This is a genomic window from Ruegeria sp. F12 (assembly GCF_056533885.1).
Genome location: NZ_JBQFOV010000005.1, coordinates 1 through 57,671 on the forward strand (window position 1 = coordinate 1; position 57,671 = coordinate 57,671).

The 57,671-nt window shown below is 56.3% G+C and carries 49 protein-coding genes, 1 tRNA gene and 1 pseudogene (1 of these 51 running past the window's edge); 25 read left to right on the forward strand and 26 right to left on the reverse strand.

Annotation, left to right across the window (positions count from 1 at the left end):
- The 3 genes and pseudogenes from ACR0CA_RS08390 to ACR0CA_RS08400 all read left to right on the forward strand — a co-directional run.
- Positions 1-107 (forward strand): annotated as a pseudogene (locus ACR0CA_RS08390) (2-hydroxyhepta-2,4-diene-1,7-dioate isomerase); the annotation flags it as partial.
- Positions 104-1,393: an L-fuconate dehydratase gene (locus ACR0CA_RS08395; protein WP_480898278.1), complete on the forward strand. Its 1,290-nt coding sequence runs from the start codon at positions 104-106 to the stop codon at positions 1,391-1,393. The pseudogene ACR0CA_RS08390 and the gene ACR0CA_RS08395, both read left to right, overlap by 4 nt.
- A gap of 246 nt (positions 1,394-1,639) precedes the next feature.
- Positions 1,640-1,909: a hypothetical protein gene (locus ACR0CA_RS08400; RefSeq protein WP_480898281.1), complete on the forward strand. Its 270-nt coding sequence runs from the start codon at positions 1,640-1,642 to the stop codon at positions 1,907-1,909.
- A 351-nt stretch (positions 1,910-2,260) separates the two neighbouring features.
- On the opposite strand, the gene ACR0CA_RS08405 is transcribed toward ACR0CA_RS08400, so the two are convergent.
- Positions 2,261-3,643 carry a sensor histidine kinase gene (locus ACR0CA_RS08405; protein WP_331252153.1) on the reverse strand — a complete coding sequence of 461 codons (1,383 nt, stop codon included), beginning with the start codon at positions 3,641-3,643 and terminating at the stop codon, positions 2,261-2,263.
- Positions 3,640-4,308 carry a response regulator transcription factor gene (locus ACR0CA_RS08410; RefSeq protein ID WP_170775675.1) on the reverse strand — a complete coding sequence of 223 codons (669 nt, stop codon included), beginning with the start codon at positions 4,306-4,308 and terminating at the stop codon, positions 3,640-3,642. The genes ACR0CA_RS08405 and ACR0CA_RS08410 overlap by 4 nt, the downstream gene beginning before the upstream one ends.
- Before the next feature lie 139 nt (positions 4,309-4,447).
- On the opposite strand from ACR0CA_RS08410, the gene ACR0CA_RS08415 reads away from it, so the two are divergent.
- The 5 genes from ACR0CA_RS08415 (at position 4,448) to ACR0CA_RS08435 (ending at position 10,088) form a co-directional block, all read left to right on the forward strand.
- Positions 4,448-5,536 (forward strand): tricarboxylate transporter, encoded by a 1,089-nt coding sequence (locus tag ACR0CA_RS08415; protein ID WP_480898284.1) that lies wholly within the window; start codon positions 4,448-4,450, stop codon positions 5,534-5,536.
- A 79-nt stretch (positions 5,537-5,615) separates the two neighbouring features.
- Positions 5,616-7,646 carry a tripartite tricarboxylate transporter permease gene (locus ACR0CA_RS08420; protein ID WP_480878380.1) on the forward strand — a complete coding sequence of 677 codons (2,031 nt, stop codon included), beginning with the start codon at positions 5,616-5,618 and terminating at the stop codon, positions 7,644-7,646.
- 88 nt (positions 7,647-7,734) lie between these two features.
- A complete protein-coding gene (locus tag ACR0CA_RS08425; RefSeq protein ID WP_480898286.1) occupies positions 7,735-8,823 on the forward strand; it encodes a 4-oxalomesaconate tautomerase in 1,089 nt (362 codons plus the stop codon).
- A gap of 51 nt (positions 8,824-8,874) precedes the next feature.
- Positions 8,875-9,093, forward strand: coding sequence for a hypothetical protein (locus tag ACR0CA_RS08430; RefSeq protein WP_170775669.1), 219 nt, complete (start codon positions 8,875-8,877; stop codon positions 9,091-9,093).
- 14 nt (positions 9,094-9,107) lie between these two features.
- Positions 9,108-10,088, forward strand: a complete 981-nt coding sequence (locus tag ACR0CA_RS08435) for a D-2-hydroxyacid dehydrogenase family protein (RefSeq protein ID WP_480898290.1) — start codon at positions 9,108-9,110, stop codon at positions 10,086-10,088.
- Here ACR0CA_RS08435 and ACR0CA_RS08440 read toward each other — a convergent pair.
- Complete coding sequence (locus tag ACR0CA_RS08440; RefSeq protein ID WP_480898291.1) at positions 10,057-11,076, reverse strand: AbrB family transcriptional regulator; 1,020 nt, start codon at positions 11,074-11,076, stop codon at positions 10,057-10,059. The two genes, ACR0CA_RS08435 and ACR0CA_RS08440, sit on opposite strands and share 32 nt — an antisense overlap.
- Before the next feature lie 123 nt (positions 11,077-11,199).
- Between ACR0CA_RS08440 and ACR0CA_RS08445 the strand changes: the two genes are divergently transcribed.
- The 3 genes from ACR0CA_RS08445 to tcuB are packed head-to-tail and all read left to right on the forward strand — an operon-like array spanning position 11,200 to position 14,355.
- A complete protein-coding gene (locus ACR0CA_RS08445) occupies positions 11,200-11,880 on the forward strand; it encodes a GntR family transcriptional regulator (RefSeq protein ID WP_170356258.1) in 681 nt (226 codons plus the stop codon).
- A gap of 11 nt (positions 11,881-11,891) precedes the next feature.
- Positions 11,892-13,286: an FAD-dependent tricarballylate dehydrogenase TcuA gene (gene tcuA / locus ACR0CA_RS08450; RefSeq protein ID WP_480898294.1), complete on the forward strand. Its 1,395-nt coding sequence runs from the start codon at positions 11,892-11,894 to the stop codon at positions 13,284-13,286.
- Entirely contained in the window at positions 13,276-14,355 is a 1,080-nt protein-coding gene (tcuB, locus tag ACR0CA_RS08455) for a tricarballylate utilization 4Fe-4S protein TcuB (RefSeq protein WP_480898297.1), read from the forward strand. Before tcuA ends, tcuB begins: the two co-directional genes overlap by 11 nt.
- Positions 14,356-14,425: 70 nt before the next feature.
- Here tcuB and ACR0CA_RS08460 read toward each other — a convergent pair whose 3' ends face one another.
- The 5 genes from ACR0CA_RS08460 to gntH form a co-directional block, all read right to left on the reverse strand.
- Entirely contained in the window at positions 14,426-14,683 is a 258-nt protein-coding gene (locus tag ACR0CA_RS08460; RefSeq protein ID WP_480898299.1) for a hypothetical protein, read from the reverse strand.
- Between the two features lie 27 nt (positions 14,684-14,710).
- Positions 14,711-14,836: a hypothetical protein gene (locus tag ACR0CA_RS08465; RefSeq protein WP_269149831.1), complete on the reverse strand. Its 126-nt coding sequence runs from the start codon at positions 14,834-14,836 to the stop codon at positions 14,711-14,713.
- 517 nt (positions 14,837-15,353) lie between these two features.
- The gene (locus ACR0CA_RS08470) at positions 15,354-16,580 is read right to left on the reverse strand and encodes a HupE/UreJ family protein (RefSeq protein ID WP_480898302.1); all 1,227 of its coding nucleotides are present in this window, start codon (positions 16,578-16,580) and stop codon (positions 15,354-15,356) included.
- A gap of 37 nt (positions 16,581-16,617) precedes the next feature.
- Complete coding sequence (locus ACR0CA_RS08475; protein ID WP_480898304.1) at positions 16,618-18,519, reverse strand: hypothetical protein; 1,902 nt, start codon at positions 18,517-18,519, stop codon at positions 16,618-16,620.
- Positions 18,520-19,211: 692 nt separating this feature from the next.
- On the reverse strand, positions 19,212-20,543 hold the full coding sequence (gene gntH / locus ACR0CA_RS08480) for a guanitoxin biosynthesis MBL fold metallo-hydrolase GntH (protein ID WP_170791716.1): 1,332 nt from the start codon (positions 20,541-20,543) through the stop codon (positions 19,212-19,214).
- Positions 20,544-20,708: 165 nt separating this feature from the next.
- On the opposite strand from gntH, the gene ACR0CA_RS08485 reads away from it, so the two are divergent.
- Positions 20,709-22,043 (forward strand): tetratricopeptide repeat protein, encoded by a 1,335-nt coding sequence (locus ACR0CA_RS08485; RefSeq protein WP_480898307.1) that lies wholly within the window; start codon positions 20,709-20,711, stop codon positions 22,041-22,043.
- Positions 22,044-22,769: 726 nt separating this feature from the next.
- On the opposite strand, the gene ACR0CA_RS08490 is transcribed toward ACR0CA_RS08485, so the two are convergent.
- Positions 22,770-22,988, reverse strand: coding sequence for a hypothetical protein (locus ACR0CA_RS08490; protein ID WP_480898309.1), 219 nt, complete (start codon positions 22,986-22,988; stop codon positions 22,770-22,772).
- Positions 22,989-23,245: 257 nt separating this feature from the next.
- On the opposite strand from ACR0CA_RS08490, the gene ACR0CA_RS08495 reads away from it, so the two are divergent.
- From ACR0CA_RS08495 to ACR0CA_RS08510, 4 genes are read left to right on the forward strand one after another with little or no spacing between them, the layout of a single operon-like run.
- Entirely contained in the window at positions 23,246-25,345 is a 2,100-nt protein-coding gene (locus tag ACR0CA_RS08495) for a hydantoinase/oxoprolinase family protein (RefSeq protein WP_480898313.1), read from the forward strand.
- A complete protein-coding gene (locus tag ACR0CA_RS08500) occupies positions 25,342-26,994 on the forward strand; it encodes a hydantoinase B/oxoprolinase family protein (protein WP_480898316.1) in 1,653 nt (550 codons plus the stop codon). The genes ACR0CA_RS08495 and ACR0CA_RS08500 overlap by 4 nt, the downstream gene beginning before the upstream one ends.
- Positions 26,991-28,058: a pyridoxal phosphate-dependent aminotransferase gene (locus ACR0CA_RS08505; RefSeq protein ID WP_480898317.1), complete on the forward strand. Its 1,068-nt coding sequence runs from the start codon at positions 26,991-26,993 to the stop codon at positions 28,056-28,058. The genes ACR0CA_RS08500 and ACR0CA_RS08505 overlap by 4 nt, the downstream gene beginning before the upstream one ends.
- Positions 28,055-28,795: a maleate cis-trans isomerase family protein gene (locus ACR0CA_RS08510; protein ID WP_170775625.1), complete on the forward strand. Its 741-nt coding sequence runs from the start codon at positions 28,055-28,057 to the stop codon at positions 28,793-28,795. Before ACR0CA_RS08505 ends, ACR0CA_RS08510 begins: the two co-directional genes overlap by 4 nt.
- Positions 28,796-28,946: 151 nt before the next feature.
- Here ACR0CA_RS08510 and ACR0CA_RS08515 read toward each other — a convergent pair whose 3' ends face one another.
- Positions 28,947-29,336 (reverse strand): hypothetical protein, encoded by a 390-nt coding sequence (locus ACR0CA_RS08515; RefSeq protein WP_480878407.1) that lies wholly within the window; start codon positions 29,334-29,336, stop codon positions 28,947-28,949.
- Positions 29,337-29,468: 132 nt separating this feature from the next.
- Here ACR0CA_RS08515 and ACR0CA_RS08520 point away from each other — a divergent pair, with 132 nt between their 5' ends.
- Together ACR0CA_RS08520 and ACR0CA_RS08525 are read left to right on the forward strand one after the other, a co-directional pair.
- Complete coding sequence (locus ACR0CA_RS08520) at positions 29,469-30,356, forward strand: transferrin-binding protein-like solute binding protein (protein WP_170787421.1); 888 nt, start codon at positions 29,469-29,471, stop codon at positions 30,354-30,356.
- Positions 30,357-30,500: 144 nt separating this feature from the next.
- Positions 30,501-31,733 carry a tetratricopeptide repeat protein gene (locus ACR0CA_RS08525; RefSeq protein ID WP_480898320.1) on the forward strand — a complete coding sequence of 411 codons (1,233 nt, stop codon included), beginning with the start codon at positions 30,501-30,503 and terminating at the stop codon, positions 31,731-31,733.
- Between the two features lie 413 nt (positions 31,734-32,146).
- On the opposite strand, the gene ACR0CA_RS08530 is transcribed toward ACR0CA_RS08525, so the two are convergent.
- The 8 genes from ACR0CA_RS08530 to ACR0CA_RS08565 all read right to left on the reverse strand — a co-directional run bounded on the left by ACR0CA_RS08530 (position 32,147) and on the right by ACR0CA_RS08565 (position 38,764).
- Complete coding sequence (locus tag ACR0CA_RS08530; RefSeq protein ID WP_480898322.1) at positions 32,147-33,451, reverse strand: DUF6538 domain-containing protein; 1,305 nt, start codon at positions 33,449-33,451, stop codon at positions 32,147-32,149.
- Between the two features lie 37 nt (positions 33,452-33,488).
- Positions 33,489-33,680, reverse strand: a complete 192-nt coding sequence (locus ACR0CA_RS08535) for a hypothetical protein (protein ID WP_480898324.1) — start codon at positions 33,678-33,680, stop codon at positions 33,489-33,491.
- Complete coding sequence (locus ACR0CA_RS08540; protein WP_170787429.1) at positions 33,673-33,840, reverse strand: hypothetical protein; 168 nt, start codon at positions 33,838-33,840, stop codon at positions 33,673-33,675. The genes ACR0CA_RS08535 and ACR0CA_RS08540 overlap by 8 nt, the downstream gene beginning before the upstream one ends.
- Before the next feature lie 323 nt (positions 33,841-34,163).
- Positions 34,164-35,015 (reverse strand): hypothetical protein, encoded by an 852-nt coding sequence (locus tag ACR0CA_RS08545; RefSeq protein WP_480898327.1) that lies wholly within the window; start codon positions 35,013-35,015, stop codon positions 34,164-34,166.
- On the reverse strand, positions 35,012-35,791 hold the full coding sequence (locus ACR0CA_RS08550; protein WP_480898329.1) for a hypothetical protein: 780 nt from the start codon (positions 35,789-35,791) through the stop codon (positions 35,012-35,014). The genes ACR0CA_RS08545 and ACR0CA_RS08550 overlap by 4 nt, the downstream gene beginning before the upstream one ends.
- Positions 35,792-36,414: 623 nt before the next feature.
- On the reverse strand, positions 36,415-36,603 hold the full coding sequence (locus ACR0CA_RS08555) for a hypothetical protein (RefSeq protein WP_480898331.1): 189 nt from the start codon (positions 36,601-36,603) through the stop codon (positions 36,415-36,417).
- 1 nt (position 36,604) lies between these two features.
- Positions 36,605-38,458, reverse strand: coding sequence for an adenylate/guanylate cyclase domain-containing protein (locus tag ACR0CA_RS08560; RefSeq protein ID WP_480898333.1), 1,854 nt, complete (start codon positions 38,456-38,458; stop codon positions 36,605-36,607).
- Positions 38,459-38,689: 231 nt separating this feature from the next.
- Positions 38,690-38,764 (reverse strand) — tRNA-Gln (locus ACR0CA_RS08565).
- Between the two features lie 303 nt (positions 38,765-39,067).
- Between ACR0CA_RS08565 and ACR0CA_RS08570 the strand changes: the two genes are divergently transcribed.
- Positions 39,068-39,976: a haloalkane dehalogenase gene (locus ACR0CA_RS08570; RefSeq protein ID WP_480549115.1), complete on the forward strand. Its 909-nt coding sequence runs from the start codon at positions 39,068-39,070 to the stop codon at positions 39,974-39,976.
- A 2-nt stretch (positions 39,977-39,978) separates the two neighbouring features.
- Here the strand turns inward: ACR0CA_RS08570 and ACR0CA_RS08575 are convergent, their stop codons facing one another.
- On the reverse strand, positions 39,979-40,458 hold the full coding sequence (locus ACR0CA_RS08575) for an SH3 domain-containing protein (protein ID WP_237215965.1): 480 nt from the start codon (positions 40,456-40,458) through the stop codon (positions 39,979-39,981).
- A 179-nt stretch (positions 40,459-40,637) separates the two neighbouring features.
- Between ACR0CA_RS08575 and ACR0CA_RS08580 the strand changes: the two genes are divergently transcribed.
- The 4 genes from ACR0CA_RS08580 (at position 40,638) to ACR0CA_RS08595 (ending at position 47,532) form a co-directional block, all read left to right on the forward strand.
- Positions 40,638-41,624 (forward strand): 2-hydroxyacid dehydrogenase, encoded by a 987-nt coding sequence (locus tag ACR0CA_RS08580; protein WP_170787414.1) that lies wholly within the window; start codon positions 40,638-40,640, stop codon positions 41,622-41,624.
- Positions 41,625-41,669: 45 nt separating this feature from the next.
- Positions 41,670-43,463 carry a gamma-glutamyltransferase gene (gene ggt, locus ACR0CA_RS08585; protein ID WP_480898337.1) on the forward strand — a complete coding sequence of 598 codons (1,794 nt, stop codon included), beginning with the start codon at positions 41,670-41,672 and terminating at the stop codon, positions 43,461-43,463.
- Positions 43,464-43,489: 26 nt separating this feature from the next.
- On the forward strand, positions 43,490-44,887 hold the full coding sequence (locus ACR0CA_RS08590; protein ID WP_480898339.1) for an FAD-binding oxidoreductase: 1,398 nt from the start codon (positions 43,490-43,492) through the stop codon (positions 44,885-44,887).
- 137 nt (positions 44,888-45,024) lie between these two features.
- A complete protein-coding gene (locus ACR0CA_RS08595; protein WP_480898343.1) occupies positions 45,025-47,532 on the forward strand; it encodes a GcvT family protein in 2,508 nt (835 codons plus the stop codon).
- A gap of 351 nt (positions 47,533-47,883) precedes the next feature.
- Here the strand turns inward: ACR0CA_RS08595 and ACR0CA_RS08600 are convergent, their stop codons facing one another.
- Positions 47,884-48,537 (reverse strand): DUF938 domain-containing protein, encoded by a 654-nt coding sequence (locus tag ACR0CA_RS08600; protein ID WP_480898346.1) that lies wholly within the window; start codon positions 48,535-48,537, stop codon positions 47,884-47,886.
- Complete coding sequence (locus ACR0CA_RS08605; RefSeq protein ID WP_480898348.1) at positions 48,534-49,607, reverse strand: NAD(P)/FAD-dependent oxidoreductase; 1,074 nt, start codon at positions 49,605-49,607, stop codon at positions 48,534-48,536. Before ACR0CA_RS08605 ends, ACR0CA_RS08600 begins: the two co-directional genes overlap by 4 nt.
- A gap of 142 nt (positions 49,608-49,749) precedes the next feature.
- Here ACR0CA_RS08605 and ACR0CA_RS08610 point away from each other — a divergent pair, with 142 nt between their 5' ends.
- Positions 49,750-50,118: a hypothetical protein gene (locus tag ACR0CA_RS08610; protein ID WP_170769817.1), complete on the forward strand. Its 369-nt coding sequence runs from the start codon at positions 49,750-49,752 to the stop codon at positions 50,116-50,118.
- A gap of 3 nt (positions 50,119-50,121) precedes the next feature.
- A complete protein-coding gene (locus tag ACR0CA_RS08615; RefSeq protein ID WP_480857140.1) occupies positions 50,122-51,354 on the forward strand; it encodes an HlyD family secretion protein in 1,233 nt (410 codons plus the stop codon).
- Positions 51,355-51,381: 27 nt separating this feature from the next.
- On the opposite strand, the gene ACR0CA_RS08620 is transcribed toward ACR0CA_RS08615, so the two are convergent.
- The 5 genes from ACR0CA_RS08620 to ACR0CA_RS08640 all read right to left on the reverse strand — a co-directional run.
- A complete protein-coding gene (locus tag ACR0CA_RS08620; RefSeq protein ID WP_480898353.1) occupies positions 51,382-53,136 on the reverse strand; it encodes an adenylate/guanylate cyclase domain-containing protein in 1,755 nt (584 codons plus the stop codon).
- A gap of 117 nt (positions 53,137-53,253) precedes the next feature.
- The gene (locus tag ACR0CA_RS08625; protein WP_170768968.1) at positions 53,254-54,327 is read right to left on the reverse strand and encodes a BMP family ABC transporter substrate-binding protein; all 1,074 of its coding nucleotides are present in this window, start codon (positions 54,325-54,327) and stop codon (positions 53,254-53,256) included.
- A gap of 32 nt (positions 54,328-54,359) precedes the next feature.
- A complete protein-coding gene (locus ACR0CA_RS08630) occupies positions 54,360-55,280 on the reverse strand; it encodes an ABC transporter permease (RefSeq protein ID WP_170768969.1) in 921 nt (306 codons plus the stop codon).
- Between the two features lies 1 nt (position 55,281).
- Positions 55,282-56,364 (reverse strand): ABC transporter permease, encoded by a 1,083-nt coding sequence (locus ACR0CA_RS08635; RefSeq protein WP_170768970.1) that lies wholly within the window; start codon positions 56,362-56,364, stop codon positions 55,282-55,284.
- Positions 56,365-56,426: 62 nt separating this feature from the next.
- Positions 56,427-57,671, reverse strand: the 3' portion of a protein-coding gene (locus ACR0CA_RS08640) for an ABC transporter ATP-binding protein (protein ID WP_170768971.1). The gene runs 273 nt beyond the window's last position; only the last 1,245 of its 1,518 coding nucleotides appear in the window; the start codon falls outside the window, past its right edge — the gene reads right to left on this strand; its stop codon occupies positions 56,427-56,429.

Below are 57,671 nucleotides of genomic sequence, written 5' to 3' on the forward strand. Positions count from 1 at the left end.
TTGGGATGGGACAGAACCCGCAAACCTATCTGAAGCCCGGCGACAAGATGGAGTTGGGGATCGAAGGACTGGGCGTGCAACGGCAGGATGTAAAGGCCAGCGCATGACCAGCATCACCGGCATTCGAACCGAAGACTTGCGCTTTCCGACCTCGGACAGTCTGGACGGATCGGATGCGATGAACCCCGATCCCGACTATTCCGCCGCGTATGTGGTGCTGGAAACCGATGGTGCGCATGAGGGCCACGGCCTCACGTTCACCATTGGGCGCGGCAATGAGATCTGCGTGGCCGCGATCAAAGCGCTTGGCGCTTTGGTCAAGGGTTTGGAACTAGAATGGATCACCGAAGATATGGGCCGCTTCTGGCGTTATATCACCGGAGACAGCCAGTTGCGCTGGATCGGGCCGGACAAGGGTGCGATCCATCTGGCTACGGGCGCGGTGGTGAATGCGGCGTGGGATTTGTGGGCGAAAGAGGCGGGGAAACCCGTCTGGCAATTGGTGGGTGACATGTCCCCCGAAGATATCGTGCGCCTGATCGACTTTCGCTATCTGACCGATGCGATCACCCCGGACGAAGCGCTGGCCATGCTGCGCGCCGCCGCGCCGGGCAAAGACGACCGCATCACCAAGCTGAAAGCCGAAGGCTACCCGTGTTACACAACCTCGGCCGGGTGGCTGGGCTATCCCGACGACAAGCTGCGCCGCCTGTGTCAGGAGGCCAAGGACGCAGGCTTTACCCACACCAAATTCAAGGTGGGCCGCGACCTTGACGATGACATCCGTCGTCTGACCATCGCCCGCGAGGTTCTAGGCGAAGACATAAACATCATGATCGACGCCAATCAGGTATGGGAAGTGGATCAGGCCATCGACTGGGTCAAGGCCCTGTCCTTTGCAAGCCCGTACTTCATCGAAGAACCCACCAGCCCCGATGACGTGTTTGGCCACAAGGAAATCCGCGAAGGGGTTGCGCCGGTCAAAGTGGCGACGGGTGAGATGTGCCAGAACCGGATCATGTTCAAACAATTCATCAAAGAAGGCGCGATCGACATCGTTCAGATCGACAGCTGTCGGATGGGAGGATTGAACGAGGTTCTGGCCGTCATGCTGATGGCCGCGAAATACAACTTGCCCGTCTGGCCCCATGCCGGGGGCGTGGGTCTGTGCGAATATGTCCAACATATGTCGATGATCGATTACATCGCGATCTCGGGCGAGAAAGACAGCAAGCGGATCGAATATGTCGATCACCTGCACGAGCACTTCGTCGATCCCTGTGTGGTGAGAAACGGGGCCTATATGGCGCCGGAAAAGCCAGGGTTCTCGATCGAAATAAAACCCGAAACCATCGAAGATTTCCGTTTTTCAGCGGAACTGGCGGCGGGATAAATGCAAAGGTCTGAACAAGTTCGGTAGACCGGCGAAGGTCTTCAAGCAACCCGAAGGAATTGCTCCTAAGGATGAAATTTATAAAAAACCGCCTTTGGGATCGCCCGTGTTCTTGCACTCGGAGAAAAGGCTGGTCTGGTAAAGAAGACTCTGCGTTTTGGCCGTGTCCACGGGGCTTCAACACCATATCTTACAGCGGCTGTGCGTGTCGCCGAGCTTTTGTAAGAAAAGACCATCGACCGTTTCATGTTGAAGGTCTGCCCGCCCTCGCAATTGAGCGAAGAGGCTGCGCTGAATGAGGCGCTGTCGCTGGGTCAGGTTGACACGCCATTTGCCGGAGCTGCGTTCCTGGGTCAGTCTTTAGGCCCGGTTAGCATCTCGGGTTACCTGTCTACTCTGCGGCCTTATGGTCGCTGGAAAGCCCATGTGAACTTGGATCTGTTCAATAAGATGGCGGCTGAATACAAAAACATATCGGGCGATTCCGTATCAACGATCTCTGAGGACGCACCCTAAACACCCGCAACCACTGTGGCATAAACCGGGGCATTTCTCGGAAGGTTCAACCCCAAGAGCCGAGTGTCATTCCATGTTCCGATGAACTGGTTGGGGTGGTAGGATTCCTTGCCGACCAATGATTAGACTCAGCTTTTCAGCTAAGCCCGAGAAATTGGGGCGAATTCGGGGCTCTATAACCGCTAGAGAGGTGGTTAACGGGCGCGACCTAGACCGCTAGATCAACAGCCCACTGGTGCTGAAACGACCGCTGACGCGTCGTTCCAGAGGGCTGACGTGGGTCGCTGATGCTGGCGGGTTGGGGGCGCGTTTGGGCAAGTGTAGCGAAGGACTGGTTAGAGCCCGACGCGGTCAATCGAAAGAACGGTCCAGGACTATGGGGAGCTCAAGCGTAATGCTCGCTCCTCTTTCGACTAGGTTGATTTCGACCATTCCTCCGTGGCGCCGCGCCACTGCAGAGACGATTGACAACCCCAACCCGCTGCCCTCGGAGTACTCCAACTGAGAAAACCGATTGAATGCCGCTTCGCTTTGGTCTGGTGAAAGGCCAGCACCATCGTCGGTCACAGTTAGGTTGACGCATTTGCCGTCACACCGCAGCACAACTGAGATTTGGCTCAACTTTGGGCCACCATGTTTGACCGCGTTATCCAGGAGGTTCTTTAGAGCCTCAATCAGAAAGACACGGTCGCCGAACACCGTGACCGCCGTCTCAGGCATCGTGACATCAAACTCGATGCCCTTTGCAAGGATATTAACTCCCATCTCAGCGCAGGCTTCTTCCACGACCGAGCGAAAGTCAATTTCAACCATTTGATTTTCGTGCGTCGGCTGCCTGAGCCTTTCAAGCGATAACAGCTGTTCCGCCACCGTCGCTGAGTTTTTTGCAGCCGCAACAAGCTCGGAGATGCGTTTTTCTCGGTCGCCATCCGTTTTCGCGTCCTGCAGCGCTTCGGCCATCGACTGCACGGCGGCCGCTGGGTTCCGCAGCTGATGTGCAGCTTCGGAAATAAACACTTGATGGGCGTTGATACTGTTTTCCACCTGTCCAAAAAGCCGGTTCAAGGTTTTGACAACTCCTTGAACTTCGACTGGGACAGCGCGCTTGATCTCACTGAGGTCATCTGGTGAACGCAGGTCTATTGCGTCCTGCAAATCCAACAACGGCCTAAGGCCACGAGCGACGCCGAACCACACCACAATAGCGAGGGTGGCCAGCAGAACGCCCATCAGAATTCCTGCGCGGATAGACAATTCATTCGCAAACGCATTGCGATCCGCCATGCGTTGCCAAACTGTAACTGTCGCATCTCCGATTAGATTGTCTATGGTCACGCGTTCCGTCATCTTAAGAACGCGCACTGGTTCTTGGCGGTAGAGCGCTTCGAAAAACTGCGGTTTGTACACCTCTTGAGCAGATGGGTTTGTGGCGGCCGGAGGGTACGCATAGCCAGTCACATAGATGCCGCCGGGGCCTGTTACGTGGTAAAAGATCTCTCCGCCCGACGCGTCGCGGATCATGCTGCGCGTCGTTGGTGACAGCGCATCACCCCCCGAAATCGCAACATCTCGCGATATGGCTAGGCCAGCAGATAACAGGCTGTCGTCGAACAATTCCTGCGCCGTATTCTGTGCAATCATAAAGCGCCAAAGACCAAGCAAGGCTGCAATTAGTACCAAAGGGGTTAGGATAAGAATGAAAAGTCTTAACCTGAGCGAGCCGTGATTGATCACTTCTGCACCTCAAGCAGATATCCCAGACCTCGGGCTGTCTTTATTCTAATACCGAGATCCTGAAGACGTTTTCTCAGCCGAGATACATGAGGTTCAACGGCCGAGGCCTCGACATCGGCACCCACGCCATAGACATAATCTGTAAGTTGGCTTTTGGGCACAATTCTGCCCCTACGCTCTAACAGGCATTCAAGCACAGCTATTTCCCGCCGCGGGATATCCATAACATTGCCCTGCACACTTACCTGACGTGCAGCGCGGTCGAATTCCAGGCCGCCGATGCTCTCTTTTGCTCCGTAGTCGAGGTCTTTGCGTCGAGAAAGCGCCCGGATGCGTGCTTCCAACTCGTCCATTTCGAATGGCTTAACCAGATAATCATCTGCACCCATATCCAACCCGGAAACCCGGTCGCTTGTTTCGGCACGTGCCGTCAGCAAGATCACCGGTACGCTGTCACCACGATTACGAAGAGATTTCAGGATCTCTAGCCCTGACTGTCCGGGCAAATTGATATCCAGAACAACTAAGTCGGCGCCCTCTTGCGCAAGATACAAGTCAGCCTCGTCGCCATCCGAAAGCACTTCTGCCGCATGACCGCGGTCACGCAGACGATAGGCAATAGCGTTGGCGAGGGTCTCGTTGTCTTCGACGATGACGATCCGCATCAGGGCTCCTGCAAGTTTCGCGCAAGGTTGGCGCTCCATGATTGCCAGATGGGAGGGGGAATCAACCCCACAGTTCTATTTGCGATCACGGTGGCGCAGAGGGCGCTAGCGTGGTTGTCTGGTCAACAGGGAGGAACCAATGACCATTTCCAACTTCACTCGTCGCGCCGTCGTTGGGCTGATCGCCGCCACCGGTATCGCCGCACCTGCTGCTGCCGAGGTCGACTTCTCGGGTAAGACAGTTGAATGGGTCATCCCGTTCTCGGAAACGGGCGGGTCTGCCAAATGGGCCAACTTCTTTGCGCCGCTTCTGTCGGAAGCTCTACCGGGTCAACCGACAGTTGTCGTGAAATTCATGCCGGGCGCTGGTTCGACCAAAGGCGCAAACTGGTTTCAGGAGCAGAGCCATGACGACGGGACGCTGCTGTTTGGCACCTCTGGTTCAACTCAATTCCCATATCTGCTGAGCGATCCTCGCGTGCGCTACGAGTACAACGATTGGATCCCGGTTATGGCGTCAGGAACCGGTGGTGTTGCCTATCTGAACGCCGAAGACGGAGCAAAGTTTGATGGCTCTGCGAACGCGCTGAAAGACACAAACTTTATTTACGGTTCGCAGGGCGCGACACGCCTTGATCTTGTACCGCTGCTGGCGTGGCAAATGCTGGGCATGAATGTTGAGCCTGTTTTTGGCATCAAAGGCCGTGGCGATGGTCGCCTGATGTTCGAGCGAGGTGAAGCCAACATCGATTATCAGACCTCGTCCGGCTATCTGGGTGGATCGGCACCTCTGGTTGAATCCGGTCAGGCTGTGCCGATGATGACTTGGGGTGCTCTGGATGCGGACGGCAACATCGTGCGCGACCCGACCTTCCCGGACATCCCGACATTCAAAGAAGTATGCGAAGCGACCGATGGCTGTGAAACCAGCGGTGAGGCATGGGATGCGTGGAAAGCGTTCTTTGTGGCCGGTTTCCCGGTTCAGAAGCTGGCCTTCCTGCCGGGTGACACGCCTCAGGAAGTGGTCGACGCCTACACCGCAGCGTTCCAAGCTGTGACCGAGCGAGGCGACTTTGCCGACATCTCCTCGAAGCGCGTGGGCAAATATCCTGTGTTTGTTGGTGACGGCTCCAAGTCGGCGCTGCAAACTGCGACAAACGTCGAAGACAACGCCAAGGCCTATGTCCTGAACTGGCTCAAAGAAGCCTATGGTGTCGAGCTGAACTAAGCCCAAACACCACTGCGCGTGCCCCAATGTCGGGCGCGCGCTTTTCCAAACACAAGACAATTTATGAAAGGCGGCCGCTATGGAGGTTTTCGCCACCGCTCTTCCTGCGCTCAGTGATGCGTGGGGACTGATCCTGCAACCAATTGTTCTGGGGTACCTTGTTCTCGGTGTCGTTATGGGACTGGCAGTAGGTGTTTTCCCGGGGCTTGGCGGTATTGCTGGTCTGTCCCTATTGCTTCCTTTCATGTTCGGCATGGACCCTATTCTTGGGTTGGCGCTGATGATCGGGATGGTCGCCGTTGTTCCGACCTCTGACACCTTTGCCTCGGTTCTTATGGGCATCCCCGGCAGTTCCGCCTCACAGGCGACAGTGTTGGACGGTTTCCCGATGGCGAAAAAGGGCGAGGCCGCGCGGGCATTGTCAGCGGCCTTTGCGTCATCGCTGTTTGGCGGTTTGGTCGGCGCAACATTTCTGACCATGTTTATCCTGATCGCGCGGCCCATCGTTCTGGCATTCGGTCTGCCCGAGATGCTGATGATCACCATTCTTGGCTTGTCGATGGTCGCTATCCTCGCCGGGCGTGTTCCGCTGAAGGGTGTCGCCGCCGCAGGGTTGGGCCTGATGGTCGGTACGATTGGTGAGGCGGACGCAGGCGGTTCGCTGCGTATGGCGACGTATGACATTCCTTACCTGACCGATGGTCTGAAGTTGGTCATCGTTGGCTTGGGTATCTTTGCGGTGCCTGAAATCGTCTCGCTGCTACGACAAGACCGATCCATTGCCAAGGGCGCTTCGCTAGGGGCCGGTTGGCTGGATGGCGTCAAAGACTGGGCCGCGAACATTTGGCTGTCGGTCCGCTGTTCGATCATTGGCGTGGTCGTTGGTGTTATTCCCGGCCTCGGAGGCTCGGTTGTTGACTGGATCGCTTATGGCCATTCGGTTCAATCGACAAAAGACAAAAGCAACTTCGGAAAGGGCGAAGTGCGAGGCGTCATCGGGCCGGAAAGCTCGAACAACGCCAAGGAGGGCGGGGGGCTGGTTCCAACGCTGCTGTTTGGTATCCCTGGCTCGGGTTCAATGGCGATCTTTATCGGCGCTGTCGCACTGTTGGGATCTGGCGATATCGAGGTCGGGCCTAGCATGCTCAAGGATAATCTCGACATCACTTATTCGATTGTCTGGTTGCTGGCTCTTGCCAACGTGGTGGGCACCATCCTGTGTATCGCGGCTTCGGGCGGGATCGCCAAACTGACAACAATTCGCTTCACTTATCTTGCGCCGTTTCTGTTCATGCTGATCAGCTTCGCGGCATTCCAGTCCGGTCAGAATTTCGAAGACCTGCTGGCTCTGTTCGTCATCGGTCTGATCGGCATTTTCCTGCGCCGTTTCGACTGGTCGCGCCCGGCCTTTCTGATTGGGTTCGTGTTGTCCAACCCGGTTGAGAAGTTCACCAACCAGGCGTTCCAGATAGCCTCTTTCCGCTTCCGCAAAAGCTTTGGTGAGGGGATGGAGTATGTCTTCAGCCCGATCGTTATCGTACTGATCGTGGTCACCGTGGTTTCGGTTATTCTGGGCATTCGTCAAGCCAAGATGATCATGGCCGAAGGTGAGGTCAAATCCGGCAGCAAGCGCGCGCCGCTGATCTTCCTGCTGGTGATCATGGCTTACCTGATCGTGGCGTTGATCAATGCCAACATGATCCCTGACTACAACATGACCGACAAGATCATCCCGCTGGTGATCGGCAGCGTGTCGCTGTTTTGCTGCGTCATCCTGTTGATCCAAATGATGCGGCGTCCCGAGGGCGATGCGATCTTTGCTGACAAAGAACTCGCCGGTGAGGATGCGAGCGCGCCGCATGGACTTTGGTCGACCCTCGCATGGTTTGCAGGTCTGATCGCGGCCACATGGGTTGTAGGATTCATCCTCGCCCTGATCGGGTTTCTGATCGCATTCTTCCGCATTCGCGCCGGGTCCAGCTGGCAGATGACGCTGCTCCTGACGGCCTGCGGCATTGGTTTCATGTGCTTCATGGCCGGTGCTCTGAACCGCGATTTCCCGCCGGGTCTACTACAAGACATGGTGAACCTGCCATGGCCGCTCAAGTAGGCACTCCACGGCTGCCCGGCCTGCCAATTTGGCGGGCCAGGCGGGGCTGAAATCAGAAATTTTAACGGTTTGTAAAGGAGGGTTCGCAATGACCCAGACAGCAATCCCATATGTTTTCATGCGCGGTGGCACGTCCCGAGGGCCATATTTTCGGCGCTCTGATCTGCCCGAAAATTTGGACACTTTGGCCGATGTTCTTGTCGCTGCCCTCGGGGCTGGACAAGCACTCAATATCGATGGGATCGGTGGTGGAAACGCAGTGACGACCAAAGTGGCGATGTTATCCGTCAGCGAAGACGACTGGGCGGATATCGACTATTTCTTCGCGCAGGTTTCTGTTGATGAGAAGCTGGTTGATTTTAAACCTACTTGCGGAAACATCCTCTCAGGAGTCGGTCCAGCTGCGATCGAAATGGGTTTGTTTCAGCCCACCGGCGACGTGACCGAGATTCGCATTCGCGCAGTTAATACAGGCGCCCGTGTCGTTGCCAAAGTGCAAACCCCGGGCGGTGAGTTGGTCTACGAGGGCGATGCGGAAATCGCCGGAGTTCCCGGTCATTCTGCACCGGTACAACTGAGTTTCATGGGCGTTGTGGGTTCGGCAACAGGTGCATTTCTGCCCACTGGAAATTTGCGCGACACAGTGCAGGGGATCGAGCTGACGTGCATGGATGTCGCTATGCCGATGGTGATAGCCCGGGCGGCCGATTTCGGACTGACAGGATATGAAAGCGCCGAAGAGCTGGATGCCAACCGTGCTTTCTTTGATCGGATGGAGGCCGTGCGGATCGAAGCCGGGGAACGGATGGGTATGGGGGACGTATCGAAATCGGTTACTCCGAAATTCGGCCTGATGGCACCCGCCAGAGAAGGTGGAACCCTTGCGGTTCGGTATTTCATGCCATGGAAAACTCATCCGACAATGGCCGTTACGGGCGCGCAATGCGTGGCATCTTGCGCTTTGACGCCCGGAACCGTCGCCGACGGGTTGCTTGATCGCCCGGATTCAAGCCCGGCAGAAGTTGTGTTGGAGCATGCCTCAGGCAAGATCGACGTTCTGGTGGACTTCTCGAATGACGGGGAGTTCAACGTAATTTCTGCCGGTTTGGTGAGGACTGCGCGTAAATTGGCGGATGGGCATGTTTATGTTCCGGAATCCGCGTGGAACGGTAGTTGAAGTGGGAATCTCTAATTGGTATACAATAGTATACATAATGAGGATATCACGATGGACGACTATTCGGAATGCCTTGATATCGCGCGTCAGGAACTCAGGCTGGCGCAGTCGGCTTTGCGAAAGGATATCGCGGAATACCCAACGCCAATTGCCGGGTGTGATGAGCAATTCAACCATCTGCTGGATCAACGCGAACGCGTTCGCAATGCGCTTGAAGCACTCGACAAACTTAATTTTGTGCCGACGCCAAGAAAACTGAGCACCGAGTAGGCTATAGGAAGTCGATGAAAGTTCATATTCTGGATGATTGGTTTGACACACTGCAGGGCCTTCCTTGCTTCGGAAAACTGTCCGACCATAATGTGAAAGTCTGGAAAGATCATGTTGAAGATACCAGCGAGTTGGCCACACGCTTGCAGGAGGCTGAGGCGCTGGTTTTGTTTCGCGAGCGCACCAAGATAACCCGCGATCTGATTGAAAATCTTCCAAACCTGAAAGTGATCAGCCAGCGCAGCGTGTATCCGCACGTCGATGTGCAGGCATGCTCGGATCACGGAGTGCTGCTGTGTTCGAACATGCATGGCGGGACGCCCTCATATGCCGCAGCCGAACTGACATGGGCACTAATCATGGCCGGGATGCGCGACTTGCCTGCGCAGATGGCATCAGTCAAAGCGGGGCATTGGCAGGCCGGGGTTGGCAAGACCCTGAGAGGGCGGCAGTTGGGGCTGTATGGATATGGTCGTATCGCCCGCGCTGTTGCTGGCTATGCCGAGGCATTCGGGATGAATGTTGTCTGGTGGTCTTCGGATGAAGGCCGGGCACGCGCGCTGGCCGACGGCGTGCAGATTGCCACAAGCCGCGAAGCGTTCTTTGCCAACAGCGATGTTGTCTCAGTCCACGTCCGCCTGAAGCCCGACACGAACGGTATCATCACAGCATCAGATTTTTTGCAGATGCAACCGGGCGCGATGTTTGTGAACACCTCCCGGGCCGGGCTGATCGCTCCGGGTGCTTTGTTGGATGCGCTGAACGCCGGTCGCCCGGGGAAGGCCGCAATCGATGTCTTCGATACCGAGCCGCTCACCGACCCGAATGACCCTTTGCTATCGCACCCGAACCTGATTGCGACGCCGCATATAGGTTTTGTGACTGAGGACGAATTCGACCTGCAATTCGCAGATATTTTCGATCAGGTGAACGCCTATGCTGAAGGTGCCCCTATTCACATGATCAACCCCGAGGTTTGGACCAGCGCAGGATAAGATTGGCCGCTATGGGCGCGCCGATGATAACCAGCACGATCCTTGTCAGATGGTGGGTGATCACAAAGCCCAGATCCGCACCCGAAACGATGGCCAGCACTGTCATCTCGGCCTGTCCGCCGGGGGCAAAGGCCAAGAAGGCCTCGACCGGTTGACCGAAGCCCAGCGTGGTGACAACGCCAGTGAAAGCGGCTGCGAGGATCGCAAGGACGATGACATAGGCGACGCCCGCTGCAACCACCCGGCGGAGTTCGACCCAAGTGACGCCCACGAACTTCACGCCTATCCCACAGCCAATAAAGAATTGCGCTGCAAGGATGGCCTCGCGCGGTGGTCGGGTATGAATGAAATCCCCCAGTGATAGGGCTGCTGTCAGGATCATTGGGCCGAGAATAGATGCCCCGAACAGGCCGATCCGCTCACCGCCTTTCCAGCCTATAACTGCCGCCAGTACCATCAGTGCCAACTCATGCATCGGCAGGTCGCGCGCGGGCTCTCCGATTGGGTTGGTGAGCTGGGCATCGTAGAACACTGTCAGCAACAGGGGGGCCAGCGTTACAATGATCAGCACGCGCGTTCCGTGGATCAGGGAAAGTGTTCGCGGGTTGGCGCCTGCTTCGGCGCCAAAGATGATCATGTCCTGCAATCCGCCTGGCATGGCAGCGTAAAACGCGGTCGTGGAGTCAAACCCCCAGAACTTGCGAAAGAAAGGCACTCCGACCAACGCGATCAGCAGGATGAATAACGGGACCAGTGCGATAGACGCTACCATCTTTGGCAATTCAACAAACAGCGCAGGGGTTATCGAAGCCCCAACTGCAACGCCGAGTATGGTGCGCGCTGCAACCGAGACCTGACCAAAACCTTCCATTGGGGCATGCGCCAGGGCGGCTATGAGACACGCGCTCATTGGGCCGAACAGAAAGGGCAGCGGCAGATTCAACGCCCAAAATACTCCGGTGCCCAGTAGTGCAAGGGCCAGTGTCACGGCCCGCTTTGTCAGGAGAGAAGGTGTTTTGTTTTGGGTGGGCAAAGCGCGGTTTCCGACAATATTGACTCGGTGTGTATCCAAATGTATACAACTGGACGCAAGAAGACAAGTGAGCGTTCGATGACCATTCAAGACGACCCTTTACAGCCTGGTCCGCAAGGCAATTCAGCGTATCAACGCCTGCTGGATGAGATTCGCGAGGGCACACTGCTACCTGGCGAACGCTTGCGTGAGATTGAGCTGTCAGAACGATTAGGGGTCAGCCGCACACCGGTGCGGGAGGCTATCCGTCAGTTGGAGGCCGACGGGCTAGTCACTCATGTGCCCCGGCAGGGCGCAACCGTACGCAGCCTCGATTACGCCGAAGTAATGGAACTCTATGAGATGCGCGCGGTGCTCGAGGGAACTGCGGCCCGTTTAGCAGCGCGTGCTGCGTCGGATGTCGAATTGGACGAGTTGGGCGTTTTGAACGATCGCTTGGCCGAGGCAGGCACCGGCTCGGAGGCGGCTCGGATCAACCGGATTTTTCACGCCACACTTTTGGATGCGGCAAAGAATCGGTTTCTTGCCAAGTCTATGTTGTCTTTGCAAAAAGCGCTGTTGATCCTTGGGCCATCGCAATTGCTGGACGGTGATCGGGCCGAGACAGCAGTGGCAGAGCATAAGCGCGTCATGGCTGCCTTAAAGGCCCGCGATGGTGCAGCGGCTGAAACAGAAATGCGCGCGCATATTCAGGCCGCACAACGGATGCGTATTCGGGCGTTGCAAGAACGCGACCGGACAACCGACGAAAATCAATAGGTAGACAGGATATGGCCACCCAAAAGGAAGCTTATGATATCGCTGTGATCGGCGGTGGGAATGCTGCCCTTTGCGCGGCGATGACTGCTGCCGAGGCAGGCGCCCGTGTTCTGATCCTCGAAACGGCACCAAAACCCTATCGTGGGGGGAACTCACGCCATACGCGCAATTTTCGTTGTATGCATGGTGCTCCTCTGGGCCCTCTAATCGAAGAATATAGTGAAGATGAGTATCTTGAAGATCTGCTCAAGGTCACTGGCGGCAAAACCGACGAACATCTTGCTCGCCTCGCGATCCGAACCTCCGAGGAATGCCTGCCGTGGATGGAAGAACACGGCGTGCGGTTCCAACCCTCTCTGTCCGGGACATTGTCGCTGGCGCGGACCAACGCGTTTTTTATGGGGGGCGGGAAGTCTCTGGTGAACGCCTACTACCGCACAGCGGCAGCTTTGGGCGTGGATGTTCTTTACGAAGCTGCCGTGACGCATCTTGAGCTGAACGGCGACCAGATTGAATGGGTCGACTACACCTATGAAGGCCAATCTCATCGCATCACGCCCAAGGCAGTCATCGTTGCCTCGGGCGGGTTTCAGGGCGACACGGATTGGCTCACCCGTGCATGGGGCGAGCCAGCAAAGAACTTCCTGATCCGGGGGACGCCCTATAACCGGGGGGTTGTGCTGGCTGATCTGTTGGATCAAGGCGTCGAGAGCGTCGGCGATCCAACCCAATGCCACGCCGTCGCCATTGACGGGCGGGCGCCGAAGTTCGACGGCGGCATCGTCACCCGTTTAGACTGCGTGCCGTTTTCAATCGTCGTGAACAAGAATGCCGAGCGGTTCTATGACGAGGGCGAAGACGTCTGGCCCAAACGCTATGCGATTTGGGGGCGTCTGGTTGCCGCGCAACCGGATCAGGTAGGCTATGTGATCATCGATGCGAAGTCGCTGAACCTGTTCATGCCCTCGGTGTTCCCTCCGCTAAAGGCGGACACCTTGGAAGAGCTGGCTGGAATGATGGATCTGCCCGCCGACAAGCTGAAGGCGACCGTTGCTGAATTCAACGATGCATGCCGCGACACCAGTGGATTTCACCCAACTGAGTTGGACGGGGTCACAACCTCGGGTCTGACGCCACCCAAGACCAACTGGGCTCGTCCGATCATCGAGCCTCCATTTTATGGCTACTCGCTGCGCACCGGTGTGACCTTCACCTATCTGGGCCTGAAGGTCGACGATACGGCTCAGTGTTCGACTCCCAGCGGCAAGATCAAAAACCTATGGGCCGCGGGCGAGACGATGGCGGGTTCGATCCTGGGGCAGGGGTATCTGGCCGGCTTCGGCATGACCATCGGAACCGTTTTTGGACGTATCGCAGGACGTGAGGCTGCAGCCTATGCAAACTGATCTTATTCAAGAAGCCCGCCGTCAGGCAGAGATCTGCAACGCCTGTCGCTACTGCGAGGGTTATTGTTCGGTCTTCCCGTCGCTGCACGCGGAACGCGCGTTCTCGGATGGGGACATCACGCAACTGGCCAACCTGTGCCACAACTGCAGGGGGTGCTACTACGCCTGTCAGTACACAGCTCCGCACGAGTTTGACCTGAACCTGCCGAAAGCTCTGGCCGAAGTGCGGCGGGACAGCTGGGAAAGCTTCGCTTGGCCGCAGCCTCTGGCGCGCCGGTTTCACACACACGGCGGGGCCATAGCCTTGGCGCTTGTGATCGGATTTGCCCTGTTGTTCTGGGCAATTCGTGCCATCGGATCAAGCGGAGGAGAGGGGTTCTATACCGTCCTGTCCCACAATGCGATGGTCGCAATCTTTGCGCCCGCATTCCTTTTGCCACTCTTTAGCTTGGCTATCAGCCTGAGGCGCTATTGGACGGAGGTTGGTGGCAAACCTATCCAAATGTCTGATCTGATAGCTGCGTTCAAACGCGCCGGCAAGATGCAGGACTTGACCGCAGGCCACGGCGAGGGTTGCAATTTCGAGGACGAAGACCGGTTCAGTCAGGCCCGACGCCACATTCACCAAGCCATCATGTACGGCTTCCTGCTGTGCTTTGCGTCGACCTCGGTGGCAACGATTATGCACTACGGGTTAGGGTTGCACGCGCCCTACGGGTTTTGGTCGTTGCCAAAACTGTTCGGGATTTCGGGCGGTGTGTTGCTGACAGTGGGTTGTGGAGCGATGGCTCTGCTTAAGCAAAAGTCGGATCGCGAGCTTGGCGACCCGTCTGCATGGGGTGGGGACGTCGGTTTTATCCTGTTACTCGGTTTTGTCAGCCTCAGCGGGCTGGTCCTCTACGCCCTTGGTTCGACTACTCTGATGCCCGCGCTGCTTGCCATCCACCTTGGATCGGTTCTGACATTCTTCCTGCTGACGCCCTACACTAAGATGGCTCATGGCTTCTATCGGCTCGCGGCTTTGGTCAGAGACGCGCAGCGGAAGAGAGAGTTGTCAGGTGTTTGCTAGTAAATTTCTAGCGCTAAAGGAGAAAAAGAAGTCGCAATTGAAGCGCATTTCGATGCGATCGCAGGTTGGCTCAACCCGTTTGGGCGATCAATTCTCTGATGGTGCTCATGACGTCGGCAACGTGATCTATGTCCAGTGCTGCGGCATGCGGGTTTACGAAAGCGCCACTGTCATTGTCGAAATAGGCCCCTGATGGGTCAGCAAACCGCGCGCCCAGGGCGGCCTCGATCAGGATATCCGCACCGATGTTCATGTCATTCCCGGCAACGCCAAAGCCTTCTTGCACCATTTTCGAGGCCAAAAGTGATCCGGGATTTACCGCGACCATCACAGGCGCATCAGCTTGGGATTTGGCTCATTCCCGGGTCCAGATGGTGATCGCCAGCTTGCTCTGAGAATAGACTTCCATGTCCGCCAGCGGCACATTGCCCTGCATGACCCTGATGTTCACCGGGGCTTGTGCGGCAGATGAGAGGTTCACGACACGCCTGTTTGCCGGAATAATCGGCTGCAGCAAATCGGTCAGCAGGTACGGTGCAAGAGTGTTTACGACAAAGCGGATGTGCAGTTCGACTTGATCGAGGGAAGCTATGATCTGGCACTCAGGAAGCCTCCATGGGAAGCATAAGCTAAATTAGGGCTGGGGGAATTTAGATATCCTAACGCCAAGGTCGAAGACAGGCGCTAAGCAGTCACGCCTTGTGCAGTCGCGAAAGTCTAATGTGTCCCGCAACTTGATCTTTGGCCTCCAAATTTCTCAGCACCGCCCACGAACGGCGGATATCTTCGTCGCGTTGCAGTACCGAAGACAGCGCACTTGCAGCGATTTTCGTGCTGCGAACGCGCTCAGCGAGAAATTGGCAAGTCGGCTGGGGGCTCAGGGCGATCGTTCGTCGAAACTTCGTGAGCGGCCACTTTGCGAACGAAGTTGACGTTCAACAAATCTAAGTGAAGGTCCGCATACTGTTCAAAGCCGCACAACATACTCATACTAGTGGTCAGAGAAAAAACTCTGCCCGTTGCACTACCCAAACCATTGCGACCAGACTTGCGCACGCAGCAACAACAGTGCGAGAACCAACCCAGATACGCCCTGGTTGTTTGCGCAGCAACAAAACCAACGGCCAGACCAATAAAACGATTATGATTTGTCCAACCTCTACTCCAACGTTGAAAGCTAGCAAGCTGTGCCAAACGTTTGGTGCATCGACACGTAGAATTTGGTGCAACATGAAGGAGAAGCCGAACCCGTGCAGCAAACCAATCCCGGACGTGATGGCAAAGGCCTTCAGGTCGCCATGTCCTTTCTCAGGTGGCCAAACCGCCATTGCAGCTGCGTAGATTATCGAAAGCGCTATTGCCAATTCGACGGTTGGGATGAACCATGCTCCGCTCGGCGCGAAACCAAAAAAACCCAAAATCAGTGTCACCGTGTGGCCCAAGGTAAAGCCTGTGACGCGGGCAAGAAGGCTGTGCAAGTTTAGCGCACCGATGATCATGCAAAGCACAAACAGAACATGATCGGGACCTTCCAAAATGTGCCGAATTCCCTCAGCAAAAAAGGTCGAAACGGCTGCGGTCGCCGATCCGGAAATTTCGACCGGGGTATGCATCAAACCCCGCGCACGATATGTTCGAACATCCTGCCCGTTATAGTCGAGGATCAGGTTCGCCGTGTCATCTTGTCCAGGAAGCCCCGGATATGACGTATAGGACAAACTGTATGCTCCTACCTCTCCCGTAACAAAGCGCAGGTGCACGTCAACCATCACCTCGCCAACATAAATCTCCTCATTGATTGGAAAAACGTCCCTAGGCGCAAGTGCCGAGCGTGCCTCATTGAGCGTAGCAAATCCAGGTTCCTGCCCCAAAGGATGGAGTCTTATCGAGACGATTTCGGGGGTTTGTCGATGACCGTCGATAGACAGCACAAGGCCGTTTTCAGCAATACGAGCCAAGCCGGTTGGATCTTTGTGCAACGCGGCCTGATCCAAGTAGTGCATGAGCACGCCATCTTCGATCTGATTGTATGTGTATGGAGCTGGTTTGGGCAAACCGTCCGGGCCCTCGGTACCGACGAGTTCCGCAACCAAATAAGGCATCGGAAGGCGTAAATAGACATCAAGGCCATCTTCCGAGTGGGACACATGGTGAATGCGAACATTCTGGTTTAGATTGAAATGCGCTTCTGCTCTGCCCGCGCACAAAAGGATCGTTGCAGACAAGAACGTGGCAAAAAACAACCTTACCACAACCACAGTATTACCCTCCTGTCTTGGCGTTGATAATCGTCAGGTCATCAAGCATCCAATGGTCGCCATGCCGCGAAACGTCGAGCAAGCCACGATAAGAAACCGCTTGCCTATGCAGGTGCCCCCAATGACCTCCGCTTACGCGAGCTGTCCAACTGGCCAGGGCCTGATGCCGATTTCTTTCTTCGCCGGGCGTGAAACTCTCGACATTCAGGTCTGAAATCGCTTCGACGCGAGCCATGGCGCCAGAGGGTAACGTAACTGACAAACCACGACGCATTTCTGCTTGAACCTTGACGCGATTAGTTGCTTCGACATATGGCTCCATCGCCGCTAAGGCACTATCATCCCGCGTCTCAAGCATCGTGGTTCCGATATTGGCCACCAGCCCTTCCACGATTTGACGCGATGCGATTTCATCCGACTCAGGCGCTGACGACGGGTTGTTCAGCGAGTATGTGACAATCGCGGCGGCACCGAATGCCCCGGTTAGGCCAAGCAAGATCAGACGCTGGACGTTTGTGCGCTGCAACGAGAAATAGGCGCATATCAAACACAGAAAACCTAAGCCGAACGCAAGCGAGGGCACCTGTGTTGCAGCCGCGACTTTGACGACGACTGGGCTTGTCTTTGGGTTGGTCCAAGTTGTCAGGTAATTGTTCCAACTTACAACGGGATCGGATGCATAAATCTGCGAGGGGACCGCCCCTGCCGGATCTGAAAGGGTGATCGGAATAACATCCAAACCAACTGGGAAAAGCTCCCATGCCAGATCAACTCGGTTCGGCAAAGTCGAAACCGGATAGGAAAGGACGACGCCCAGTAACATCGTCTTTCGGTTTGCCTCGGCTTGATCCGGAAGAACACGCAAACCTTCGGCACCAACTTTGATACGCGAGACCTGCACCGTTTCCGGTTTCATCGGCTTGCCATCGACGGCGAGAGGGTTTCTCGTCTCAAAAAAGTCCGAGACGTCAGACTTGATCTTGATGACATCATCTCTGGTCAGTCGGTCAGCATCTCCAAAGCCCAAGTCCACCCAAGTCTCAAGGTCTTTCAAACGCAATATGACCTCGTGCTGGACGACACGCGGTTCCATGGCAAGAAAAGACATCATCGGGGATTTGTGGTGGCGAGTGAGGTTTGGATTCTCAAACTTGCTGAACCAAGGGTCTTCCCAATCTGGCAGCATCGTCTCAGCCTGAGAAAGGTAACGATAGTCTGTCACTGGAACGCCCATATGCTCGGCCACGACGCCAAGTGAAGCCAAGGGAATCCCGTCTGGACTTAGGGGGGGAATGAACGTGATCTGTTCCGGCTTGCCATTGAACGGAAACTCCATGTCCACGTAGACGACATTTTCGCTACGCGGTCGCGGTCGATACAGAGCGCTCGCTGCCGTTTGCCGAGAAATTCTGGGGCGCACATCAATCGTATTCGTTGTGTTGGACAGTTCCACATCGTCTGCCCAAACCTGAATGTTCTGACCTGTACGCTCAGCCAGCGACGTACCCGAACCATCATCTGGAATGACGAATATGGGATAGTCGTTCAAATCGACCTCAAGGAGAACCCGCACATGATCAGGCTGCACCGAAAGCTCAACAAAGTTCGGCGCGGTTTCTCCGCCGTAGGGAGACACGAGATCCGCAATCGATTGGCTTGCGCCAAACGCGATACTCGCAAGCGACGAGCCCACCCAAACCCATGTTTTGCTGCGTTCGCCAATCTTAGAAATGAAACGCGACGGCAGCATAGATACCATTCTGGTCCACATCATAGGCAAACTCCCCATCCGAACGGTCGGTGGAAAAGTCGATTCCATAGAACTGATAGCCAAACCGCAGAGACGTGTTTTCCCAGCCTTTCCAGTCAAACCCAGCCACAACCAGGTATTGCAGGTCATCGCCATTCACACCGAAACCACTCAGTTCAGCCCGGCTGGCGAAATTCCATTTGTCGTTGATTTCCGAGATATATCGAAGTGCGATCATTGGTTCGAGCCATTCTTCTGTCCCACCCAACGTCATACCTGGGCCGGGGCCTGCAAAGTCGATTTCCTGTTTGATCCGGTTCCACTGAACACCAATTGCGGCATCCGCTGCATAGCGTTGGCCCGAGGCATTTACTCCGTTCGCAAACCGGTAAGCGCCCTGCACGTTGGCAAAGGTCTGCCGGACATCAACATCAACGTCCACCCTGCCACCGGGTAGAGTTCCATCTCCGCCAAGCTTTACGTAGTAAACTTCTGAAATGATCCCGAAGTCGCCGTTCCAGCCCTCGTAACGTACTGAAGCTGCGCCTTGCAACACATCCAGCACCTCGCTCAGGTTCAAGTCGAAATCGACGCTGGTTCCATCTATAGTTGATGTGCCCGTCGTGCTGAGCGGAAGAAACAAATAGGGCGTGATTGAGTGTCGCCAACCGCCGTCATCATCTTCAGAACGTGCAAGTGACTGGGCGTTTGCTGCGTTGGATATAGCGACAAGCGACCATCCAACGCAGACCAAATAGCGAGTAATCAATGAGGTATGTTGCATAGAGATTTCCGATCAGAATTAAAAGAACCGGCGCGTTATTAAGACGCGCCGGTCAAATTTGACTTTATTCATCGCCCGGATACAAGAACTCTTGGCCTAACGCTTCCGAAGCTTCTTCGTAGATGGGTCGCAAAACGTCGTCTACGTCGTCAAAACCACCCTTTGTGAACTCTGAGAACTCCATTACTTCTGGAGAAAGTCCAACCTTTTCCGCATAAGCGGTCTTGTCAGCAGGGTTTGGCGGCTCAGCTGGTGCAGCGAGAGGCGGTGCCCAAGTGTGCTCTTCCGTTGCTGCCATCCGAACCGTAATCGCGTCTTTCGTGACATTCCAAACCATGAAGTCATCTGCCAGACTTAGCGGACCATCATAAGTGCTGCGTATGCGCTCGAATACATTGTTAGAAGTGTCGAAGTCATTGAAGAAATGATAGGCGACCGCCATTCGTGGTTCGATATCGCTCATGACTTTTCCGAAGGCTTCGGGCGCCGTATGTACTTGAGTTCCAACCAATAAAGCGGACTCGGGTGTGAAACCCATCTTTGCTACAAGGTCGGGAACCGCTACGAAGCATTCATGGATGGCGAGGTCTGCGTTCTTAGCGTACTCCTTGAACCACTTGTTCGGATAAGTGTCTGAGCTAAAAACAAATTTTAAACCATTCCATTCCAGTGCGTAGCTGATTGCACCATCAATTGAATGGATGGCTGGAAAAGTACGAATTTGGACGCCATTTTCTTCGTAAATTACCTCGTTCTCTAACCTGTAATCGAACTCATTAACCTCCATTGAATAACCGCGGAAATCAGTGACTCCTGCACGGCCTGCTAGGTCCCATGTGAGCATCTTTTGCATATGATCTAGTGCATAAGCAGTGCCAAGTTCTTCTGATGGTCCACTTGGGCCCCAAACCCGTAGCGGAATATTCCGCCCCATCAATGCGCCACCGATGAACAGGTCATGCAACGCGCCGAAATGGTCGGTATGAAGATGGCCGATGAAGACCTTGTCCAAATAATTATACGGGATTTGCAGGGAAGAAATTCGCTCGGCCGATCCCGAGCCAATATCGAACAAGAACTTGTCTCCGTTGCCCAATTCCACAAGGAAACACGCAGCAGCCTGAGCAGCCCGCGTAGTAGGCATTCCGGTTCCACACGCGATGACCCGCATCTCGTCTTCAGCGAGATCTTCGGTATTGGGGTAGTACACATCGCGAGGGCGATCACGCACCATCGTAGGAGAAACTTCTTCTGTTTCCTGCGCGTATACAGCCGAAGGCGCAATTAACTCCATGACTGCTTCAGTGACAGCTTGTGGAGAAACAGCCCAAGCGCCAATTATCGCTCCACATACGAAGTGCTTGCCGAGACTTCTGTAGTTCATACGTTTGGCCATGTGTCATCCTCCAGTCGCTTAGTAGATTGGCAAGCTGGGAATGCGGAGTTTCGCGCTCCGGCTCGCTGTTTTGGTTAAAAGTTTAGGGTTTAGGGGACTTTCACGTAAGTGACTCACGGTGAATAACGGGGTGACTCACATGCCAATAAATGCAAAAATACGAATGTGGTACGGCAATCTGACAACATCTCGGACGGCGAGAAGCGCGCTGCCCTCGGCAGGTTGATTGCTGACGCTCATCTGGATGGATCCGATAGGCTTCAGGCGTTCCTGACGTACATCGTCGAAGAAGATCTCGCTGGTCGGGGAGATCAAATTCGCAGCAAGACTATCGCCCAAGATGTTTATGACCGCGATACCTCAGAGGGGACCGACCCGGAAAATATCGTTCGCGTCGATGCACGTCGACTTCGTCAGTTCTTGGAACTGCATTACGAGGGTATCGGTAGGGATGATCCGGTAAGACTGTGTGTAGACAGCGGCGGATATAGGCCGCGGTTCGAAACTGTCTCAGAAACCAGTTCAGTATCAATCTCAACAAAAACCAAACGCATTGGACTACCCTTAGGGGCGTTCGCCATAGGGGCCGTCGTTGGCGCGTTGGTCGCAGTTGGTCTTGCCCAAGATGGACAGGAAACTGCTTTTGCTGAAGTGAGTGGTTCATCAGAAACTGACACGGACGCATACTTGCAGCGCGCGGCAATTTACGAGAAATCCCTAGCCGCGTTACAAGCATTCAATTTGGCGCAACAAGCGCGGACAATGATATTTCCGATCTTCGACCGACAGCGGCAGCTACTTGTTCTGTCTGTGTTTGAGGGCGTGATCGAGATCGACCCAGAATATTTCGCTGGATATGCCGGTGCAGCGCAGGCACTCGCGTCACTTGCGGTGATAACTCCGCCATCCGATGCCAAGACCGAATACGCTGAAGCCGCTATGAAGCTGGCGAACCAGGCGGTAAGCCTTGCCCCAGATCAAGCCTGGAGCCAGTCTGCTAAAAGCTGGGCTAGTTTTGCCAATCGCGATTATGAGGCTGCGCTGCAACTCAGTAGACGCGCATCAAAACTTGATCCGAATGATGGAGCAGTCCTCGACTTTCTTGGCGCGGTGGCCATGTTTTCAGGCGAATTCGAAGAAGCTATTGAAACAGCAGACAGGCTATCTCTGCTGGATTCCAGCAACCAAAGATTTGCAAATCGAAACATTTCCGGCGCGACGTATTTTCATCTGGGTGAATATCAAACAACCGTAGAGCGCTTTGAAGAGGCAAAGCAACTTGGCGATCCACTCAGCGCTCCTTCACTAGCTTATGTAACGGCAGCGTTGTCAGCTTTGGGGCAAGACTATGCGGCTAAAGCCAAACTGGCTGAACTTGAGCGCGCATGGCCGGAAGCGCCGATAGATGCGATGCTCAAAAGTATCCACAAAGATGTCGAGAACGCAGAGGCCGTGCTACGCGAGTTACGAAAACAAGGCTGGGTTAGCCCAATGCGATAGAATCGCGCACAACAGCGGGGCGGAATACGAAGGTCGAAACATTCTCCGCTGGCGCAGGTCCTCCGGTCAAAATTTCAAAAACCAGCGCGAAGTTGAGATCGATAGTGGGAAGCAAGGTAAGCGACGTCTTCTCAGATTGCGTAAAATTTGCTTTCTTGCGCAATGCCGTCGCCAGTGCGGACTGCAGAAACCGGTATCTTTGGGCTCTCAACAGCCATTCGCTGCACTAGGAATGAAAGATCGCTCCGCCTTAGCCTTTAAACAGCACCCCCGCCAGTACCAGCGACCACCCGTCAGAGCCCGGAACGACTAGTCGGTGACCGAGCCAGAGCCTGTGAACGGGTCTCTAGTGGTCTCGAAAGGTGTCCTACAACCCCAGCCAGTTCAATCATACATGGAACGGCGGCATGCCACAGGGGCTCAACTCTCCGAGAAATGCCCGTTTATGCCTCGGCTGTTCTGGCACCCTCTGACCTCTCGTCTTTCATGAATTTTTTAGCAGGGGTCCTATGGGGGCGGGGAATAGGTATATGTAGTGAACAGAAACCAGAGAATAGAGAAGCCCGAGTATCCTCGTTTCTGATCCACAATATATAGAGGGAGGAGGAGGTTGTAGGGGAGATTGAGGACCCATAGCACTCGCAGCCAACCGGCGTTCACTGCTGGTTAAATCACGTGGCGGTGAATTCATGATTGGGTCTTCAATTGATCAAGGCCTGAAGTCATTCACCGTTCAGCCACGAGACCGTCGACAATCAAAAGTTTGCGACAGAATCGAAGCTGAATTCCGAAGCGAAAAAGCTGGTCAATGATGACGGCGGTGCGCTTGTCCCGATGATTGCCAACCACATCATGAGTGTCAGCAACACTCTGACGCAGGGCAGTATCGCCGCAAATAGGGAAATGGATGTTGCCAAAGCGCACGAGCGTTGTTGGTTTGCCCAATAGCGTATTTCCCGTCCGACGGTCTGACACCGGTAGATTTCTTGGCCTGCAGCGATGATTCTTGTCGCTTGCAGGCCTTTTTGTCGCGAACGCGCTTGTCTCTTGTCGAAAGCTGGGCAAGCTCGAAAAATGAACCGGAATCGTACTACAAAACGTCTGGACCGCCGTGCCACCGGCTGTAACCTTGTTCCGCAACGGATGTGATCACCCGAAAGGGCGCTCTATCTGCACGAACTCAGGCGAATTTGGAATACCACGTGACCGCTCAACGCTTGCGCTTAGCCATTGATACTGGTGGCACATTTACGGATACGGTGCTTGTATCCGGCGACGAGACCATTGTTGCCTCGACCAAGACTTTGACCACCCACCAAAACCCCGCAGATGGGGCGATGGAAGGCGCGCAGCGCGTCATTACCCAGTCCGGGCGCGCGTTGAGCGATGTGACAGGCTTCATCCACGGCACAACGCTGGCAACCAATGCGTTGATTGAACGACGCGGCGCGGTTGTGGCGACAGTGACGACTGAAGGCTTCCGGGACATCCTGGAGATCGCGTACGAGCGGCGCTATTCGCAGTATGACATCAACTTGGAAAAGCCCGATTTGCTAGTACCACGTGAACGGGCGCTGACCGTTCGGGAACGTATGGCGGCAGACGGCAGCGTCCTGATCCCTCTCGAAGACGACGCGATTGATGCGCTGATGGCTGATCTATACGTCAGCGGTGCCGAGGCGGTCGCGATCTGCCTGATGCATGCCTATGCCAATCCCGAGCACGAGCGCCGTCTGCGTGACATTCTGGCCGAAAGACGCCCGGACCTGACGGTCTCAATCTCGTCCGAAGTAAGTCCCGAGGCGCGCGAGTTCGACCGACTCTGCACCACTGTTGCCAATGCCTATATTCAGCCGCTGATGGAAAGCTATATTAACCGGTTCGTCACCCGGTTCGAAGCCGAGGGCGTGACATGCCCGATCCTGATGATGACCGCCGGAGGGGGCATGTGCACCGAGCGGACCGCCACCCGATTCCCGATCCGGCTGGTGGAAAGCGGCCCTGCAGGGGGTGCTATCCTTGCCGCGCGCATCGCGGCGCGGGCCGGGATTGGCGATGTGCTGTCCTTTGACATGGGCGGCACGACCGCCAAGCTGTGCCTGATCGACAATGCCCGGCCCCAGACCTCGCGCCAGTTCGAGATTGCGCGGGCGGAACGTTTCATCAAGGGATCAGGCATGCCGGTGCGCGTCCCGGTGGTCGAGTTGATCGAGATCGGCGCGGGCGGCGGATCCATCGCCGGTGTCGACCGTCTGGGCCGTCTGACTGTCGGTCCGAAATCCGCCGGATCGGAACCCGGCCCGGTCGCCTTTGGCCGGGGCGGCACTGAGCCGACCGTGACTGACAGCGACATTGCGTTAGGCTATATCGCGCCAGATACATTCGCCGAAGGGCAAATCCAGCTTGATCCGGATGCCTCCAAGGCTGCCCTGACCCGAGTGATCGGTGAAAGATTGGAGTTGGATGCCGTAGGCTCGGCAGATGGGGTCAGTCGCATCGTAGACGAAAGCATGGCTAGCGCCGGGCGCATGCATGCGGTGGAATCGGGCAAGGATCTGGGCCCGCGTACTATGATCGCATTCGGTGGCAACGGTCCGCTGCATGCCAGTCGCGTTGCACGCTCTGCCGGTGTGTCGCGCATCGTGATCCCGCCTAACCCGGGCGTTGGGTCCGCAGTTGGTTTCCTGTTCGCACCTGTGTCGTTTGAGATCGTCCGCTCACGCTACTCCCTGCTCAACAGCATGGATATAGATGGCGTGAACGACCTTTTCGAAACAATGATTGCCGAGGCAAAGGAGGTCGTGGCCCAGGGTGCCAGCGGTACGGCGACCGAAACCCGGCGGACCGCCTTCATGCGCTATAGTGGTCAGGGGCACGAGATAGAAATCACGCTCCCAGACCGTGCATTGGGGGCGGATGACATCATCCGCCTAACCGCCGCGTTCGAGGATGAATATCGCAAACAATTCTCGCGCCCTGTGCCGGGAATGGCGATCGAGATTCTCAACTGGGCCGTTCGGGTCGCAACCCCAAACAGCGATGTGCCTCCGATGCCGGAAACACCTGATCGCCGTGCCTTTAACGTGGCCGAATGGCGACTCATTACCTGCGATGTTGACGGTGTTTTGAAAGACGCAGCCTTTGTTGCGCGCGCGGATCTGAAACCTGGTGATTTCGTTCCCGGCCCCGCACTGATCTATGAACCGCAAACCACCACGCTGGTCTCGGCTGATTTCTCGGCGCATGTAGACGCAATTGGGAATCTTGTCCTGATCCATGACCAGACAGGAGGCGCTTTATGACTGCCGATCTTTCTCCGGCCCACCTGCAAGTGATGTGGAACCGACTGCTGGCGGTGGTCGAAGAACAGGGGCAGACCCTGATCCGAGCGGCGTTTTCGCCAATCGTACGCGAGTGCGGCGACATTTCTGCCGGGATTTTCGACGAGCAGGGCCGGATGCTGGCGCAGGCCGTCACCGGCACACCGGGACATATCAACACCATGGCTGCGGCGGTTATGCATCTGCGCGAGCATTTCCCAGAGCAGACCATGAGACCCGGCGACATATACATGACCAATGATCCCTGGCTTGCCTCGGGGCATCTGAACGACTTTCTGCTGATGATGCCGGCGTTCAAGAACGGCAAGGTCGTGGGCTATACCTCGTGCACCTCGCATCTGGTCGATCTGGGTGGTCTTGGAATGGGGCCCGAAGGGTCGGATATCTATGACGAGGGGCTTCTGATCCCCCCTTGCAAACTGGTCGAAGAAGGCACCCCAAACGCCCTGCTGCTAAATATCATTCGCGCCAACAGCCGCGAGCCGATTGCAAACGAAGGCGACATCTATGCGCTGATCGCTTGTTGCGAGACCGGCGTGACCCGGCTGGTCGAGATGATGGACGAGTTTGGCATCGACGATCTGGACCGCTTGGGCAGCTATATCATCGACACGTCGCGCCATGGCACGCTTGAGGCAATCGCCGAGGTGCCGGAAGGCGTCTATAAGAACGTCCTGAAGATGGACGGCTACGAAAATGAGCTGGTGATGCAAGCGACTCTCACCGTCAGCAAGTCGGGCATGCATGTGGATTTCACCGGCACTTCGGGCTGTTCGCGCAAAGGTATAAACGTGCCGCTCAACTATGCCACCGCCTATACCGTATTCGCGCTGCGCTGCATCGTTGGGCCGGATATCCCCAACAATGCCGGGTCGCTGGAACCGTTTACCGTGGACGGCCCAAAGGGTTGCATTCTAAACGCCCAACGTCCGGTTCCAGTGGCGATGCGGCACACGCTGGGTCAGGTCACCCCCGATCTTGTGCTGGGTTGTCTGCATCAGGCCTTGCCCGACGCGGTCCCGGCTGAGGGTGCAAGCTGCATGTTTGACCTGCCCATGCGTCACGCTCCCGAAGTTGCCCGCGACGGTGGCCGCGAGTTTGCGATTGAGCCGGTTCATAATGGCGGCACCGGCGCGCGGCCTCATGCGGATGGGCTGTCAGCCACCGCCTACCCCTCGGGGGTGTTTGGCAGTCAAGTCGAGATTACCGAGAGTGTAGCACCGGTGACCATCTGGCGACGTGAACTGCGCCCCGATTCTGGCGGCGCGGGCAAGTATCGCGGCGGCCTCGGGCAGCGGATCGAGATGACCTCGTCCAATGACGCGCCGTTCATCGTATTCCTATCGGTTGAACGGCTGAAGTTTCCCGCCCTTGGCCGCATGGGCGGGCAGCCCGGCGCGCCAGGACGCATCCGTTTCCGCGACGGCGACAACGACCTCCCGGGCAAGGGAGAGCTACGCGTCGAAGGCGGCGATTACCTGATCTTCGACACCCCCGGCGGTGGCGGGTTCGGCGCCCCTGCTGACCGTGACCCCGACGCGCTGGCGCTGGACCTCAAACGCGGTCTGGTCACCGCTGAGGGTGCCAAAGCCTATGGAGGTGACGCATGATCCGCCCGGTTCCCCATGTGGATGCGATGGCGGCCTATGCGCTGGCTGATCTGGGTGGCGCGGGCGTCATCTCACTGGCCCAGAACGAAAGCGCCTTTGCCGCAAGCCCTAACGCAATCGCAGCTGGGCAAGCGGCAATGACCGATCTGCCGCTATATCCCGACCCGGAATGGCCCGATCTGCGTGCTGCAATTGCAGATGTGCACGGGCTGGACCCGGCACGGATACTGTGCGGCGCAGGCTCGATGGAGTTAATCGGTTGCCTGATCCGGGCCTATGCAGGCCTCGGTGACCAGGTACTGGGCACAGATTTCGGATACGCGTTTGTGTCCACGGCAGCGGCGCAGGTGCAGGCTGATTACGTCAAGGCCCGCGAGCTCGACTTGACCGTCTCCGTCGACGGCATCCTGGCCACGGTGATGCCCGAGACCCGGATCGTCTTTATTTGCAACCCCGGCAACCCGACCGGCACTTTGATCCCCAATTCCGAGGTTCTGCGACTGCGGGACAGATTGCCTAAAGATATTCTGCTGGTCGTGGATCAGGCCTATGCCGAGTTTTCCGATGATGCCCATGACCCCACCGAAATATTCGCCCTGACAAACCGGGGCGATACCGTGGTCATGCGTACATTCTCCAAGGCCTACGGAATGGCAGGCGCGCGTGTTGGATGGGGCTACTTCCCAACCGAAGTCTCGGGTGTGATGCGCAAGCTTCTGAATCCCAACAACATCTCGATTGCCTCACAGACCGCCGCCGCCGCCGCCATGCGGGATCAGGCGCATATGCAAAATGTGGTCAAACGGACCGCCGAAATCCGCGACAAGTTTACTGAAGACTGCCGCGCAATGGGCCTGAACGTCCCGGAAAGTAATACCAACTTTGTTCTGCTGCACTTTGCCTCGGATGAAGAGGCGCAACGTGCGGATGCGGCCCTGCGGGCCGAAAATCTGATGATGCGCGGCATGGGTGGCTATGGCCTCAACGACTGCCTACGCGCCACGATCTGTGAGGTATCGGTCATGGATCGCTGCCTGAAGGTGCTGAAAGGGGTGTTGTCATGAGCTACGAAACCCGCCGGCGGGCCAAAATCGGCGTCTTGGTGCCTTTCACCAACACCAATCTGGAACCGGATATGGAGTTGATGCGGTCGCCGGATACTACCATCCATTTTCAACGCATAGGCGGCTATGACGTGGATCAGATCCCCGGCACGGAACAAATGGCTGGGCTGGGTGCTTCGGATATCAGCCATGATCTGCGAATGATCTCAGGCGTGCGCCCCGATGTTGTGCTTTATGGCTGCACCTCGGCAACTTTGACCCATGGACCATCCTTTGACGCCGACTTGGCACGCGAAATCAAAGAGGTATCGGGTGCCTTGTCCTTCACGGCGGCAGGGGCGCTTGTGGCCGCGATTCAGGCGCTTGGTGTGACCAAGATCGGTTTCTCTTCGCCCTATCTGGGCGAGATCAACTTGCAGGCAGTGGAGTTTCTAGCGCAAAACCAGATCGCAACCGTCAAATGTGCCGATGTAGGTCGCGAGCTGGGCAACTATGGGCAAGGCGAGCTGACCCCGGACGAAGTGTTCGATCTGGCCTGTCAGGCCGATCACCCCGATGCGCGTGCAATCGTTCTCAGCTGCACCGACATGCGATCAGTCGAAGCTGTTGAACGCATCGAGGTTGCGCTGGATAAACCAGTAGTCACCTCAAATCAGGCGATGATATTTTCGGTGATGCGTGCGTTGAAACTGCCGCGTCGAGGCAACGAGCCGGGCCGGTTGTTTGATCTGCTGTAGGTTGGCGTGGACACAGAGTTACGCGCGCTAGGTAGAGGCGCCACATTGGCTCTGTTACAAGCCTTCGGGGGCATTTCGAGGGTGAGTACAGGGCGTTTCTGACTGCGGTATAAGCACAACCCCATGATAGGTGAACCGACACAACACAGAGTTATTTGTACTTAACAACTGTACCTTCGCCGATGCGACCTCCCCAACTCATTGCACGTACTTTGACTTGAGATATGACTACGTTGACAACTGCATCCCCGCCCAACTCAGCCGCGCTCTGTCGCAGCCGAGCCTCAACTTGCGTGACGGTCGGATCTTCATTGAACACTGTAGTTTTATTTACTGCCACTTTTATTTCTTGGATCACGGTATATTCCTGAGAGGCCGTTTTGCCGCTAAACAACTCTATCTGGTCCGCTGTTCTAGTCGCACCCGCTGCCGCCGTGATTCCAGAGTTGTTGATCCCATCTTCTTCCCACGTGCTTGAGCAAGCGCCAAGCAACGCAGCTAAACTCAACGCTGCAATCAACTTCAAAGTAATTGTCTTCATTTGCTTTCCCCCCACCAAGTTCTTTTCTCATCGTACCGTGAGATGCAGCTACCCCCCTTGATCCATGTCAACGATACATTCGAATAAAAATATATACTGAGGTACTTTCGGAGTTTCTTTTGGGAGGAAGAGATGGCTGATCTATTCATATTTCGCACTATTTCTGGAGCATTGGCTTGCACGGCCTTGACGGCTTGTTTGGGCAGCGAAAGCATTGACTCAGGGGCAACCGTTAAGCCGTTTAACGGTTTTTCAAACATTCCCGATAATGGAACGACTGACATAGACGGTCAGGCTGTTACGGCGAACTACGTTGCCGACCCCACTACTGGGGAAGTGGTAATAACTAACCCATCTGGACCGTCACAAAGCACCACCCGCGTAGTCACCAGAAACGGAACGCCAGTTGCATTGACAGCTAGCGCACCTGGATCGTCCGTTTCATTTGATACGAGAAACGGCGACACCAGGATCGATGCTCCATTTGTTACAGGCTATGTAACAGCTGATGGTCAAGATTCCGCGACGTTTATCAATCCCGGACAAGCTGGTTATGAATACCAGACCTATGGTGCATGGGTGACAGGGGCCGGCACAGGCGCAGGAACCGTTGGTGCAGGAAGTTATGGGCTTAAAACAGAAGCTACTGACGTTCCTGTTGGAGTCAGCGCAACATATCAGGGCGTCGGATTGGGAGTGGCTCGTCGTGCAGATGGCCAGCCATACCAAACAGTATCCACGGTCACAGTATCCACGGATTTCAACACTGCAAGCATCGATAGTGCGAACACGGCAGCTGTAAATCTCAACACAGCCGCAACGAGCAGTGCACCGGAACTGGATTTTAGCGGTTCAGGCACGGTTAGCGGCTCAGGGTTCACGGCAACTGTGACGGGAACGGGTACATCTGGCTCTGCACAAGGGCAGTTTTATGGTCCGTCTGCCAACGAAGTTGGAGGCACGTATTCAACTTCCGGTCCGGGTGGAGTCTGGCATATGGGAGCGTTCGGCGGAAATTGAGCAAAGAGCTGAATTGCGGCCAACGCAATACTACTCCGTTGCGAATAGTCATTAGGCATATGTGACACTTCACGCACCGTTCCCAAAAGGCGTGCACAGAGTCATTCAGATCGCAGAAGAAAACAATAATCCAGTGGGGTCGCGATGACTTTTTTGCGGTTGATCGTAGTCTTTTTTCTAACCTTTTGCGTGGTCCCCAGTGGAGCGAATGCATCAACCACCGATCCGGCCGCCACCGATGCCAGGTTCAAATCGGGGCTCGCCGCCACTAGCCGCGGTGACTACAGTACAGCAATTGCAATATACCTTAGCATTCTTGCGGAAGATCCTAACCTTACACGTGTGCGCTTGGAGTTGGCGCTGGCTTATTTCCTAAGCGAACAATGGAACCGTTCGCGGTCCGAGTTTTTTAAGGTGCTGTCGGGTGATATTCCGGAGCCTGTTCGACAAAAAGTTCTAACTTTTATTGCAGAAATTGATGCGCGGCGAGGGTTTGAGTTGGATTTTGAGTTTGGGTTAAAAAAATTGGGTTCTACGCGAAACTACGACACAGACCAGATTGAATTAGACTTCTTCGGGATACCTATACCAGCAACTTTAGATCGCTCCAGCAAGACTACATATGGTGTCGGATATTCTGTATCAGCGTTGTGGCGCAAAAGTCTGAACAGGCTTTCAACAAAAGATCGTCGGGTAATTGGCTTCGCAGAGGTGTTCTCATTTGGAGATATTTCAGATGAGAAATCGTTTCGCGACGTGACTTTGGGTGCGCGAGGCGGAGCCCGCTTGGTTTTTCCACGTACAACAGTTGTTTTTAGCCCAGTAGTCTCGACACGCTTCATTGCCGATGAACACTTTGAGGACAGGTTGGGTTTAGAGACTGCGTTCGAGACCAGAAACTCGCAAGCCGTTTCGGTGTTTGGTTCGATTTCAGGGTTTAAATTGAACAATAAATTCGATGATACCTTCAGTGGGCACACAGTGAATGCGAGATTTGGTGCACGGCGTTCATTCTTGGGGCGAAACACTGTTGGAATTGCAATCTTTGCTGAAACCAAATCAACCGATCGCGACATTGATACTTATGACATCGCAGGTCTGGAGGCTTTTGGCTCGATTGACGCTGGTGCTGGATTTGTCATTGAACCCCAGGTCTATTTTGCGGTCAAATCGTTCTCTGAGACCAACCCACTTTTCTTCGGCAATCCTGACGAAGATCAGTATGGCCTGCGTCTCAGAATTGAAAAGCGTGACACAATATTAGGGAACGGGCTGATCCCGTACGTTGAGGGCAATTATAATCGGGTGAAAAGTGGAATTGACGCATTTAGTTATCATGAAACTACGATTGAAGTAGGGCTGACCAACGAATTCTAGTGAGGGGGATTTGCTGAGCTAAGTCAAAAAATTTTGGGTTTCTTGGAAGGTTCTGCAAGCAGAGACCATACCGAACACCCAATTTAGCCCCCTAAGCGCCTACTTAACTAATTTTTATTTCAGCATTTTTTTCCGGCATCAAACTTGGTTGTTCCGCCAGCCCCGAAATATGCTCCGTTAGGCAAAGAGAAAAAAAGCCGAGATCCCGCCGGCAACCCGCAAAGGGCCGCCGAGGGATAATTTTTAGGGTGGTCTTCGGTTGACGACATAGTCAGCCAACCACTGCCAGTACGCTTCAGCGTCACGGAACCCCTGGGCTCTGGCCGCTAGGTCCTCAGCTGCCCTACGAGTGCAACCGCCATCGTATTCAGCGATAGCTGCCCGTTCCTCGAACGCATCAATGTCCGGGAACCTCATACCGGGAGCCGTATCTGATCGACGATCGACCGACGTTGCTCGTCACTGATGCCAGCCGAGTAAATGCCGTAAGTGATCCCGTTCTCCGACCGCGCCGATTGATGACCGACCAGAGAGGCCGTGAAATGTTCGGGAACACCTGTTCGCTCGCACTGAGTGATGAACCACTTGCGAGTCGAGTGAAACACCAGTCCCGACCGTTCCAGGTTCAGCCTTCGTCTCAGTCGAGCAAACCCCTTGGTGACATGCGCCACGGTCAGGTCAGGAAACAGAGGACCAGACGAGGGTAATTGCCGGAATGTCTCATCCAGCACCGGGTGAACCGGAACCAGTCTCTCCGCCGCATCTGTCTTCAGCAGTCTCAGTTCATTGGGCTGGACATGAACGAAGCAACCGAGATTGCCCTTGGCCACGAGGTCTTCCCGGAGCAGCCCAACCGCTTCCCCCGCTCGCATTCCTGATAACAGACAGGTCAGCAGAACTGAATGCAGGTCACGGTCTTTGGCTCCCAGCAACCGCGCAACTTCATCGTCAGTCGGAACGGCATAGGGTTGAGGACGTACCTTCCGGTCGAAGAGAACTGTTCGGAAGGGGTTAACCTCCAGATGCCCCTCATAGACCACCCAGTCGAGGAAGTGATTGACCTGCGACCAGATCCGCCGCTGGGTTCTGGCTGTTATGGTCACCGACCCACGAGACGAGAACGCAACCAGTTGGTCCAGGGTCAGACCACGGGTCCGTTCAGACTTGCCGATCATTGGGGACAGTTGGGCTATTGCTGACAGGAAGTCGCGTCCGTCTTCTCTAACCAGACTGCAAACAGAACGATCGCCAAAGCGACTAGTGAACAACCCGACAGAGTATCGGACCGATTTGAACCCGCTGGGTCGTAGCTCGTTACTGCGCTTGTTCAGATAAGCCCGGCTCAGGTCACCAACCGGCACTTTCACCGGTGCTGATAGTCTGGCGAAGCTGGACCGCTCCAGATTACATCCAGAGTCCTCCAGAGTGGCCCGGAGACGGACGAGAGACGACTCTGGTTGATCGACCCATTCAGGAACGTCAGCGGTGTTCTCTGGGGCAGACGGGGTCTCCTCTGCTTGGGACCGAACCTGTTCCACAAGTGTCTCGAACCGCGCATTAACTTCAGCGGCTCGGACGCGGGCAGTGTTGCGGTCACTGGTCTTGAGGCTCTGCTTCAGCGCCTGAGTGCCCAGCGCGAGAGCCACGTCAACGGGATAGTTGCGTCTGAACAACCACGTATGGCCCTTTAGATAGGCATAGCGAATGTGAGCAGACATAGGTCTCCTCCTTTTCTGTTTTGAGTTTGGGATTGGGTCAGTTGGTTGAGACGAGCCTGACGATCATCTCGAGGGCCGGTTCACCGTAGGTTCCTGCCAGAGGGCCGGTGACAGCAAAGCCGGTCACGCAGTCTTCGAACACCTCTTCCACGCGGAAGAGATGTTCAGCGACGTCATCAAAGGCGCGGACGAGTACGACATCACCGGGGTTCAGTTCCAGATCAGTCATCGTTGGACTTCCACGTCCAGAGGACCGCCAGCAGAACCAGTGCCGAGACAGCGGGGTGGGACCGAGAGACCACCCAGAGCATCGTCGTCAGAACGGCCTTGGGCGGTGGCTGCAAAGGAAAACCCCCGACGAGAACGCCGAGGGCAGACAGGTACTTCATGGATCAAACTCCTGCAGTTGCTTCTTTATTTAGATGCAGGGGTTCTCTCGGTTTCTGGGGAGCGGACGTTCAGGGTTGCTGCGCGAATGTCTGGCTTGCGGACAAAGCCGCCTGATGTGGTTGCCGCGAGCCTAGCGGTCGCTCACTAACAAGATCGCGAAAATACATCGCGTTGATGTAGCGCGATATCGCGCCACTTGTCATGACTCGCTTTTGAACAAGGGCAGTTTCGTTGTTGCTCGAACCATGCAACACTAAATACGCCCCAGATTGCCTTCGTCGACCGAGACCAATTGGCGCTTCGCGTTAAACTACCTTCAGTGTTATTGAAGCTGGAACTCCCATTCGGAACATTCGAGCTGTTTCCAACTTGATTTTGCCCCATTCGCTTCTTCGGATCTAAGTACTTGAGGCAGCTCTGTAGCAAAGTCATTTAGTGTAGACTGAAATGCTGAGGCTAGGGAGCGACCGTTGTTCTCCGCCAATTTGAATAGGTTGCCGGCTAAGCTTCTGTATTCAAGAAGAATACACTGCGGTTGCAAAACACCTGCGGGTTCAGCGATCATTTTCGCCCGACCAAGAAAATCCAAGTTTCCCGAACCAGCCCCGGTGTCGGCCGGCACAAGATGAAAAGTTGTTCGGATACGGAGATTTGAGGCCCTTGCACCTTGCGGACAGTCTCCTCTGCTAGAACGTGATGAGAAACAGGGTGACACTCCATCAAAAAGCGCAGTTTGCAGTGAATTCGACAACATCGCTTCGAAAGCACTCTCAAACCTCTCAGGTCGATATGCCTGGTTTATTGTGTAAGCCGCGCTCAAGATTTCCTCGCGTGATCGAGATGTGCCCGTTGATGCGCCATAGATCCCGCCCGCGGTGGCGAAAACAGGAACCAGAACGACACCAAGAACAACTCCAAACGGGTCGTGTGAAGAAAGCCCTCCTTCTAATGCGCCAGCAGCTCCTGCGCCTATTCCGGAAGCAGCCCCTTCGCCGCGCGTGTAGGTTGCAGAGTCGACACCACGGTCGCCGTCAATCTGCACAAAAAGGTTAACCGTTGAACGATTGGCCATGTTGGAAAGTAAAATTTCCGGAGTCGGCGCTCCGCATGCCAACAACAATGAGAACGAAACGATGCAAAAGGCTATTTGGAGTGTGCCTATTTTTCGTTTCATTTTGGGTCTCGTAGTATTTTGTTGGTTCGCGCATCCAGAACCGAAACCCCCCTATTGCCCGAAATCAATCGAATGTAATCACCGGGCTTTACATTCAACGTAACGTATTGGTTTACGCCTATTGGGTCGGACAAGAGAGAGTTTTTCCATACGTACGCGATCCTGAAGGTATGATATCCGGACTTAATATTGAATGTTTTTTCGCCTTTTTTTGTTTTCTCTGGACGCGCTTCAACTAGATCGGACCCTTGAAATATCCCAGCGAAAGTCGCGCCTTTTATCAAGCCGACATCACCCGGCTGATGGCCCAAATGAGACCAGACGAGAAGAGCGGAGCCGTTTGTGTTGGTCGTCGTCAGCCCGTTGTGCAATACTGGACGCCCAGCAGTTTCGTCCTGTACCACATAGTAATTGTCTTTTAGTCGAAAGCTGTACTCATGCGATTTAATCGCATCAAAACAGAAATCGTACTTTGTTATTGTTCCGGCCGCATAAAACGGACCGAGTGCGACGCAGTTATAACCCGGTTTGAGAAAAATTCTGTATGCGGCCTGGCCATCCTTAGACGTGATTGAACCACTAATGCTTACCTGGCGACCATTGACACCCGTTGGTTTCAGCAGTTCATTCATCGCAGTAAAAGAAGCGTAACCTTTTGGTGTTTCGGGCAACCCAAGCGCCACTAACGATGCGTTATCGTACTGAGGAGAGTCGGCAGGCGATAAACAGCCAGCCAAAGACGAAGCTACGACAAAAGGAATGATTCCGAAGCGCAATCTCCTAACACGCTTTACTAAAGCAACCTTTGCAAAATGGCATGCGACCGTCATAAGCTCGCCCTCCCATTTATTGAATCTCCTCCGATTGTGTCCTAATCAGCGCCGCATCGCTTTGATCTATAGCAAAATTGAAAATGCCTGAGTCCGTCGGCTGCTCTGGGCTCTCAACGGCCCCGCCCCAGCCCCACCAACCGTCAGCAACAGCGACCAGTCTTCAGCCCCCGGAACGACTCGTCAGCGGTGGTCAGCGCCACTGGGCGGCAGATCTAGCGGTCTCGGCAGCGGTCGTCTCAGCGCCAGTGGACGGTTGCTTTGGCGGTCGCGTAATCTGCCCCTCCAGCGGCCTCTCTAGCGGTCAGAAATGCCCCGTGCTCATTCCGCTAGCGCTCCATTCCGCCCCCGAAACCGCCCCACTTCAGGTCACCGGTTGGAAAAGCTGATAACAATCATCGGACGGCAAGGATTCCTACCACCCCAGCCAGTTCATCAGAACATAAATAGACAGCAGGCACTTGGGGCTAAACCCTCTGAGAAATGCCCCCGTTTATGCCCCAGTGGTTTCGGGTGTTACGGGTGTTGAGGGTGGGCCCTCAGAGGTCGTTGAAGGCCCATGCCACGGGTTAAAGTCGGTCGTAGTCGACCCCGTTCGCCCAGAAGTCCCAGTCGTCGCGCTTGTTATCCGCCGCCGACCCTTCAATCAGGTGCTCAGGACGGACACAGCGCTCGCTATGACAGCGATGGCGAACCACCGTCGCCTCATCGATCTCCGCCCGGTTAACCACGCAGCAAACGAACCGCGCAGAGGCCACTTTATGGCCGGTTCAATACCAGCGAATATATTTCTACTAACTCTTCTCTTCCGCGAAGTTTATGCGCGCCAACGCGCTCAAATTCTATTGGGTCGACCAATGCGCTTCGCACTGAACTGGAAACAAGAATATTCACTTCGCCGTTTGCATTGCCCAGAACTCTTCCGGCTTCCTCTAGACGTTGGGCGACATTCACCGCGTCTCCAACTACGGTATAGCTGAGCCTCCCTTCGCTACCGATATTTCCAACGACCACGCGACCGATGTGGATACCTATGCGCAGCCTAACTGAATATGCTAAGCCCACATCTACTCGCCTATGTTGATTGTAGTCCGCAATCCACTTCCCGATATCAATCGCCGCGTTGCAAGCCAAGTCGGCCGCATCGTCTTGATGTTCCAGAGCACCCCAGATCGCCATCACAGAGTCTCCAATAAATTTGTCGATGGTACCACGGTTATTTTGGATACAGCTGGCCAACCCTGCAAAATGATCATTCAGAAACGATGCCGTTTGAGGAGCTGTGAGATGTTCCGACAATGTCGTAAACTCAACAATATCTGTGAACATAATAACCACGTCCCGGTGGGAAGACTTTGTCTGCTTCCCTGCGTTTTGACGCATTAATTGTCTTACCAACCGTTTTGGCACATAGAGTTCAAACCAGCGCAGACCCTCGAGCATGAAATTGTACGAGCGTGCCGCCTCATCCAATTCCCGGAAAAAGGATCCTTCGATCTCATCGACATTCGAAATGTCGAGATCATGCACTCGCTTCGCACTGTCCGACAAGCGGCGCACGGGTTTGGCAATTTCCTGACCAATTAAAGCCGCCACTCCGGCCGATATAATCGCCATGACAAGGCAGAATATGATGGCCCATTTCAAACGAGCCGCTTCCGCAATAATGTCGTGGGTTTCAAAGTAAGTAGCTACGGTAAGTGGCTGAACACCATAGTCAGATAACTCTTCAAAGAATATGACAAACTCCCAATCAGCGTAGGCAACAAAACGAGTATTCGCTCCGGTTAGAAAATACTTCGCGATACTAAATCGGTCATTCGGCTGCCACATTGCTGAAACAATTGGATCGGCAAAACGGTCTTGTTGTGGAAGTGGTACAGCACGGTTCAAACCGGCATAACCAAACGCCATAAGTGGGTGGGCTAAAACAGCGTCCCTACTGTACAGAATGAAGACGTTTGCACCGAATTCCATTTCCTGATCAGCCAAAAATTCAGATAATTTTATGACTGAAACCCAAGCTGACAGGACACCGACTATCGTACCTTTCTGAATGACTGGCCTTTGGTAACTCAGTACAGATTGGCCGTATTCTTCACGCCAGAGAATTTTGCCCCAATGAGCTTTTCCTGAATCAATTGAATCGTCAATAAGGTGTCGCAGGTCGATATCGTCTCCAAGTTTCGAGAATATGGGAAGCGTCTCGTCTTCGGTACGTTCAACACCTGTCAGGACTTGCCGTCTGTCTATGAATTGTATCCGAAGAATTTGAGGGGTCGCTGAAACGGCACCAAGTAATAGGCTAACGAATTCTTCAGAACCGTCCGGTTCAACTTCCTCCGAAGAAATCTTGCTCGCGATAAAATCGATCTGATCTGAAGCTGCGGTTAGATAACGCTCCACTTGTTGACGTTGCGTACCAATTATGAGCTGAGCCTTTTGTGTGAGCAACTCTGAGGTGTTGCGATAGCCAACGACTAACCCCACGCCCAGTACACCAGCTACTGAAGTGAGAACAAAGAAACCCAGCCCAAGTGCCAAAGCGACTGACATCGAGGCATGCCATTCGCTGCCATTCCCTTGGGATGTGTTTCCTTTAAAATCCCCCATGACATGCCCCGTGAACGAGACTATCTATTGGTGTAATTCGTCAGATTATATGCAAATTCTTATTTTTTTGAAAGTTCTGCTTGTAAGATTGAGCCGTGGCATGGGCCTTCAACGACCTCTGAGGGCCCACCCTCAACACCCGTAACACCCGAAACCACTGGGGCATAAACGGGGGCATTTCTCAGAGGGTTTAGCCCCAAGTGCCTGCTGTCTATCTATGTTCTGATGAACTGGCTGGGGTGGTAGGATTCGAACCTACGATACACGGTACCAAAAACCGCTGCCTTACCACTTGGCTACACCCCAACGGTGAGGCGCTATCTACGATTGTTGTTTGGGGGGTTCAAGCCCTTTCCCGCAAAAATATGAACGCAGTCAGAAAAAAGTTTGCCAAGATATGTAACCGTTGGAAACATAGCTTTGAGTTGCTTTTCCGTGCTGGTCATTTCGCGTTTTACCAAGAAAACGCCGACGGCGCAGGTTGCTTGTTTCAAGTAGATGTCGTCGGTACGATTCTGCGGTAGGTTTCCCAAGGGGTATTGGCGCGCCGGGATCGTGAAGACTGGGCACTCGGCCAGGCCAGTGAAATTGCAAAAGGACAGACCGGACATGAAGTTTCTACGCACGCCGGACGAGCGGTTCCAATCTTTGGAAGGTTACGATTTCGAACCGCATTATTCGATGGTCGATGATACCGAAGGCGGAGAACTTCGGGTCCACCATGTGGACGAAGGTCCAGCGGACGCCAACCCTGTTCTGATGATGCATGGCGAACCAAGCTGGTCTTTCCTCTATCGTCACATGATCAAAGGCTTTGTCGCGCGCGGACATCGGGCGGTTGCGCCGGATTTGGTCGGGTTTGGTCGGTCTGACAAACCGACCGAGCGCTCGGATTACACCTATGCGCGCCACGTGTCGTGGATGGGGGACTGGCTGCGCGGGGTGGATCTGACGAATATCACTCTGGTCTGTCAGGATTGGGGCGGGTTGATCGGATTGCGCCTTTGGGCCGAGATGCCGGACCGCTTTGCCCGTATCGTGGTTGCCAACACGGCCCTGCCTACCGGCGATCAGCCGATGGGAGAGGCATTCGAAAACTGGCGTAAATTCAGCCAGGAGGTTCCCGTGTTCCCGGCGGGGGGGATCTTGAAAGGCGGTACGCAAAAGCCGATGTCAGACGACACGATTGCCGCCTATGACGCGCCATTCCCGGACGAAAGCTATAAGGCCGGGGCGCGGCAGTTCCCGATGTTGGTGCCAGCATCGCAGGACGATCCTGAGGCTGAGCCAAACAGAAAAGCCTGGGCTCTTATCCGCACCTTGCAGACCCCGGTGTTGACGGCTTTTGGGGCGGATGACAAGGTCATGGCTGGGATAGATACGGTGTTTCAGCGGCTCTGTCCGGGGGCCAAGGGGCAGCCCCACACAATCCTGCCGGACGCCGGTCATTTTCTGCAGGAAGATGTCGGGGCGGAACTGGTCGATCTGACCTGCGATTTCATCGCCCGAACGTCCTGACTCTATTCCCGAACTTCTTCGGGGTCGACGCCCCAGAGGTTGGATTTCAGCGTCCAGCCACGGTGCCCTCCGGCCGAGACATGGCACCAGTCCAATGTGCAGCTGCCCAGGCGCGCAACTACGCCGGATTCGAATTGCGCGCTGATCTGAGCGCTGGAACTGGGGTTGGCATAGACCGGCAACATATCCGTTTCGATCAGAACGGTGCGCACACCGGATAACAGGGCGTAGTGCACCCAGCCTCCAGCGCCGTCACGGTCCTGAACCCTGCGCCAGTTGCCATATTCGGCGGTGATTTGCAGCGGCATGCCGCGCCGCTTGAACACCCAGTCGATTCGATGAGTCAGGGAGGGCCCGCGCCGCACATTGCCCTCGGCCGCCTTCATCGAGACATAGCGTGGCAGCGGCAGATTCGTGACCGGACCGCGCTTGTCCTGCGCGCTGGCGGCCAGACCTCCGGTCGAGATCAGAAAAACGCTCAACACCGACGCTAAACGGCGCTTTAGGGGTAGAAAACCTCTCACGGACTGCCTGCTCTTGTGCCTGTTGATCTTGTTGCGAAAAAAGCTTGGTTCAATGCCATGGGGTTCTTGTGCCCCGCCTTTTCCTGCGCCACGATGACATGGCGCGCGCAGGTTTGCAAAGCAGTGGGAGTGCACAGGTGCCAAGAGAACGTCTGAGTGTTGTCGTAACGCGACGGTTGCCCGAGGCGGTGGAAACGCGGTTGAGCGAATTGTTCGATGTAAAGCTGCGCGACGACGACGCCCCAATGACGCGGGATGAGCTGGTCGCAGCGGTCAAAACGGCGGATGTGCTGGTTCCCACCGTTACCGATACGATTGATGGCGGGGTGCTGGGGCAGGCGGGTGAAAACCTGCGGCTGATCGCGAACTATGGCGCTGGCGTCGATAATATTGATGTGGCCACCGCGCGTCAGCGGGGCATCCTTGTCTCCAACACGCCCGGTGTGCTGACCGATGACACGGCGGATATGACGATGGCGTTGATCCTCGCCGTGACCCGTCGTATCCCCGAAGGCCTGACAACCATGCAAAAGGGCGAGTGGGAAGGCTGGGCTCCGACCGCCTTACTGGGTGGCCGGATCGGCGGACGTCGGCTGGGTATTCTTGGCATGGGCCGGATCGGTCAGGCCGTGGCGCGTCGCGCCAGCGCTTTTGGAATGCAGGTGCATTATCACAATCGCCGCAGGCTGCGCGCTGAGACGGAACAGGCGCTTGAGGCGACCTATTGGGAAAGCCTGGACCAGATGGTTGCGCGTATGGACGTGATTTCGATCAACTGTCCGTCCACGCCCTCGACTTTTCACCTGATGAACGCGCGGCGGCTGAAGTTGATGAAACCCTCGGCCGTGATCGTGAATACCTCGCGGGGCGAGGTGATAGACGAAAACGCGCTGACCCGGCAGATCCGCGCTGGTGAGATCGCAGGGGCAGGTCTGGACGTCTACGAACACGGCACCGACGTGAACCCGCGATTGCGACAGTTGCCCAACGTGGTTCTGTTGCCCCATATGGGGTCCGCCACGCTGGAGGGTCGGATCGAGATGGGCGAAAAAGTTATCATTAATATCAAAACATTCGAAGATGGGCACCGCCCACCGGATCAGGTGGTTCCTGCCATGCTTTAATCGGCACGGCCGACTGGCCGGGTATCAATTTTTCAGGAGGATACTATGAAACGACGTCTGATTTCCGGCTTGTTCCTGTCGGCTTTGGCCTTTGCGTCACCGGTTTTCGCGCAGGAGGCTGCCGACGCGGTTTCGCCCGAAGGCGGGTCCGTAGGCCAGGTTCAAGGCCTGACCGCCGAGGTCATTGCCGCGCTTGAGGCGAAGATGGAGGGCAAGCCGGTCACTGCGCAGAACTGGATGGTTGCAGCGGCCAACCCGTTGGCGGTTGAGGCCGGGGCCAAGGTGCTGCGGGCAGGGGGGTCGGCTGCGGATGCGATGGTCGCGGTTCAGGTGGTGCTAGGCCTGGTCGAGCCGCAATCCTCTGGTCTGGGCGGTGGCGCGTTTCTGGTCTGGTATGATGCCGCGACTGGCAAGATGACCACGCTGGACGGGCGCGAGACAGCCCCGCTTGAGGCCACTCACCGGCTGTTCCACGACGAAAATGGCGAACCCCTGAAATTCTTCGATGCTGTAGTCGGGGGACTGTCCGTTGGAACACCGGGAACGCCAGCCCTGTTAGAAGAGGCGCATCGCCGCTGGGGTCGAAGCCCGTGGCCCAGCCTGTTTGCGGATGGGATTGCGCTGGCCGAGGACGGATTTCTGGTTTCTCCACGACTGGCGGGGCTGGTCGAAAAGGACGCCGAACGGTTGTCACGCTTCCCTGTGACGGCGGAATATTTCCTGCCGGATGGCAAGCCGTTAGAGCAGGGTCAGCGCCTGATGAACCCCGACTATGCGGAAACACTGCGCACTTTGGCCAGCGAAGGCGCGGCAGGGTTCTACGGTGGCGAGATCGCAGCGGGGATCGTCAGCACGGTGCGTGGGGCGGAAGGAAACCCCGGTGTGCTATCGGGCATTGACCTGGCCCTGTATCAGGTGATCGAGCGCGAGCCGGTCTGTGCCGCCTATCGTGCCTACGAGATCTGCGGCATGGGGCCGCCCTCTTCGGGCGCGCTGACAGTTGGGCAGATTTTGGGCATGCTGGATGGTTATGATCTGGCGGCCATGGGACCGGAAGATGTTCAAAGCTGGCGGCTGATCGGCGATGCCTCGCGCTTGGCTTTTGCCGACCGGGGGCGGTACATGGCTGATCACGACTTTGTCCCGATGCCGACCAACGGGCTTGTTGACCCGTCTTATCTGTCCGAGCGTGGCGGTCTGTTGAATGAGAGCGAAGCCTTGATCGACGTGGCGCCGGGCAACCCGGCCTTCGATCATGCATCAAACTGGGCGGATGATGAATCTCTGGAATTGCCGTCGACCTCGCATATCTCGATTGTCGATCAATTTGGCAACGTCCTTTCCATGACGACCACGATCGAGAACGGCTTTGGCTCTCGATTGATGACCAACGGGTTTCTGCTGAACAACGAATTGACCGATTTCTCGTTCAAGACGCATCGCGATGGCGTGCCAATTGCCAACCGGTTGGAACCCGGCAAGCGCCCGCGTTCGTCGATGAGCCCGACAATCGTGATGCAGGACGGCGCGCCTGTTCTGGCTATTGGCTCTCCGGGCGGCAGCCGGATCATTGGCTATGTGGCCAAGTCGATCATCGCGTGGGCGGATTGGGATATGGACGTGCAGCAGGCTCTGTCCCTGCCGCATCTGGTCAACCGGTTCGGGACTTATGATGTTGAGCTGGGAACAGCGGCCGAAGGGTATGCAGATCAGTTGACTGCGCTTGGGTATGAGGTCAATCCACGGGATCTGACCTCGGGCCTGCACGCGATTGAGATCGGGGATGTCCTGATCGGCGGTGCAGATCCACGTCGCGAAGGAATCGCGCTGGGCGAATAGCCCGGCGATCAGGGGGGAGGAACAGTATGGTGCAGGCAGTCGCTTTGCCTCGGAACGAGGCTGGGATCGAAACGGTCATAGGCGTTCTAAAGCAGAAATTCGGCGACCGCCTGCAAACCGGCCAGGCCATTCGGGAACAGCATGGGCATACGACGACCTGGATTGAAAATCAGGCCCCGGACGCTGTGGTGTTTCCTCAGACCACCGCAGAAGTGTCCGAGATTGTCAAAACCTGCGCCACGCATAAAGTGCCGGTTATCGCTTTTGGCACCGGCACCTCGCTCGAGGGGCATGTCAATGCGCCGGCCGGAGGTATCTCGGTCGACCTGACCCAGATGAACAAGGTTCTGACCGTGAATGCCAGTGATCTGGACTGTGTCGTGCAGCCCGGCGTCACGCGTGAGGATCTGAACACGCATCTTCGCGATCAGGGGTTGTTCTTCCCCATCGACCCCGGCGCCAATGCCTCATTGGGGGGGATGGCGTCAACGCGGGCTTCAGGGACGAATGCAGTGCGCTATGGCACGATGAAGGACAATGTCCTCAGCCTCGAGGCGGTGATGCCGGACGGGCAGATCATTCGCACCGGGCAACGGGCCAAGAAATCCTCGGCCGGGTACGACCTAACGCGGTTGTTGATAGGGGCCGAGGGGACGCTAGGGGTCATCACGGAAATCACTTTGCGGCTGCAAGGCATCCCCGAGGCGATTTCTTCGGCGCGCTGTTCCTTTCCAACCGTGGATGCGGCTTGCCAGGCGGTGATGATGACCATCCAATACGGCGTTCCCGTGGCCCGGATCGAGTTGCTGGACGAAATGTCGGTAAAGGCGGCCAATGCCTATTCCAATCTGACATTGCCCGAAACGCCACTGCTTTTGCTCGAATTCCATGGCTCGGAAAACGGCGCGATCGAGCAGGCAGAAACCTTCGGTCAGATTGCCGAAGAATTCGGCGGTACCGATTTTGCGGCAACCTCGACCACTGAGGAACGCAGTAAGCTGTGGCAGGCGCGGCACGACATCTATTGGGCTTGTCTGCAGCTGCGTCCGGGTGCACGCGGAATTTCAACCGATGTTTGCGTGCCCATTTCGCGTTTGGCCGAATGTGTCACCGCCACACAAAACAAGGCAGAGGAACTTGGGTTGATCGCGCCTATGGTCGGCCATGTCGGGGACGGGAATTTCCATACCTTGTTGCTGATCGATATGGAAAACGCCGACGAGGTGGCCAATGCCGATCAGTTTGTCGGCTGGTTGAATGAATTGGCCATTTCGATGGACGGCACCTGCACCGGCGAGCATGGAATAGGGCAGGGCAAACGCCCCTATCTGATCAAGGAGCTGGGGGACGCAACCCGCTATATGGCGGCGATCAAGGTGGCGCTCGACCCGGACAATATCATGAACCCCGGCAAGATCCTGTAGCGGCTTTCACTGTCATTTGAGCGATTGCTGACGCCAAAAGTCGGTTTTGCACTTTTTTGCGTCGGCTGGACTTGGCGCTTAGGCCTCGGGCTTGGGCATAAACCTTGCAAATTAGACTCAATCCGGAGAACGGGCGAATGAAAACCCAAGTCAAAGCACTGGTCGTTGGCGGTGGTGCCGTCGGGACCTCGATTGCATACCACCTTGCCAAGGCAGGCTGGGACGATGTGATGCTGATCGAACGTGACGAGCTGACCTCGGGCTCCACTTGGCACGCGGCTGGCCTGCTGCCACTGTTCAACATGTCCTACGCGACAACCCACATCCACAAATACTCGGTCGATTTCTACAAGACACTTGAGGAAGAGACTGGCTTAAATGCTGGCTTTGCCGTGGTTGGCAACCTGCGCATGGCGCAGACGCAAGAGCGTATGGACGAATACATGCTTTATGCCTCGACCGCCGAGACCTGCGATGTGGCCTATGAGTGGCTCACACCCGAGCAGATCAAGGAACGCTGGCCGCTGATCGAAACCGGCGATCTGAAAGGTGCGATTTATCACACCGAAGATGGCTACATTAACCCGGCCGACGTGACACAAGCGATGGCCAAAGGTGCCCGTCAGCGCGGTGTTGATATTGTGCGCAAGATGCAGGCTGACGCGTTCCACTGGAACGGCACTCATTGGGAAGTCACCTGCACCAAGATGGTCGAAAAGGGCGGCAACCTGGTGCCGTTGGACGAGCAGGTTGTAATCACAGCCGAGCATGTCGTGACCGCCTCGGGCAACCACGCACAGCGCACCGCCAAAATGCTGGGTATCAAGATGCCCGCCATCCCGGTCGAGCACACCTTCATCGTCATGGACAAAGATCCCGAACTGGTCAAATGGCGCGAAGCAGGCAACCCCGAGCATCCCGTCGTCCGTGACGCCGACAACGAGTCTTATGCGCGCGAGGAACGTGGTGGCTGGATTCTGGGCATCTACGAACACGGCGCGCCCGCACAGTTCGAATATGGTGTGCCGGACAGCTTCCGCGCGGACCTGTTCCCGCTGGATATCGACCGGATTGCCGACCAGTACATGGCGATGGCCGAGCGTGTACCCTCTTGCGCCGAATCCGGCCTGAAAGACGATTTCAACGGCCCGATCTGCTATACGCCTGATGGCAACCCGCTGGTTGGCCCCGCTCCGGGCCTGCGCAATATGTGGCTGGCCGAGGGCTTCTCGTTCGGGATCACTGCTGCAGGCGGCACCGGCTATTATTTGGCGCAGATGATGGTCGATGGCGAAGCCGAGATCGACATGGCCTCGCTGGACCCCAAACGGTATTCGTCGAACTGGATGACCACCGAATTCGCGGCGCGCAAGAACGAAGAATGCTACGAGCACGTCTACATCCTGCACCACCCCGACGAAGAGCGCGAAGCCTGCCGTCCGCTGCGTACTGTTCCGGCCTATGACCGACAGAAAGCGCGTGGCGCACAATTCGGCTGGGTGAACGGCTGGGAACGTCCGAACTATTTTGGCCCCGTCGATGCGCCGGATAACTTCGACAAGGAAAGCCGCAGCTTCCGTCGCGGTGGTTGGTGGAAACACGCTGTGGAAGAGGCCAAAGCGATCCGCGAAGGCGTTGGCCTGATCGACGCGTCGGCCTTCACCAAGCATGTCGTCAAAGGCCCCGGCGCGACCCAGTTTCTGGATTGGTTCACCTGTAACAAGCTGCCCAAGGTCGGTCGCATCAACCTGACCTACGCGCTGACCTCGCATGGGACCACCCGCACTGAATACACCATCGTCCGCAATGGCGAGAATCACTACTACATCGTCTCCGCAGGTGCCTGGACCGAGTATGACGCGGACTATCTGCGAAAAGCGGCCGAGGACAAGATGGAGGAGTTTGGGTATATCGAGATACAGGATGTGACCACTCAGTGGGGTGTCTTCGCCATCGCCGGACCCAAGTCGCGTGATGTCCTGAAAGCGGTCATCAAAGACGCCGATCCGGAAACCGCACTGTCCAACAAGCGCTTCCCATGGCTGTCGGCCCGTCAGATCGAACTGGGCATGTGCCCCGTGAACGCCATCCGTGTGGCCTATACCGGTGAGCTGGGTTGGGAACTGCACCACCCGATCGAAATGCAGAACTATTTGTTCGATCTGTTGGAAAAGGCTGGTGAGAAACACGGTATGAAGCTGGTTGGTGCCCGCGCGCAGAACTGGCTGCGTCAGGAGAAATCCTATCGCGCCTTCGGCACCGAACTGGGCCGCGACGCGACCCCCCTCGAGGCCGATCTGCCGCGCTTTGTCGACCTGTCGAAAGACTTCTACGGCAAAACCAAGCTGGAAGAGACCGGTGTGCGCGTAAAGTGCTGCACACTGCTGATCGACGGACCAGACGATGCTGACCCGTGGGGTCGCGAAGCGCTCTATACGCCGGAAGGCGCGCGCGTGGGTCGTTTGACCTCGGGCGGGTATTCGGTGGCCTTCGAGAAATCGATCGGCATGGGCTATGTGCCCCCCGAGCTGGCAGTTGAAGGCACCAAGCTACAAGTCAAAATTCAGGACAAGCTGTGGGATGCGGTTGTGACTTGTGACAGCCCCTATGATCCTAAAAACGAAACGATCCGTAAAGACGGTTGATTCTGAGCTTAGCTTTAGGCGGGGCTCCAAAATGGGCCGCCTAAGGCGGCCCATGCCTCCGGCGGAGGTATTTTCAAACAGAAGAAGCGGGGGCTGGTGACATGATCCAGCCCCCCTGCTTTTGGCTAGGGGGGCCTTCTCCTGTTACGGCCAACGGCGCCTCCGCCTGTACCGCAAAATCACTATTGCTCATCAGAGTTAACGACCCGTTACTTCTTCTGTTCAAAAATACCTCCGCCGGAGGCAAACCTGCTTAAGCAGGTTTTCGTGGCGCATCTCTGGGGAGAAATATTACGTGGTTTCCGAAGATGGATTGGATAGGGCCCATCCTTGGCAGAGAACTTATTCTCATCAAGTGCCCGAGTTTTCCGCAATGAAAGCGATATTGTTTGCGGGCATCTCTAATATTTTGAGAATCGTTAGACCTCGGGCCTGCAAATACGCGGCAATTTCGGAGTCATTCTTATAGCCGATCTCGGGGTCTTGTTGGACCAGGGCCTGGTGAAACCGTTGATCACCATCGCTGGTCAATTTGCCCGCGCGCATGAAAGGACCGTATAGGATAAATCGCCCTTTAGGCTCCAGCGTCTTTGAAACCTCAGTTAGAATCGTGCAGGTTTCAACCCAGCTGATAAGATGGGTCAGATTAATCAGGACGATAAGATCCTTGCCGCCAAATTCTCGATGCCATCCCTCCGCCGTGGCGTCCAGAGTGGCGGCGACTTTGATGTTCTCTTGCTCGACCGTGTATGTATTGATGCTGGCGCGGCGGTCGGGGTCGATCTCAGTCGGGTGCCAGGTCAGGCCGGGCAGGCGCTGGGCAAAGGCGCTCACATGCTGGCCTGTCCCGCTGGCAATTTCCAATGCGTTCCCGCTGTCAGGGGCCCATTGCGCCAGCAGATCGCAGAGCACATCTGCATTGCGGGTCGCAGCAGGCGCGACCATTCGGGCGCCCTCGACCTGAGTTGCAACGCTGGCGTTAGGAGGAAGGGTTCGTTTGCTCATTGTCGCAGCCTGTCGGGTTTAAGGGCGTTCACAATTTCCGCGTCTAGTTCGGGCGGTGCGCCGATTGCCAAGTCGGCAACTATTTTAGACGCCGCCGCCGCCGTTTGAAACCCGTAGCCACCCTGGCCAGCCGACCAGATAAAATTGGGTTCGATCGGGTCCGGTCCCAGAACCAGCGTCCCATCAGGCGCAAAACTGCGTAGCCCCGCCCAGTTTGTCTCGACCCGCGTGACGGCTTCGGTCACCATTTCTTCATAGCGCGCAAGCCCTTCCGCCAAGACCAAGTCGTCGGCATAAGCGTCTTGCGGTGGTACCAAGTCAGCCTCGGATGGCGAGACGATCAATTTCCCAGCATCGGGCTTTGCGTACCAGCTTTCCCCAGCACCCAGCAGCATTGGCCAATCTCGCAAATCATGACCGCCCGGCGCGGGAAGACGCGCCATCGATCGACGTAGTGGAGATATCCCGATCGGTTTGATCCCTGCTAATGCCGCGACCTGGTCCACCCACGGCCCGGCTGCGTTGACAATTACGCGAGCTTCAAAGCTGCCGTTGGCCTCGACAATCCAGTTTCGATCCCGGCGCAGCGCGGTGACGCGGGATTTCGTCAGAATGTCTCCGCCATTGCGTCGGATCGCTTGTGCAAAGCTCTGCATAAGACGGTCGGTATCGATGTCGAACGCGGCGTCGCTGATCGCTGCAAAGCGAACGGCGTCAGCGTTGAGGATTGGGATTCGATTCACAGCTTCGGCAATTGATATGGGATGCATGTTCAAGGATGCGGTATCATTGGACATTTGCAGGGCTTGATCTGCTCGACCCACCAGCATCAGGCCACGCGGTGTCAGATAACCACCCTTGTCGGTCTTCAGAAAGCTGGCGCTGGCCCGGTTCAAGGCAACGACAGACTCTGGGCCGTAATTCTCTTCAAATAGTGCGGCTGAACGCCCCGACGCGTGATAGCCCAGGGCGTCTTCGGCCTCCAAAACCACAACCCGTCCATGGGCTGACAGGCGCGCGCCAGCGCTGAGCCCGGCGATACCGCCACCGATGACTAGGAAATCTATCATATCCCTCTCTTCGCAGAGTGCGGGGCGAAGTACACAAGGTTTGCCGCCGATCTACAAGCAGTGTTGAAATTGCACCTCAACCCATACAAAGAATGCCCCATTGATATAGGAGGATAGGGTGACTGGCGATAACTTACACCCGATGGCCACGGGACATATACCGTCCTACGTGACCCAGGCCGATGGCAGCGACTTTCTTTTAACGTTTATGTTCATTTTCACGGTTGGAGTGATCATTTTGATTGGGGTGGGATATTTCACCCTGCATTCGATCCCAGAAAAAATCGCACATGAATCCAACCACCCCCAGTTCCAACTGGTTGGTATTCTAGCGCTTCTTGCGCTGTTTACTCATAATGGTCTGTTTTGGATTGCTGCCATTCTGGTTGCCGGATTCCAGTTCCCTGACATTGGTGCCCCTTTGCGGGCCATCGCAGATGCGATCCGATCGTTGGGTCCGCAAGCGCAAGACCCAGCCACGCCTCCTCGGGCGGAACATCAGGAGCAATAAGGCATGCTTGAAACACTGATGTGTGCACTGATCACGGTGCTGCCTGATTTTCTGTTCCGTCGTTACGTGCAGGGCAAACGGATAGGCCATGAAATTACGCTGTTCACCATGTGGTACGAGCTGCGCTGGGGGCTGACGACCTGTGCCATTCTGGCACTGACGGTGATCACGACGCTGTTTTACTTTCACCCGGCCAGCCGGACGGCAGCGTCCTATTTCCGCACCGTGACGATCCTGCCGCAACTGGGAGGGCGCGTGTCCGAGGTCTATGTGACTAACAACCAGCAGGTGGTCGCAGGTCAGCCGATCTTCCGAATGGAGGATTTTACCCAAACGGCGATGGTCGAGGCTGCTCATGCGCAGATCGCGCAGGTTCAGGCCTCGTTGAAAGTGGCCGAGACAGACCTGGCCGAAGCAACCGCCGGGATTGCGGGTGCCAAAGCCTCATTGGATCAGGCGATTGAAGACCTTGAGCGCAACACCACGCTGCGCGACGAGGGATCCAGCGCCGTGCGTCTGGCCGAGATCGACCGGCTGGAAAACATCGTCGCCGAACGCGAAGCCAAGCTGGTGGCGGCCGAGGCGCAACGGGCTGCGGTTGTGCAACAGATCGAAGAGCTGATCCCGGCGCAGCTGGCCAGTGCAAATGCGCAACTGGACGCCGCCCTGACCGAGCTGGACAAGACAGTGGTTGCCGCGGGCGTGACGGGCCGGATCGAACAATTCGGCCTGCAAGTTGGCGATTTTGTCAGCCCTTTGCTGCGGCCTGCGGGAATTCTGGTGCCGTCGCATTCGGGTCATGACCGGTTTCAGGCGGCGTTCAACCAGATGGCGGCCCAGGTAATCAAGCCGGGCATGGTGGGCGAACTGGGCTGCATGACCAAGCCTTTTACGGTCATTCCTATGGTTGTGGTCGATGTGCAGGACGTGATCCCATCAGGGCAACTCCGCCCTTCGGATGAACTGCGCGATGTGCAGACCAATACAAATCCGGGGTCCATTCTGGTCTATATGGAGCCGTTGTATAAAGGGATGGCTGACGACATTCCTCCGGGCAGCAACTGTTTGGCGAATGTCTATACCAGCAATCATGAACGGCTGGAACATGAGGACCTCGGCTTCTGGCACGCCGCGTTTTTGCACGTGGTTGATACAATTGGGGTGGTTCATGCGGCGGGCTTGCGCCTGCGGTTGATCCTGATGCCGGTGAATACGTTGGTGCTGAGCGGGCACTGATTTCAACTTGGTCTGGCCTGGTACACGTTATCCGGCCAGACCGTTGCGGTGCAGCCCCGCAAAAACCTTGTCGTTACGGGCGTCGTCGTAGGGCCGCCAGTCCCGCATCCGGTCGACATAGCCCTCGGACAGGCCTTCGCAAGCGGCCAGAGCCTCCTGTGCTTCATCCACGCGGTCCAAGGCGGCAAGGCAGATGGCGCGGCGATACAGCATGTTGGGATCGTTGGGGCGCACATTGACGGCGCGATCTGCCCAGTCCAACGCTTCGATATTTTCACCCGCAACCAGATACATCCGGGCAATTGCCCAGAAATAGAACCCCCGGTCCGGTTCCCGCGGAGACAAGGCCAGAGCCTTGCGTATTTCCTCGGCTGCCTGTGGGACGATACTGGCATCGGCAAGTTCGGACCGGTTGAAATAGGCCAGTTTCGCGCGTGTGAAAAAGGGATTCAGGCGGATCGCGTATTCCAATTCCTTCAGGCTTAACGCCTTCTCTCCTTGCCAGACATAGGCTGTCGACATCACATAATGCGCAAACGGAGATTTATTGGCCAGTTCCAACCCTTTTTGCGCAGCGGCCACTCCCTTGGCCAACACGTCCTTTGAACGCTCGGACGCACCAAACCCATATTCCTTGAGATAGGCCCATCCCAGCCCCGCCCAGGCATCACCATAGTCTTCATCCAGTGCCACAGCGGCCTGAAACTCAACCTGTGCCGCTTGCAAATCTTCCAGCCCAGGCTTTCTAAGTCCCGACATCCCCCGCAGGTACCTTTCCCACGCCCCTAGATGGTCGGGGCGTTTACGGCGAATGCGGTCGATCTCTCCCTCGACCAGCTCGGTGTCCAATGCGGTGACGACACGCAAGGTGATGTCGTCCTGAATCTCGAACACGTCTTCGAACGGCCGGTCGTATTTCTCGGACCAGAGGGCAAGCCCGGTTGTTCCCTCGATATATTCCACCGTCACCCGCACCCGAGGGCCCGACCGGCGCAATGTTCCGGTCACAAGATACTGTGCCCCCAAAACCCGTGCGGCGTCTTCGACGCTCAGTTCTGGGTTCAGGGACAGGCTGGACGCGCCCGAGACAACCGGCACCCGGCCCATCTGTTGCAGGCCTGAGATGATGTCTTCGGCCAGCCCTTCGGCGAAAAAGGCATGTTCAGGATCGGGGGAGTGGTTCTGGAAAGGCAAGACCGCAAGGGTCGGCGGACCTGTGCGGATCACGGGTCGGGACGGCGCGGGCGACGTCCCCGCAGCCTGCCAGCGAAACACGGTCAGAGGGCGCGAAATGTTTTTTAGCTGATGTTGGCCATCATGTGTCAGGTGTTTTGTTTTGCCCTGCGGCAGCGCATCGACAAATGCCTGCGAGGCGGCCAGCCCCCCGGCGTGGCAAAGGCCTTCCAATCGGGCGGCAATATTGACGCCGTCGCCCAGAATGTCCTGATCGTCAACGAACACATCCCCAAGATGCGCCCCAATGCGCAGCAGGATGCGCGCGTCTGGCGGCTGCTGCCGAGCCTGCGCTGCGGCCTCGGTCTGAATCCGCATCGCAGCGGTTAGCGCTGTGTCAGGCTCCGGGAATTCGGCCAGAAAGCCGTCGCCCATCGTCTTGACCAATCGTCCCTGATTTTGTTCCAGCGCGGGCGAGATGATCGCGTTCCGCAGATGGCGTACAGCGCGCAGGGTTCCGACCTCATCGGTTTCGGTCAGATGGGCGTAGCCCAGCACATCCATGGCCAGAATGGCGGCACGTCGTTTGCCGTCCAGAAAATCCTCCATCGCGGTCCCTCGCAAGCCGTGCCTTGGGCAATCTTACGCGGTTTGCGCCATGAATGCATGACAAGAAAAAAGCCCGCCAAACGAGGCGGGCTTTGTCTAATGCTATTTACGCGTGGCTTACTGCGGGATCTCGCCGTCCAGCCCTTCGACGTAGAAGTTCATGCCCGCCAGCGTACCGTCATCAGCGGTTTCGCCATCCGCCAGCCAATCGCTGCCGTCCTGCTTCTTCAGCGGGCCGGTGAAGGGGTGGTATTCGCCTGCGGCCATCGCGGCTTTCAAGGCCAGCGCCTCTTCCTTGACGTCGGCAGGGACGGCGTCGGAAATCTCACCGATCTCAACCATGCCTTCTTTGATGCCGTCCCAAGTGCTTACGGTCTCCCACGAGCCATCCATGACGGCCTGCGTGCGGGCGATATAGTAAGGTGCCCAGTTGTCGATGATCGACGAAACACGCGGGAAGGGTGCGTATTCGCTCATGTCCGAGGCTTGGCCAAAGGTGACAACATTACCTGCCTCTTGCGCGGCCGCTTGCGGGGCGGTCGAGTCGGTGTGCTGCAGAATCACGTCGGCGCCCTGTTCGATCAGAACGGTGGCGGCGTCAGCCTCTTTCGCCGGGTCGAACCAAGTGTAGGCCCAGACGATCTTGAATTCGACATCCGGGTTCACCTTCTTGGCGTGGATATAGGCCGAGTTGATGCCACGGATCACTTCGGGGATTGGGTAGGACCCGATATAGCCGATGATGTTCGACTTGGTCATTTTGCCCGCGATGTGACCCTGCACCGCGCGGCCCTCATAGAAACGTGCCGAATATGCCGAGACGTTAGGAGCGGTCTTATATCCGGTCGCGTGTTCGAACTTCACGTTCGGGAATTTCTTGGCCACGTTGATAGTGGGGTCCATGTAGCCGAACGAGGTGGTAAAGATCAGATCTGCGCCTTCCAGCGCCATCTGGGTCATCACACGTTCAGCATCCGGGCCTTCGGGGACGGATTCAACGAACACGGTCTCGACCTTGTCGCCAAAGTGCTTTTCGACCGCCTGACGGCCCTTGTCATGCTCATATGTCCAGCCGCCATCGCCGACGGGGCCGACATAGACAAAGCCGACCTTGGTCTTGTCTTCGGCCATGGCACCCGTGGCCAGACCCAGCGCCACGGCGGCGCTTGTCAGTAGAGTGGTGAATTTCATGTGTTACTCTCCAAGTTGGTTTTAGTTGGCCCCTAGTGCGAGGCATGGAAGGTTCGGCCCAATGCGGCAGGTGCGCTGCTCTTGTCGGCCGAAAGGATCACAAGCACAAGGATCGTGATGATGTAGGGCGACATTGCCAGATACTCGACCGGAATGGCAACGCCCGCTGCCTGCAAATTCAGCTGCAACACGGTGATACCGCCAAACAAATAGGCACCCAGCAAGGCGCGCCATGGCTTCCAACTGGCGAAGACCACCAGCGCAAGCGCAATCCAGCCGACACCGGCAGTCATGCCCTCGGTCCATTGCGGCACGCGGATCAGGCTGATGTAGGCTCCGCCCAGCCCGGCACAGGCCCCGCCGAACAGGATCGCCATAATGCGGATCTTGATGACTTTGTAGCCAAGCGCATGCGCCGCATCGTGGTTCTCGCCCACGGCGCGCAGAATTAGGCCGACGCGCGTGTATTTCAGCGTGGCCCAGACGGCGGCCGTGAGTGCGATGCCTACATAAAGGATCGGGTCATGCTGGAACAGGATCGGGCCGATCACCGGAATATCGCTGATCACCGGGATATGAATGTCGCCCATGCTTGGGGGCTTGATCCCCACATAGCTTTGTCCCAACAGGGCGCTGAAGCCCAGACCAAACAGCGTCAGAGCCAAGCCGCTGGCCACCTGATTGGCCAGTGCTACCTGCGTCAGCAGAACGAATAGCAGCGACAGCACCGCGCCGCCGATAGCGGATGCGATGAACCCCAGCCAAGGTGAGCCGGTCTCGACCGAGATCGCAAAGCCGCTGATCGCGCCGACGATCATCATGCCCTCGACGCCAAGGTTCAGAACACCTGCTTTTTCAACGACCAGTTCTCCGATCGCGGCCAGCAGCAGGGGGGTTGCGGCCACCATTAGCGAGGCGACCAGAAGGACGGGATTGATTTCACCAAGGTCCATATCACGCTACCTCGCTACGGGCCGCACGGATGCGGAAGTTTGTTAGAAGATCAAAGGCCAGCAGGAAGAACAAAAGCATCCCCTGAAACACCTGGATGGCAGCGGCAGGCAAGCCCAGTTGGGATTGCGCGATTTCACCACCGATATAGGTCAGCGCCATCAGGAAGCCGGCCAGCAGAATGCCCACCGGATGCAGGCGGCCAAGGAAGGCCACGATGATGGCGGTAAAGCCATAGCCCACGTTAAAGTCGATGCTGACCTGACCGGCAGGGCCGGACACCTCGAACATACCCGCCAACCCGGCCAACATGCCCGACAGACCCAGGCAGAACAGGATCAGCCGTGCCGGATTGACGCCTGCGAATTTAGCTGCACGCGGGGCCTCGCCCGTCAGGCGGATATGAAAGCCCAGCATGTGTCGGTTCAACAGAACATAGGCAAAGATCACTGCAATCAGCGCCGTCACCACGCCCCAATGCATCCCCGATCCGGCAATCAGCTCGGCATTGTGGGCGCTGTCATAGGACTGCAGGTTGCGCGAGCCGGGAAAGCCGAATCCTTCGGGGTTCTTTAGCAATCCAAGCGAGACCGAGGCCAGCATCTGTTCGGCCACATAGACCAGCATCAGCGACACGAGGATTTCATTGGTGCCAAAACGTACCTTCAGAAAGGCCGGGATCATCGCCCACAGCCAGCCCCCGAACGCGCCCGCAATCACCATGATAGGAAAGATGTAGAACGCCTCCAGCGGGTAAAAGGCCAAACCCGCACCGGCGCCAAAGATGGCGCCCATGATGTACTGACCCTCGGCCCCAATGTTCCAGATCCCTGCCCGAAACCCCAGCGACAAACCGATGGCGATCAACACCAAAGGCGCGCCCTTCACCAGCAATTGCGGGCGGTAGTAGAATGCGAACTCTCCGAACAGAGGCTCCCAGAATATGGTGCCGATGGCTTCGACCGGGTTCTTGCCCAGCAGGGCGAACAGCAAACCGCCAAACACCATCGTTGCCACCACCGCGACCAGAGGGGTCGCATATGACCACGCTTTCGACGGCTGAGGCCGTTTCTCCAACACAATCATCTGCTCAAACCCCCAGGTCTTTTTCTCGTTCCAAATACGGCCGCCGGAGACGGTTCCACGGCTTACACATGCGCCACCTCCATGCCATGAGCACCGCCCATCATCAGGCCGATCTCATCGACCGTCAGACCGGTGGTTTTTCGCGGCGCACTCAGGCGGCCTTCGTTCAGCGCCGCAAAGCTGTCGGAGATCTCCATCAACTCGTCCAGATCCTGCGAAATGCAGATCACCGCTGTCCCCTTTGCCGCCAAATCCAGAATGGCCTGCCGGATGGAGGCTGCGGCGGCGGCATCCACGCCCCATGTGGGCTGGTTCACCACCAGCACATCGGGGTTTTGCAACACCTCACGCCCAATTACGAATTTCTGCAGGTTCCCACCCGACAAAGACCGCGCCGCGTTCTCGGGGCCAGGCGTGCGGACGTCAAAGGCGCTGATGATTTTCTCGGCAAAGCTTTTGGTCTCGGCCCATTTCAGGAAGCCATTATTTTCCAACCCTTCGCGGACGGATCCTGTCAGCAAGGCGTTTTCCGTCAGGCTCATATCAGGCGCTGCGGCGTGGCCCAGCCGCTCCTCGGGCGCGGTCAGCACACCGAGCTTGCGCCGCGCGGTGGGGCCCAGCTTGCCAATCGGCTGGCCGTTGAACTTGATCGCATCGGCCGCAGTCGGGATTTCGCCCGACAGCACCCCCAGCAATTCATCCTGCCCGTTGCCTGCGACGCCGCCGATGCCCAGAACCTCGCCCTTGCGGACGGTCATGTGAACATTGCGCAGCGCGGTACCGAATTCCGACGGAGACGGTACCGACAGCCCGCTGACATCCAGAGCAACTTCGCCAAAATCCCGCCCTGACCGTTCCGGTGTTTGCAGGGTCGAACCCACCATCATCTCGGCCATGTCCCGCGCCGAGGTCTCAGAGGGAACACACTCGCCCACGTTCTTGCCCAGACGCAGGATTGTCGCGTGGTCGCACAGCGTGCGGATCTCTTCCAGCTTATGCGAGATATACAGGATCGAGGTACCTTCGGCGCGTAATTTGTTCAGTGTTTCAAACAAGATATCGACCTCTTGTGGGGTCAAAACCGATGTTGGCTCGTCCATGATCAGCAGTTTGGGGTCCTGCAGCAGGCAACGGATGATCTCGACCCGCTGACGTTCGCCTGCGGACAGGTCGCCCACCGTGCGATACGGGTCCAGCGGCAGGCCATAGGTTTCGGACACTTCTCGGATACGTGCGGCCAGATCGCCCATGGGCGGCGGGTTCTCCATTCCCAATGCGATATTCTCGGCCACGTTCAACGCGTCAAA

Excerpts from the sequence above, each read along its gene's own strand:
- ACR0CA_RS08590 (WP_480898339.1), top strand. The coding sequence starts at position 43,490 with ATGGTGCAGGCAGTCGCTTTGCCTCGGAACGAGGCTGGGATCGAAACG.
- ACR0CA_RS08410 (WP_170775675.1), bottom strand. The coding sequence starts at position 4,308 with ATGCGGATCGTCATCGTCGAAGACAACGAGACCCTCGCCAACGCTATT.
- tcuB (WP_480898297.1), top strand. The coding sequence starts at position 13,276 with ATGCAAACTGATCTTATTCAAGAAGCCCGCCGTCAGGCAGAGATCTGC.
- ACR0CA_RS08430 (WP_170775669.1), top strand. The coding sequence starts at position 8,875 with ATGGACGACTATTCGGAATGCCTTGATATCGCGCGTCAGGAACTCAGG.
- ACR0CA_RS08625 (WP_170768968.1), bottom strand. The coding sequence starts at position 54,327 with ATGAAATTCACCACTCTACTGACAAGCGCCGCCGTGGCGCTGGGTCTG.
- ggt (WP_480898337.1), top strand. The coding sequence starts at position 41,670 with ATGAAACGACGTCTGATTTCCGGCTTGTTCCTGTCGGCTTTGGCCTTT.
- ACR0CA_RS08475 (WP_480898304.1), bottom strand. The coding sequence starts at position 18,519 with ATGGCGATGACCTGCAATACCTGGTTGTGGCTGGGTTTGACTGGAAAG.
- ACR0CA_RS08400 (WP_480898281.1), top strand. The coding sequence starts at position 1,640 with ATGTTGAAGGTCTGCCCGCCCTCGCAATTGAGCGAAGAGGCTGCGCTG.
- ACR0CA_RS08595 (WP_480898343.1), top strand. The coding sequence starts at position 45,025 with ATGAAAACCCAAGTCAAAGCACTGGTCGTTGGCGGTGGTGCCGTCGGG.
- ACR0CA_RS08635 (WP_170768970.1), bottom strand. The coding sequence starts at position 56,364 with ATGATTGTGTTGGAGAAACGGCCTCAGCCGTCGAAAGCGTGGTCATAT.
- ACR0CA_RS08540 (WP_170787429.1), bottom strand. The coding sequence starts at position 33,840 with ATGAAGTACCTGTCTGCCCTCGGCGTTCTCGTCGGGGGTTTTCCTTTG.
- ACR0CA_RS08545 (WP_480898327.1), bottom strand. The coding sequence starts at position 35,015 with ATGAAACGAAAAATAGGCACACTCCAAATAGCCTTTTGCATCGTTTCG.
- ACR0CA_RS08395 (WP_480898278.1), top strand. The coding sequence starts at position 104 with ATGACCAGCATCACCGGCATTCGAACCGAAGACTTGCGCTTTCCGACC.
- ACR0CA_RS08605 (WP_480898348.1), bottom strand. The coding sequence starts at position 49,607 with ATGATAGATTTCCTAGTCATCGGTGGCGGTATCGCCGGGCTCAGCGCT.
- ACR0CA_RS08570 (WP_480549115.1), top strand. The coding sequence starts at position 39,068 with ATGAAGTTTCTACGCACGCCGGACGAGCGGTTCCAATCTTTGGAAGGT.
- tcuA (WP_480898294.1), top strand. The coding sequence starts at position 11,892 with ATGGCCACCCAAAAGGAAGCTTATGATATCGCTGTGATCGGCGGTGGG.
- ACR0CA_RS08510 (WP_170775625.1), top strand. The coding sequence starts at position 28,055 with ATGAGCTACGAAACCCGCCGGCGGGCCAAAATCGGCGTCTTGGTGCCT.
- ACR0CA_RS08535 (WP_480898324.1), bottom strand. The coding sequence starts at position 33,680 with ATGACTGATCTGGAACTGAACCCCGGTGATGTCGTACTCGTCCGCGCC.
- ACR0CA_RS08525 (WP_480898320.1), top strand. The coding sequence starts at position 30,501 with ATGACTTTTTTGCGGTTGATCGTAGTCTTTTTTCTAACCTTTTGCGTG.
- ACR0CA_RS08460 (WP_480898299.1), bottom strand. The coding sequence starts at position 14,683 with ATGGTCGCGGTAAATCCCGGATCACTTTTGGCCTCGAAAATGGTGCAA.
- ACR0CA_RS08420 (WP_480878380.1), top strand. The coding sequence starts at position 5,616 with ATGGAGGTTTTCGCCACCGCTCTTCCTGCGCTCAGTGATGCGTGGGGA.
- gntH (WP_170791716.1), bottom strand. The coding sequence starts at position 20,543 with ATGGCCAAACGTATGAACTACAGAAGTCTCGGCAAGCACTTCGTATGT.
- ACR0CA_RS08520 (WP_170787421.1), top strand. The coding sequence starts at position 29,469 with ATGGCTGATCTATTCATATTTCGCACTATTTCTGGAGCATTGGCTTGC.
- ACR0CA_RS08615 (WP_480857140.1), top strand. The coding sequence starts at position 50,122 with ATGCTTGAAACACTGATGTGTGCACTGATCACGGTGCTGCCTGATTTT.
- ACR0CA_RS08620 (WP_480898353.1), bottom strand. The coding sequence starts at position 53,136 with ATGGAGGATTTTCTGGACGGCAAACGACGTGCCGCCATTCTGGCCATG.
- ACR0CA_RS08600 (WP_480898346.1), bottom strand. The coding sequence starts at position 48,537 with ATGAGCAAACGAACCCTTCCTCCTAACGCCAGCGTTGCAACTCAGGTC.
- ACR0CA_RS08505 (WP_480898317.1), top strand. The coding sequence starts at position 26,991 with ATGATCCGCCCGGTTCCCCATGTGGATGCGATGGCGGCCTATGCGCTG.
- ACR0CA_RS08425 (WP_480898286.1), top strand. The coding sequence starts at position 7,735 with ATGACCCAGACAGCAATCCCATATGTTTTCATGCGCGGTGGCACGTCC.
- ACR0CA_RS08560 (WP_480898333.1), bottom strand. The coding sequence starts at position 38,458 with ATGGGGGATTTTAAAGGAAACACATCCCAAGGGAATGGCAGCGAATGG.
- ACR0CA_RS08415 (WP_480898284.1), top strand. The coding sequence starts at position 4,448 with ATGACCATTTCCAACTTCACTCGTCGCGCCGTCGTTGGGCTGATCGCC.
- ACR0CA_RS08435 (WP_480898290.1), top strand. The coding sequence starts at position 9,108 with ATGAAAGTTCATATTCTGGATGATTGGTTTGACACACTGCAGGGCCTT.
- ACR0CA_RS08530 (WP_480898322.1), bottom strand. The coding sequence starts at position 33,451 with ATGTCTGCTCACATTCGCTATGCCTATCTAAAGGGCCATACGTGGTTG.
- ACR0CA_RS08515 (WP_480878407.1), bottom strand. The coding sequence starts at position 29,336 with ATGAAGACAATTACTTTGAAGTTGATTGCAGCGTTGAGTTTAGCTGCG.
- ACR0CA_RS08500 (WP_480898316.1), top strand. The coding sequence starts at position 25,342 with ATGACTGCCGATCTTTCTCCGGCCCACCTGCAAGTGATGTGGAACCGA.
- ACR0CA_RS08610 (WP_170769817.1), top strand. The coding sequence starts at position 49,750 with ATGGCCACGGGACATATACCGTCCTACGTGACCCAGGCCGATGGCAGC.
- ACR0CA_RS08445 (WP_170356258.1), top strand. The coding sequence starts at position 11,200 with ATGACCATTCAAGACGACCCTTTACAGCCTGGTCCGCAAGGCAATTCA.
- ACR0CA_RS08630 (WP_170768969.1), bottom strand. The coding sequence starts at position 55,280 with ATGGACCTTGGTGAAATCAATCCCGTCCTTCTGGTCGCCTCGCTAATG.